This is a genomic window from Hoyosella levis (genome assembly GCF_026008515.1).
In the GTDB taxonomy this organism is placed as follows: domain Bacteria; phylum Actinomycetota; class Actinomycetes; order Mycobacteriales; family Mycobacteriaceae; genus Lolliginicoccus; species Lolliginicoccus levis.
In genome coordinates, this window is sequence record NZ_BQYM01000011.1 from 1 (window position 1) to 57,671 (window position 57,671).

48 protein-coding genes, 1 tRNA gene and 1 other RNA gene (1 of these 50 running past the window's edge) are annotated in these 57,671 nt (G+C 68.6%); 25 read left to right on the forward strand and 25 right to left on the reverse strand.

Going from position 1 to position 57,671, the window contains the following annotated elements; translation table 11 throughout:
- The first annotated feature begins 49 nt into the window (after nt 1–49).
- The 3 genes from QC765_RS12605 (at nt 50) to QC765_RS12615 (ending at nt 2,219) form a co-directional block, all read left to right on the forward strand.
- A complete protein-coding gene (locus tag QC765_RS12605) occupies nt 50–586 on the forward strand; it encodes a very short patch repair endonuclease (protein ID WP_278314804.1) in 537 nt (178 codons plus the stop codon).
- 42 nt (nt 587–628) lie between these two features.
- On the forward strand, nt 629–1,444 hold the full coding sequence (locus tag QC765_RS12610; protein ID WP_278314805.1) for a serine hydrolase domain-containing protein: 816 nt from the start codon (nt 629–631) through the stop codon (nt 1,442–1,444).
- 271 nt (nt 1,445–1,715) lie between these two features.
- On the forward strand, nt 1,716–2,219 hold the full coding sequence (locus tag QC765_RS12615; protein ID WP_278314924.1) for a DUF3145 domain-containing protein: 504 nt from the start codon (nt 1,716–1,718) through the stop codon (nt 2,217–2,219).
- Here the strand turns inward: QC765_RS12615 and QC765_RS12620 are convergent, their stop codons facing one another.
- The 6 genes from QC765_RS12620 to aceE form a co-directional block, all read right to left on the reverse strand.
- Nucleotides 2,220–3,671, reverse strand: coding sequence for an acyl-CoA carboxylase subunit beta (locus QC765_RS12620; RefSeq protein ID WP_278314806.1), 1,452 nt, complete (start codon nt 3,669–3,671; stop codon nt 2,220–2,222). It abuts the gene before it with no gap.
- A 133-nt stretch (nt 3,672–3,804) separates the two neighbouring features.
- The gene (locus QC765_RS12625) at nt 3,805–5,076 is read right to left on the reverse strand and encodes a KasA/KasB family beta-ketoacyl-ACP synthase (protein ID WP_278314807.1); all 1,272 of its coding nucleotides are present in this window, start codon (nt 5,074–5,076) and stop codon (nt 3,805–3,807) included.
- Between the two features lie 2 nt (nt 5,077–5,078).
- Complete coding sequence (gene acpM, locus QC765_RS12630) at nt 5,079–5,378, reverse strand: meromycolate extension acyl carrier protein AcpM (RefSeq protein ID WP_149361367.1); 300 nt, start codon at nt 5,376–5,378, stop codon at nt 5,079–5,081.
- A gap of 55 nt (nt 5,379–5,433) precedes the next feature.
- A complete protein-coding gene (locus tag QC765_RS12635) occupies nt 5,434–6,366 on the reverse strand; it encodes an ACP S-malonyltransferase (protein ID WP_278314808.1) in 933 nt (310 codons plus the stop codon).
- Between the two features lie 143 nt (nt 6,367–6,509).
- A complete protein-coding gene (locus QC765_RS12640; RefSeq protein ID WP_278314809.1) occupies nt 6,510–7,754 on the reverse strand; it encodes a PucR family transcriptional regulator in 1,245 nt (414 codons plus the stop codon).
- Nucleotides 7,751–10,546 carry a pyruvate dehydrogenase (acetyl-transferring), homodimeric type gene (gene aceE, locus QC765_RS12645; protein WP_373876748.1) on the reverse strand — a complete coding sequence of 932 codons (2,796 nt, stop codon included), beginning with the start codon at nt 10,544–10,546 and terminating at the stop codon, nt 7,751–7,753. Before aceE ends, QC765_RS12640 begins: the two co-directional genes overlap by 4 nt.
- Before the next feature lie 436 nt (nt 10,547–10,982).
- Here aceE and QC765_RS12650 point away from each other — a divergent pair, with 436 nt between their 5' ends.
- The 8 genes from QC765_RS12650 to QC765_RS12685 all read left to right on the forward strand — a co-directional run bounded on the left by QC765_RS12650 (nt 10,983) and on the right by QC765_RS12685 (nt 20,258).
- Nucleotides 10,983–11,372 carry a DUF3052 domain-containing protein gene (locus tag QC765_RS12650; RefSeq protein ID WP_278314925.1) on the forward strand — a complete coding sequence of 130 codons (390 nt, stop codon included), beginning with the start codon at nt 10,983–10,985 and terminating at the stop codon, nt 11,370–11,372.
- 107 nt (nt 11,373–11,479) lie between these two features.
- A complete protein-coding gene (locus QC765_RS12655) occupies nt 11,480–11,959 on the forward strand; it encodes a peroxiredoxin (protein ID WP_278314926.1) in 480 nt (159 codons plus the stop codon).
- An 87-nt stretch (nt 11,960–12,046) separates the two neighbouring features.
- Nucleotides 12,047–12,121: transfer RNA gene (locus QC765_RS12660), tRNA-Val, on the forward strand.
- 403 nt (nt 12,122–12,524) lie between these two features.
- Nucleotides 12,525–14,132, forward strand: coding sequence for a serine/threonine-protein kinase (locus QC765_RS12665; RefSeq protein WP_278314811.1), 1,608 nt, complete (start codon nt 12,525–12,527; stop codon nt 14,130–14,132).
- An 89-nt stretch (nt 14,133–14,221) separates the two neighbouring features.
- Entirely contained in the window at nt 14,222–14,833 is a 612-nt protein-coding gene (locus QC765_RS12670; protein ID WP_278314812.1) for a TetR/AcrR family transcriptional regulator, read from the forward strand.
- A gap of 43 nt (nt 14,834–14,876) precedes the next feature.
- Entirely contained in the window at nt 14,877–16,283 is a 1,407-nt protein-coding gene (locus QC765_RS12675) for an adenylate/guanylate cyclase domain-containing protein (protein WP_278314813.1), read from the forward strand.
- A gap of 17 nt (nt 16,284–16,300) precedes the next feature.
- The gene (locus tag QC765_RS12680) at nt 16,301–17,290 is read left to right on the forward strand and encodes a hypothetical protein (RefSeq protein WP_278314814.1); all 990 of its coding nucleotides are present in this window, start codon (nt 16,301–16,303) and stop codon (nt 17,288–17,290) included.
- Between the two features lies 1 nt (nt 17,291).
- Nucleotides 17,292–20,258 (forward strand): tetratricopeptide repeat protein, encoded by a 2,967-nt coding sequence (locus tag QC765_RS12685; RefSeq protein ID WP_278314815.1) that lies wholly within the window; start codon nt 17,292–17,294, stop codon nt 20,256–20,258.
- 20 nt (nt 20,259–20,278) lie between these two features.
- Here the strand turns inward: QC765_RS12685 and QC765_RS12690 are convergent, their stop codons facing one another.
- A complete protein-coding gene (locus QC765_RS12690; RefSeq protein ID WP_278314816.1) occupies nt 20,279–21,580 on the reverse strand; it encodes an FtsX-like permease family protein in 1,302 nt (433 codons plus the stop codon).
- Nucleotides 21,577–22,257 (reverse strand): ABC transporter ATP-binding protein, encoded by a 681-nt coding sequence (locus QC765_RS12695; protein WP_278314817.1) that lies wholly within the window; start codon nt 22,255–22,257, stop codon nt 21,577–21,579. The genes QC765_RS12690 and QC765_RS12695 overlap by 4 nt, the downstream gene beginning before the upstream one ends.
- 136 nt (nt 22,258–22,393) lie before the next feature.
- Here QC765_RS12695 and QC765_RS12700 point away from each other — a divergent pair, with 136 nt between their 5' ends.
- Nucleotides 22,394–23,371, forward strand: a complete 978-nt coding sequence (locus tag QC765_RS12700) for a cobalamin biosynthesis protein (RefSeq protein ID WP_278314818.1) — start codon at nt 22,394–22,396, stop codon at nt 23,369–23,371.
- Here the strand turns inward: QC765_RS12700 and QC765_RS12705 are convergent.
- The 3 genes from QC765_RS12705 to QC765_RS12715 all read right to left on the reverse strand — a co-directional run bounded on the left by QC765_RS12705 (nt 23,324) and on the right by QC765_RS12715 (nt 25,435).
- A complete protein-coding gene (locus tag QC765_RS12705) occupies nt 23,324–24,217 on the reverse strand; it encodes an SURF1 family cytochrome oxidase biogenesis protein (RefSeq protein ID WP_278314819.1) in 894 nt (297 codons plus the stop codon). The genes QC765_RS12700 and QC765_RS12705 overlap by 48 nt on opposite strands.
- Before the next feature lie 80 nt (nt 24,218–24,297).
- A complete protein-coding gene (locus QC765_RS12710) occupies nt 24,298–24,753 on the reverse strand; it encodes a low molecular weight protein-tyrosine-phosphatase (protein ID WP_278314820.1) in 456 nt (151 codons plus the stop codon).
- Between the two features lie 10 nt (nt 24,754–24,763).
- Complete coding sequence (locus QC765_RS12715; RefSeq protein ID WP_278314821.1) at nt 24,764–25,435, reverse strand: HAD-IA family hydrolase; 672 nt, start codon at nt 25,433–25,435, stop codon at nt 24,764–24,766.
- Nucleotides 25,436–25,484: 49 nt separating this feature from the next.
- Between QC765_RS12715 and cobC the strand changes: the two genes are divergently transcribed.
- The 6 genes from cobC (at nt 25,485) to QC765_RS12745 (ending at nt 31,613) form a co-directional block, all read left to right on the forward strand.
- Nucleotides 25,485–26,576, forward strand: a complete 1,092-nt coding sequence (gene cobC, locus QC765_RS12720; RefSeq protein WP_278314822.1) for an Rv2231c family histidinol phosphate aminotransferase CobC — start codon at nt 25,485–25,487, stop codon at nt 26,574–26,576.
- On the forward strand, nt 26,558–27,718 hold the full coding sequence (locus tag QC765_RS12725; RefSeq protein WP_373876749.1) for a Nif3-like dinuclear metal center hexameric protein: 1,161 nt from the start codon (nt 26,558–26,560) through the stop codon (nt 27,716–27,718). Before cobC ends, QC765_RS12725 begins: the two co-directional genes overlap by 19 nt.
- Before the next feature lie 108 nt (nt 27,719–27,826).
- On the forward strand, nt 27,827–28,549 hold the full coding sequence (locus tag QC765_RS12730; protein ID WP_278314823.1) for a zinc ribbon domain-containing protein: 723 nt from the start codon (nt 27,827–27,829) through the stop codon (nt 28,547–28,549).
- Nucleotides 28,550–28,567: 18 nt separating this feature from the next.
- Nucleotides 28,568–29,731, forward strand: coding sequence for a bifunctional RNase H/acid phosphatase (locus QC765_RS12735; RefSeq protein WP_278314824.1), 1,164 nt, complete (start codon nt 28,568–28,570; stop codon nt 29,729–29,731).
- 59 nt (nt 29,732–29,790) lie between these two features.
- Nucleotides 29,791–30,208, forward strand: an RNA gene (gene rnpB / locus QC765_RS12740) — RNase P RNA component class A.
- 67 nt (nt 30,209–30,275) lie between these two features.
- Nucleotides 30,276–31,613 (forward strand): FAD-dependent oxidoreductase, encoded by a 1,338-nt coding sequence (locus tag QC765_RS12745; protein ID WP_278314825.1) that lies wholly within the window; start codon nt 30,276–30,278, stop codon nt 31,611–31,613.
- A gap of 45 nt (nt 31,614–31,658) precedes the next feature.
- On the opposite strand, the gene QC765_RS12750 is transcribed toward QC765_RS12745, so the two are convergent.
- Together QC765_RS12750 and QC765_RS12755 are read right to left on the reverse strand one after the other, a co-directional pair.
- Entirely contained in the window at nt 31,659–32,681 is a 1,023-nt protein-coding gene (locus QC765_RS12750) for a DUF4185 domain-containing protein (RefSeq protein ID WP_278314826.1), read from the reverse strand.
- 110 nt (nt 32,682–32,791) lie between these two features.
- On the reverse strand, nt 32,792–33,865 hold the full coding sequence (locus QC765_RS12755) for a peptidoglycan recognition protein family protein (protein WP_278314827.1): 1,074 nt from the start codon (nt 33,863–33,865) through the stop codon (nt 32,792–32,794).
- A gap of 243 nt (nt 33,866–34,108) precedes the next feature.
- Here QC765_RS12755 and QC765_RS12760 point away from each other — a divergent pair, with 243 nt between their 5' ends.
- A complete protein-coding gene (locus tag QC765_RS12760; RefSeq protein WP_278314828.1) occupies nt 34,109–34,288 on the forward strand; it encodes a hypothetical protein in 180 nt (59 codons plus the stop codon).
- A gap of 9 nt (nt 34,289–34,297) precedes the next feature.
- Here QC765_RS12760 and QC765_RS12765 read toward each other — a convergent pair whose 3' ends face one another.
- From QC765_RS12765 to panB, 4 genes are all read right to left on the reverse strand, one after another.
- The gene (locus QC765_RS12765; RefSeq protein ID WP_278314829.1) at nt 34,298–34,945 is read right to left on the reverse strand and encodes a hypothetical protein; all 648 of its coding nucleotides are present in this window, start codon (nt 34,943–34,945) and stop codon (nt 34,298–34,300) included.
- Between the two features lie 230 nt (nt 34,946–35,175).
- A complete protein-coding gene (locus tag QC765_RS12770) occupies nt 35,176–36,777 on the reverse strand; it encodes a CYTH and CHAD domain-containing protein (RefSeq protein WP_278314830.1) in 1,602 nt (533 codons plus the stop codon).
- 11 nt (nt 36,778–36,788) lie between these two features.
- Entirely contained in the window at nt 36,789–37,205 is a 417-nt protein-coding gene (locus tag QC765_RS12775; protein ID WP_278314831.1) for a hypothetical protein, read from the reverse strand.
- A gap of 39 nt (nt 37,206–37,244) precedes the next feature.
- Complete coding sequence (gene panB, locus QC765_RS12780; protein ID WP_278314832.1) at nt 37,245–38,108, reverse strand: 3-methyl-2-oxobutanoate hydroxymethyltransferase; 864 nt, start codon at nt 38,106–38,108, stop codon at nt 37,245–37,247.
- 265 nt (nt 38,109–38,373) lie between these two features.
- Between panB and QC765_RS12785 the strand changes: the two genes are divergently transcribed.
- From QC765_RS12785 to QC765_RS12795, 3 genes are read left to right on the forward strand one after another with little or no spacing between them, the layout of a single operon-like run.
- Complete coding sequence (locus tag QC765_RS12785) at nt 38,374–39,894, forward strand: alpha/beta hydrolase (protein WP_278314833.1); 1,521 nt, start codon at nt 38,374–38,376, stop codon at nt 39,892–39,894.
- Nucleotides 39,895–39,938: 44 nt separating this feature from the next.
- Complete coding sequence (gene glnA / locus QC765_RS12790) at nt 39,939–41,279, forward strand: type I glutamate--ammonia ligase (RefSeq protein ID WP_278314834.1); 1,341 nt, start codon at nt 39,939–39,941, stop codon at nt 41,277–41,279.
- A 30-nt stretch (nt 41,280–41,309) separates the two neighbouring features.
- Complete coding sequence (locus tag QC765_RS12795) at nt 41,310–44,339, forward strand: bifunctional [glutamine synthetase] adenylyltransferase/[glutamine synthetase]-adenylyl-L-tyrosine phosphorylase (RefSeq protein ID WP_278314835.1); 3,030 nt, start codon at nt 41,310–41,312, stop codon at nt 44,337–44,339.
- A 9-nt stretch (nt 44,340–44,348) separates the two neighbouring features.
- On the opposite strand, the gene QC765_RS12800 is transcribed toward QC765_RS12795, so the two are convergent.
- The gene (locus QC765_RS12800) at nt 44,349–45,257 is read right to left on the reverse strand and encodes a hypothetical protein (protein WP_278314836.1); all 909 of its coding nucleotides are present in this window, start codon (nt 45,255–45,257) and stop codon (nt 44,349–44,351) included.
- Nucleotides 45,258–45,717: 460 nt separating this feature from the next.
- Between QC765_RS12800 and QC765_RS12805 the strand changes: the two genes are divergently transcribed.
- Nucleotides 45,718–46,956 carry an alkane 1-monooxygenase gene (locus QC765_RS12805; RefSeq protein ID WP_278314837.1) on the forward strand — a complete coding sequence of 413 codons (1,239 nt, stop codon included), beginning with the start codon at nt 45,718–45,720 and terminating at the stop codon, nt 46,954–46,956.
- 693 nt (nt 46,957–47,649) lie between these two features.
- Here QC765_RS12805 and glnA (QC765_RS12810) read toward each other — a convergent pair.
- A complete protein-coding gene (glnA, locus tag QC765_RS12810) occupies nt 47,650–49,086 on the reverse strand; it encodes a type I glutamate--ammonia ligase (RefSeq protein WP_278314838.1) in 1,437 nt (478 codons plus the stop codon).
- A 241-nt stretch (nt 49,087–49,327) separates the two neighbouring features.
- On the opposite strand from glnA (QC765_RS12810), the gene QC765_RS12815 reads away from it, so the two are divergent.
- Complete coding sequence (locus QC765_RS12815; RefSeq protein ID WP_278314839.1) at nt 49,328–49,792, forward strand: RDD family protein; 465 nt, start codon at nt 49,328–49,330, stop codon at nt 49,790–49,792.
- A gap of 27 nt (nt 49,793–49,819) precedes the next feature.
- Here the strand turns inward: QC765_RS12815 and QC765_RS12820 are convergent, their stop codons facing one another.
- The 5 genes from QC765_RS12820 to sucB all read right to left on the reverse strand — a co-directional run bounded on the left by QC765_RS12820 (nt 49,820) and on the right by sucB (nt 55,326).
- Nucleotides 49,820–50,560 (reverse strand): DUF4191 domain-containing protein, encoded by a 741-nt coding sequence (locus tag QC765_RS12820; RefSeq protein ID WP_278314840.1) that lies wholly within the window; start codon nt 50,558–50,560, stop codon nt 49,820–49,822.
- Between the two features lie 51 nt (nt 50,561–50,611).
- The gene (gene lipA / locus QC765_RS12825) at nt 50,612–51,622 is read right to left on the reverse strand and encodes a lipoyl synthase (RefSeq protein WP_278314841.1); all 1,011 of its coding nucleotides are present in this window, start codon (nt 51,620–51,622) and stop codon (nt 50,612–50,614) included.
- Nucleotides 51,623–51,679: 57 nt separating this feature from the next.
- Complete coding sequence (gene lipB / locus QC765_RS12830; protein ID WP_278314842.1) at nt 51,680–52,462, reverse strand: lipoyl(octanoyl) transferase LipB; 783 nt, start codon at nt 52,460–52,462, stop codon at nt 51,680–51,682.
- A gap of 50 nt (nt 52,463–52,512) precedes the next feature.
- Complete coding sequence (locus QC765_RS12835) at nt 52,513–53,412, reverse strand: TIGR01777 family oxidoreductase (protein ID WP_278314843.1); 900 nt, start codon at nt 53,410–53,412, stop codon at nt 52,513–52,515.
- A gap of 120 nt (nt 53,413–53,532) precedes the next feature.
- Nucleotides 53,533–55,326 (reverse strand): 2-oxoglutarate dehydrogenase, E2 component, dihydrolipoamide succinyltransferase, encoded by a 1,794-nt coding sequence (gene sucB, locus QC765_RS12840; protein ID WP_278314844.1) that lies wholly within the window; start codon nt 55,324–55,326, stop codon nt 53,533–53,535.
- 259 nt (nt 55,327–55,585) lie between these two features.
- Here sucB and QC765_RS12845 point away from each other — a divergent pair, with 259 nt between their 5' ends.
- On the forward strand, nt 55,586–55,942 hold the full coding sequence (locus QC765_RS12845) for an oxidoreductase (RefSeq protein WP_278314845.1): 357 nt from the start codon (nt 55,586–55,588) through the stop codon (nt 55,940–55,942).
- 224 nt (nt 55,943–56,166) lie between these two features.
- On the opposite strand, the gene QC765_RS12850 is transcribed toward QC765_RS12845, so the two are convergent.
- Nucleotides 56,167–57,671 carry the 3' portion of a leucyl aminopeptidase gene (locus QC765_RS12850; RefSeq protein WP_278314846.1) on the reverse strand. The gene runs 49 nt beyond the window's last position, so 1,505 of the gene's 1,554 nt are visible here — the last part of the coding sequence; its start codon lies beyond the right edge, outside the window; the stop codon is at nt 56,167–56,169.

Here is a 57,671-nt window from a genome sequence, read left to right on the forward strand (position 1 = left end):
CCTGCCGAGGCCCTCGCTAGGATGTTGTCCGAGGAGCCGGATCCGCCTGGTGTTGCGACGACCGCATGAATCCACCGCGCGGAAGCTGTCGTTTTTCGCACACGAGCGGGCGCTGGAGGGCGCCGCCAAGGCGCCCAGCGGTGACACTGGAGGGGTGGCGGACTTCCTCACCCCGGCGGAGCGCTCGGAGCGGATGGCGCGCATCCGCGGCAAGGACACGGGCCCGGAGCTCGCGCTGCGCCGCGCCCTGTTCGCCGCGGGCCTGCGGTACCGGGTGCGGTATCGCCCGTTCCCGGCGAATCGCCGCATGTCGGTCGATGTCGCGTTCACCCGGCTCCGGATCGCGGTGGAGGTGCGGGGCTGCTACTGGCATGGGTGCCCCGAGCACTACCGGCAGTCCTCGAGCAACGTGGCGTACTGGTCGGGGAAGATCGCGGGCAACGTGGCGCGCGACGAGCGCAAGGAGCGGCTGCTCGAGGAGCGCGGATGGTCGCTGATCGTGGTGTGGGAGCATGAGCGGCTCGGCGATGCAGTGGAGCGCGTGCTCGGCGCGGTACGGGAGGCGCGGGACGCCGTCGAGAGCTAGCGCGCCGCCCAGGCCGCGGGGCAACTGGCTACCCTGGTGGGCGTGGAGATTCTTGCGCTGATCGAGGAATGGCCGGTGGATTTCGCGGCCGCTGCGGTGGTCACGGACGACGGCGTGGTGGGTTCGCTGGGCGATGCGGATCGGGTGGTGCCGCTGGCGTCAGTGACGAAGCTGCTCGTGTCGTATGGCGTCCTGCTAGCAGTGGAGGAGGGGGCGATAGCCCTGGAGCAGCCTGCTGGGCCGCCAGGATCGACGGTGCGGCACCTCCTGGCGCATGCCTCGGGACTGGCTTTCGCGGACCGCAATAGCGTCGAGGATCCGGGTTCGAAGCGAATCTATTCGAGCGCGGGATTCGAGGTTCTCGCGGAATTGATTGAGAATGAGACGAATATCCGGTTTGCGGATTACTTGTCCGAGGGCGTGCTCGCCCCGCTGGCCATGAGGAGCACTCGCCTGGTGGGTCCCGCGGGCCATGGGGCGGAATCAACCCTGGCGGACCTATCGGCCTTCGCGGGGGAGCTGCTCGACCCCCGGTTGCTTGCCCGTGAGACTGTCAGCGCGGCAACACAAGTCGTGTTTCCCGAGCTCGACGGAATAGTTCCAGGATATGGGATGCAGCGGCCGTGCGACTGGGGGCTCGGTTTCGAGGTTCGCGGGACGAAGCGGCCCCACTGGACCGGAGCGCGCAATACTTCGGCAACATTCGGGCATTTCGGTCAATCGGGAACGTTCCTCTGGGTCGATCCCGGCCCCCGCATTTCCGTCATTGTGTTGACAAACCGGGACTTCGGCGACTGGGCCAAGCCGCGGTGGCCGGAGCTGTCCGATGCCGTAGTTGAAGAAATCGCGAAGAAGTAACGAAAATCAGTCGAAACACTAGCGAGACCGGCGACACGTGTGCACACTATCTTGCAACAGCAAGCGCTGTGCTAACGGGAAGCCCGGATTCACGGGTGGAACAGGGACACGCTCGCTGGGGTCGCGCCGACGCGCGGCCCGAACTTCGGCATCAGCCCGGCCTCGTCCAGGCTCCTGCCGTTGAGCACGCCACCGGAGACTGGTGCGAGAGCCGTTTGGGGAAGACGTTTCTCGTCTGTTCCAGATACCGGAGGTGTTTTGAGTGTCGGCAATGATGCAGGCCACCGATGCGACTACGGGCGTTGTGCACGTCCATTCGTCGCCGTCCGCCTTGTGCCCGCATGTGGACTGGGCGATCGCGGCGACCCTGGGCTGCCGCTCGCGCGTGCGCTGGTCGGCACAACCGGCCTCGGGCGGTGAGCTGTGCGCGACGATCAACTGGGTTGGTCCCGTGGGCACCGGCGCACGGCTGGCGAGGTCCTTGTCCGTCTGGGAGGACCTGCGCTTCGAGGTCACCGAGGATGCCAGCGAGGGCATCGATGGCGAGCGCTTCTGCCATACTCCCGCGCTCGGGCTCTGGCGCGGCACCATGAGCGCCAACGGTGACACGGTCATCGGTGAGATGCGGCTGCGCACGATCATGGCAGAGCGGGCCCACGACCTCGCGGCGGCGCTCGATGAGGCAATGGGCACGGACTGGGACGACGAGCTAGAGCCCTACCGCTTCGCGGGCGATGGCGCCGAGGTGACCTGGATCAGCCGCCGCGTTGGTTGATCAGAGCGGGATGTTCCTGTGGCGGCCCCGCTTGATCGGGGTCTCCGCGATGGCCTGCGCGATACGGCTGCGGGTCACGGAGGGGTCGATCTGCTCATCGACGACACCGATGTCCATCGCTCGGCCGACACCACCCGTGATGGCCTCGTGCTCCTCGGCGAGGCGCTGGTGCAGGGCCTCGCGCTCCTCCTCGGTGCCAGCGGCCGCGAGGGCGCGCTTGTGCAGGATCCCGACCGCTGCCTTGGCACCCATGACGGCTACCTCGCCGCCGGGCCAGGCGAATACCTTCGTCGCGCCGAGAGCGCGGGAGTTCATGGCGATATAGGCGCCACCGTAGGCCTTGCGCAGGACGAGCGTCACCCGCGGCACGGAGGCATCGGCGAACGCGTGCAGCAGCTTGGCGCCGCGGCGGACCACGCCCTCCCACTCCTGGCTCACCCCCGGCAAATAGCCGGGCACGTCGACGAGGACCACCAGCGGCACGCCGAACTCGTCGCAGATCCGCACGAAGCGGGCAGCCTTCTCGGCGCTCTCGGAGTTGAGGCAGCCGCCGAGGCGGAGCGGGTTGTTGGCGAGAACGCCCACGGTGCGGCCGCCGAGACGGCCGAAGCCCACGACCACGTTCGGCGCCCACTTGGCCTGCAACTCGATGAAGCTGGACATCTGCTGTCCGTCACCGGCATCGACCTGGTCGAGGAGCTGGCGCACGATGGGATGGATGTCGTAGGCACGGCGGTTCGACTCGGGCAGCAGGGCGCGCAGGTCGGAATCTCCACGGTGCGCGGCGTCGAGGTCCATCTCGCCCTGGTCGGCGAGCAGCGAGACGAGGCTGCGCGCCTGGTGCATGGCATCCATCTCGTCAGCAGCAGCGATATGCGCGACACCGGACTTGCGGGTGTGGGTGGCGGGGCCACCGAGCGCCTCCATGTCGACCTGCTCGCCCGTGACCGAGCGCACCACGTCGGGGCCGGTGACGAAGACGCGGCTCTCGGGCGCCATGATGACCACGTCGGTCAGCGCGGGCCCGTAGGCGGCGCCACCGGCAGCAAATCCCAGCACCACGGAGATCTGGGGGATGACGCCGGAGGCACGGACCATGGCCTCGAACATCAGGCCCACGGCGTGCAGCGCCTCGACGCCCTCGGCGAGGCGCGCGCCACCGGAGTGCCATAGCCCAACGATGGGCACTTCCTCCTCGATCGCGGTGTTGATCGCGTTGACGATGTGCGCGCAGCCATCCACGCCCATGGCGCCACCCATGATGGTGCCATCGGTGCAGAAGGCGATGGTGCGCACTCCGTCGACGCGGCCAGCTGCCGCGAGCACGCCGGAGTTGTCCCGGGCATGCAGGAGGGTGATCGAACCGGGATCGAAGAATCGCTGCAAGCGGCCCATCGGGTCGCGCGGGTCGGGTGTGGTATCCCGTGTGGTCCTCGGCGCCAAGACGGTCATCGCTCCTCCAAATCCCAGTCCGGTCGAACTGCCTCGTTGTATATGTCTGTTCAGTCTCGATATGTGTTACGTGATGCTGCTCGTGCTGTTCGCTGACGTCGTTGGCAGCGAACGTCCGGGTGCATGATCGCGCCTAGGCGCGGCCAAACACGATCGAGACGTTGTGCCCGCCGAAGCCGAACGAGTTCTTGATGGCGACGTCGAACTGGCCGTAGCGGGGCTCGCCCGCGACGACATCGAGATCGACATCGGGATCCTGGTTGTCGAGGTTGAGGGTCGGAGGGATCACGCCGTCCCGCACCGCCAGGATCGTCAGGATCGATTCCAGCGCGCCGACCGCTCCGATGGAGTGGCCGAGAGCTGATTTTGGAGCGTAGACAGCCGCATGGTTGCCGACGGCTGAGTTGATCGCCCGTGCTTCCGCCACGTCGCCGACTGGTGTCGCGGTGGCGTGGGCGTTGACGTGGCTCACATCGCTGGCCTCCACGCCGGCGTGCGCCATGGCCTTGCGCATGGCCCGGGCGGCACCGGTGCCCTCGGGCTCGGGAGCGACGATGTGGAACCCATCCGAGGTGATGCCCGCGCCAAGGACGCGCGCATGGATGGTCGCGCCACGCGCGCGGGCGAAGTCCTCCCGCTCGAGGACGAGGACCGCGCCGGCCTCGCCGAAGACGAACCCATCCCGGTCCTTGTCGAAGGGCCGGGAGGCGCCCTTGGGATCATCGTTGCGCGTGCTCATCGCCCGCATCATCGCGAACCCAGCGATAGCCATGGGCTGCAGCTGGGACTCGACGCCGCCGGTGATGACGACATCGGCCTCGCCGTCCCTGATCATCCGCCAGGCCTGCGCGATGGCCTCGCTGCCGGATGCGCAGGCGGATACTGGAGTGTGGACGCCGGCCTTGGCGCCGTACTCGAGGGCGATGGTGGCAGCAGGCCCGTTCGGCATCATCATCGGCACGGCCATCGGGGAGACCTTGCGGGCCCCGCCCTCGAGCATGGCGACGTGCGAGTTGACGAGCGTGTCGTAACCGCCGATGCCAGTGCCAAGGACGACTGCGAGGCGCTCCTTATCGACCTCCGGGCTGCCCGCGTGCGCCCAGGCGTTTCGCCCCTGGACGAGCGCGAGCTGCTCGACGAAGTCCATCCGGCGCACCTGCACCTTGGTCAGTGACTCCTCGGGCCGGACCTTGAGCCGCCCACCGATCGTGACTGGCATGCCGAGTTCCTCGACCCAGGGATCGGTGAGCGACTCGATGCCGCTCTCGCCCGCGAGCAGGCTCTTCCAGGTGCCATCGATATCGCCAGCGAGCGACGTGGTCGCGGCGATGCCGGTGACGACAACGGAAGGCCGGGTGGAGCTGCTGGACCCGGTGCTTGTGGACGTAGTAGCGGAATCAGTCACGGTCAGTTCTCGCTTGCACCCTTGAGGGCATCGGTGTTGACGCCTTCAACACCCTCGGCCTCGAGCTTCTGGATGTAGGAGACGGCGTCGCCGACGGTGCGCAGCGAGGCGAGGTCCTCATCAGGAATCTTGATGCCGTACTTGTCCTCGGTCTGCACGGCGATCTCCACCATCGACAGGGAGTCGATATCAAGGTCGTCAACGAAGGACTTCTCGATCGTCACCTCGGACGGCTCGATGCCGGTGACCTCTTCGATGATCGACGCGAGGCCGGTGACAATATCTTCCTGGGTTGCGGCCATGGAATATGGCTCCCTTCTCATTTTTCTTCTCGTTGGAGTTGGCGATATTGAGTTGTCAGTCGACGAGCGCGAAGCGTGCTTCGAACTCGTCGAGGTCTTCGGGGGTGTTGATGGCGAGCTGGGGAACGCCGCGCATGGTGCGCTTCGCGATCCCGGTGAGCGTGCCCGCCGGGGCCAGCTCGGCCAGCCCTGTCGCGCCGCTATCGCGAACCGTGTCGCTGCACAGGTCCCAGCGAACAGGACGGGTGATCTGGGCGACGATACGGTCGAGCGCTTCGCTTCCGGACCGCACGGCCTGCCCGTCCGCGTTGGACAGCAGGGTCCGGCGCGGGTTCTCGGTCGCGATGTCCGCGGCGGCCTCGGCCACCGCATCCTGGGCAGGTGCCATGAACTCGGTGTGGAACGCCCCCGCGACAGCGAGAGCGCGGACCTTGGCGCGCTCGGGCGGGTTCTCCGCCAGCTGGGCGAGCGCGTCCTTGGGCCCGGCCGCCACGATCTGCCCGGGTGCATTGCGGTTGGCCGCGGTCAGTCCGAGCTCGGCGAGGCGGGCGAGGACGTCCTCCTCGGCTCCACCGAGCACCGCGGTCATGCCGGTCTCGACGGCCGCGCATGCCTTGGCCATCTCGCGGCCGCGCAGGGCGGCCAGCGCGACAGCGTCGTCGCTGGAGATGACCCCAGCGATCGCGGCCGCGGCGAGCTCCCCGACCGAGTGGCCGGCGACGATGCCAGCTAGCTCGGGGTGCTTGTCGAGCAGGCCGCGCTGGGCGATCTCCTCGAACGCGATCAGGGCCGAAGCGACTACCAGTGGCTGGGTGACGGCGGTGTCAGTGATCTCATCTGCCTCGGCGACGGTGCCGAGGCGCACGAGATCGAGCCCAGCGGCCTTGGACCACTGGGCTACCCGGTCATGCACCGAGGGCAGCTCGAGCCATGGCGCGAGCATGCCTGGCTTCTGGGAGCCTTGTCCTGGGGCGAGTAGTGCTATCACGGGTTCCAGGGAACACCCTTGGGGCCCGTTTCTCAGGTGTTTTTAAGCACCAACCTTGGGGCAATAGTTTGTAGGGTTCCCACAAACCGCCCCGATCGGCCCAGGCATCGCCAGCACCGCCAGGAACGTTACAGAGAACTTTTTCACAATGTTACGGAAGTGATGTCTGGGAACTGGAGTAACGGTTCTGCATCAGAGCGCATCAAACGGCCCACGGATTCCGCCACGCGCAGTACATATGCGTCGCGTGGATTGTTCGGTTCGAGCCCCGTGATCTCCGCGATCTTCTTCAGCCGGTACCGCACCGTATTGGGATGAACGAACAAAGCCCGCGCGCACGCTTCCACCGCGCCACCAGCCTGGAGGTACACGTCCAGCGTCTCGCTCAGCGAGTTCGCGGCCTTCGCCAGAGGGGTCACGATCTGCGTGTTGAGCGCCCGCACCGCATGCGCATCACCGAGCAGGGCGCGCTCGGGGAGCAAGTCCGACGCCAGGGCGGGACGCGGGGCCAGCCGCCATCCCGGCGCCGCGCGCAGGGCGATGGTCGCCTCCCGCCAGCTCATGTGCGCGGTCGACAACGAGGGCGCGGTCGGACCGACCACCACATGGCTATCGGAGAATGCCCCGAGCAGGTCCGAGATGAATTCTCCGCGTACTGGAACCTCGCCATTGATGATCGCCACCAGCGTCGCGCCCTGCACCACCGATAGCGCCGAGCGGCCGTGCTTCTGGGCCGCCGCGTGCACCGTCGAGACCGCTGAGACCCCGCTATCGGGTGGTGGGGTACCTACAATCACCGTCGCCGGAGCATTCGCCTCCCAGTTCAGCGTCGCTGCCCGCGACAGCATCGAGGAATCGGAGTCCCCGCGCACCACCGCATCGACCACGAGCGCCTCGAGCCGGGTATCCCACGCGCCCCGCGACTCCGCCGCCGTCGCATAGACCGCTGCGGCCGCGAAGCCGACCTCCACCCGGTAGCGCAGGACCGCCACGGTCAAGGCCTGGAGCTGCTGGTCGTTGCGGGTGATCCGGGACAAGTAGTTCTCGAAGAACTCCATGGCCACCCGCACCATCTCCACCGTCTGCCGCAGCGTCACCCCGCGCGCGAGATCGTTGGGCACCACGCGGAAGGAGTCCACCGTCTTCCAGATGTCGCGGTTCGGGTCCTTCATCCAGTCCACGAAGTTCGACACCGCGTTCTGCACCAGCAGGTGCACCGTCGATCGCTGATCGGCATCGAGATCGGCGAAGAAGTCCAGCTGCTCCTGCATCGACTTGACCGCTTCGGTGGAGAGCCGGCCCGAGTATTGCTTCAATCGCCGCAGCAGCGCATCGGAGAGCAGGTTCTCCGCGCTCGGCGCGCGCGGCGGCCGTGGAGTGCTCGTCATGCCACCCCGGGATCGGTCGTCTGCTCAGGCGCGGAGGCCACATCGTCGATGCGGTACCGGCGGGCCGCCTCGACCGCGCGCTCCCGGTCGAGGTCGCCATTCTCGGCCAGCGCGAGCAGCACGCCCACCACGATCGACTCCGCATCGATATTGAAGAACCGGCGAGCGGCCGGCCTCGTGTCCGAGAAGCCGAATCCATCGGCCCCGAGCGTCACATAGTGGCCCGGGACCCAGGTGCGGATCTGGTCCGGCACCGCGCTCTCGAAATCCGAGACGCCCACGAACGGCCCCTGCGAGTCGCGCAGCGCGGCCGTCACGTAGGCCTCCTTCTTCGGGGTGCTTGGATCCTTCAGTGCTGCATCCTCGCACCGGCGGCCGTCGCGGCGCAGCTCGTTCCATGACGTCACCGACCACACGTGCGCCGCCACGCCCCATTCGCTCGCGAGGATCTCCTGCGCTCGCAGTGCCCACGGGACCGACACCCCCGAGGCGAGGATGCTCGCCCGCTTGCCCTCGCCAGAAGCGGGGGAGTAGCAATGCAGGCCACGCAGCACCGCGTCCACATCAAGCCCCTCCGGCTCGGCGGGCTGCAAGTACGGCTCGTTGTACAGGGTGATGTAGTAGTAGATGTTCTCCGGCTCGGGCCCATACATGCGGCGCAAGCCGTCCCTGACGATGTGCGCGATCTCGAAGGCGAAGGCGGGATCGTAGGCGACCACGGCCGGATTGGTCGACGCGAGCGTGTGCGAATGCCCATCGGCGTGCTGCAGGCCCTCGCCCGTCAGTGTCGTGCGGCCCGCGGTGGCCCCGAGGATGAAGCCTCGCGCCATCTGGTCGGCCGCGGCCCAGAAGCTGTCACCGGTGCGCTGGAAGCCGAACATCGAATAGAAGATATAGATCGGGATCATCGGCTCGTCATGCGTCGAGTACGACGTGCCTGCCGCGATGAACGATCCCGCGGAGCCTGCCTCATTGATCCCCTCGTGCAGGATCTGCCCGGACTCGGACTCCTTGTAGGCCAGCATCAGGTCCGCGTCCACGGAGGTGTAGAGCTGGCCGTGCCGGTTGTAGATCCCCAGCGAGGGGAACCACGAGTCCATGCCGAACGTGCGCGCCTCGTCCGGGATGATCGGTACGAACCGCTTGCCGATCTTGTCATCGCGCAGCAGGTCCTTGAACAAGCGCACGACCGCCATCGTCGTCGCGATGTCCTGCTTGCCCGAGCCCTTCCGGATCGACGCATACGGCTTGTCGCCCGGCAGCTCGAGCGCCCTCGCCGTGGTGCGCCGGCGCGGCACGAACCCGCCGAGCTGCCGCCGCCGATCCAGCAGGTACTGGATCTCCGGGGCATCCTCGCCGGGATGGTAGTACGGCGGCAGGTACGGGTCCTTCTCGAGCTGCTCATCACTGATCGGGATGCGCTGCGTATCGCGGAAGTGCTTCAGGTCCTCGAGCGTCAGCTTCTTCATCTGGTGCGTGGCGTTGCGCGCCTCGAAATGCTCGCCGAGCGCGTAGCCCTTGATCGTGTGCGCGAGGATCACCGTCGGCTGGCCCTTGTGCTCCGTCGCCGCCCGGTACGCCGCGTACACCTTGCGATAGTCATGCCCGCCGCGCTTGAGGTTCCAGATCTCGGCATCCGAGAGGTCCTCCACCAGCGCCTTCGTGCGCGGATCGCGGCCAAAGAAGTGCTCCCGCACATGGCCGCCATCGTTGGCCTTGTACGTCTGGAAGTCGCCGTCCGGGGTGGTGTTCATCAGGTTCACCAGCGCGCCGTCCTTGTCCGCGTAGAACAAGCGATCCCACTCGCGGCCCCAGATCACCTTGATCACATGCCAGCCAGCGCCCCGGAAGAACGACTCGAGCTCCTGGATGATCTTGCCGTTGCCCCGCACTGGCCCATCGAGCCGCTGCAGGTTGCAATTGATCACGAAGGTCAGGTTGTCCAGGCCCTCCATCGCCGCCACATGCACCAGCCCGCGCGACTCCGGCTCATCCATCTCGCCATCGCCGAGGAAAGCCCACACATGCTGGTCCGAGGTGTCCTTGATGCCCCGCGCCTGCAGGTAGTGATTGAAGCGCGCCTGATAGATCGCGTTCATCGGCCCGAGGCCCATCGATACCGTGGGGAACTCCCAGAAATCCGGCATCAGCCGCGGATGGGGATAGGACGGCAGGCCCCCGCCCTCGCCGCGATGACTGTGCTCCTGCCGGAAGCCATCGAGCTGCTCGGGGGTCAAGCGGCCCTCGAGGAACGCGCGCGCATAGATCCCCGGTGATCCGTGCCCCTGGATGAAGATCTGGTCGCCGCCGCCCTCATGATCCTTGCCGCGGAAGAAATGATTGAACCCGACCTCGTACAGCGCCGCCGACGAGGCGTATGTCGAGATATGACCGCCCACGCCCACGCCCGGCCGCTGCGCCCGATGCACCATGATCGCCGCGTTCCAGCGGATCCACGCCCGGTACCGGCGCTCGACATCCTCATCGCCGGGGAACCAGGGCTCCCGCTCCGTCGGAATCGTGTTCACGTAATCGGTCGATGTCAGCGCCGGGACCGCGACACGCCGCTGGTTGGCCCGCTCGAGCAGCCGCAGCAACAAGTATCTGGCCCGTTGCGGCGACGAATGCTCCAGCATCCCATCGAACGACTCGAGCCACTCCGACGTCTCCTCCGGATCGATATCCGGCAAGTACGAGGCGATCCCTTCGCGGATCACTCGCACATGGTCCCGATCCCGCGACACACCATCGCTCGATGACTGCTCAGGCACTCGATCACTCCTTGTGGGCATGTACCTCGTGGACACCCGCGCCCCGCCGCGGCTCGCAGCGCAGCCCAGCCTATGACCCACATTACTTTCGCGAGCACCGCCAGTGCAGGGCCACAGCCAAAACACCTTGCGCAGCGGCTTCCGGCGCGCGTCCAGCGGCCCGCCCGCAGCCCAAACGGCGACAGCACCACCACCAAACCGGTAGGGTGGCCCCCGTGAAGCAGGTGCACGGACACCATCCCCCCGGCACGCCCCGCGAGGACAGCGCCAGCGCGCGACAAGCCGCGCCGCACGCCGCAGCGGGAAACGGAACAGCGGGACGCAGGGCAGCAAGCACAACGCGCTGCTGACAAACCAGCCCCCGCACCGCACAATGATCACGGGATCAGCACACCCAGGCACAGAAGCAGGAGGACACACGAACGTGGCCGGGACGGACACTCGGAACTACGCACAAATGCTGGGCATCACCCAGGGAATGATCGTCCAGGAGATCGGCTGGGACGACGATGCCAGCGAGGAGGTCCGCGACTCAGTCGAGGAAGCCTGCGGCGACGCGCTGCTCGACGAGGACACCGACGAGGTCATCGACATCGTCATCCTCTGGTGGCGCGACGGCGATGGAGACCTCATCGACGAGCTCGTGGATGCCATCAGCCCGCTCTCGGAGGACGGCGCCATCTGGGTCCTCACGCCCAAGACCGGCACTCCCGGATACGTCGAGCCCAGCGAGATCGCCGAGTCCGCGCCCACGGCCGGACTCACCCAGACCTCCACCGTCAACCTCGGAGCCTGGACCGGAGCGCGCCTCGAGCAGCCCCGTGCCAAGGCCGGAAAGCGGCAATGAGCCCCAGCTCATCCAGCGCGGGCGACGCGAGCACCACTCCCGCAGGGCGCCAGCCTGGTGGATCGCAAGCCGGTGGATCGCAAGCCGGGGGAGAGCGTGCGGAGGGCGTGGGCCGATCCCCGCTCGCTGTCGGGGAGATCGCCCCTGGATTCACCCTGCGCGACCAGAACAACCAGCGCGTCAGCCTCGCCGGGTACCAGGGCCGGAAGAACGTTCTTCTCGTCTTCTTCCCGCTTGCCTACACCGGCACCTGCCAGGGCGAGCTGGGCCAGATCCGCGACAACATCGACACCTTCCGCAATGACACGACCGAGATCCTGACGATCTCCGTCAGCGCCCCGCCCATCCACAAGATCTGGTCGGCGGAGCAGGGCTACCTCTTCCCGGTGCTCGCCGATTTCTGGCCCCACGGCGAGGTCTCCGCGCGGTACGGCGTGCTCAACGAGAAGAATGGCACTCCCAACCGTGGCACCTTCCTCATCGATCGCGAGGGCATCGTCCGCTATGCCGAGATCGGACCGCCGGGAAAGCCACGCGATCAGTTGCAGTGGCAAGCTGCCATCGAGGCGCTCGCCAGCCAGCAATAACGTCGCGGGGGCTGAGCGGTGGAGCCTGCGCTCGAGCGTCGACTAGGACAGTACCGCGCGCCGGTGTAAAGTGGTCGCGCGGCATCCGGGCGTATAGCTCAGCGGTAGAGCGCTGCTCTTACACAGCAGTGGTCGGGGGTTCAAATCCCTCTGCGCCCACCATCATTACCGCTGTTCAGCGGCGAGCAAGATTCCTGGCCTCGCAGGTGGGGGAGCTCCAATGTCCCTGGCTGGCTCGGCGGATCTGCTAGCGAATGTCACGCGACGCGCCGCGACACGTGGCCTGGAACAGGACAATCACCAGCAGATCCTGGCGGCGACGCACGATCCCCGTCCACTATCCGCCCTGGCTTCCCGGGCGTGTTCCGATCCTGCGGGGTGTGACTCGTGTCCTAGCGGCATCGGGTGGTAGCGGCGGTACTCTCTACAGTGCGCGTTTCGGGCACTGCCGGCTGCTTGCCAGGTGCCGCGACGTGCTGGGCACGGGACCGGAACCGGTACCCCGAGCCCGCGGACCCGCGCTGCCCGGCGCGGGCCATCAGGATTTCACGACGCAAAGTTCGGAGTGGTTGTCATCAAGGCCGGGGAGTTGATCGCGAAGAACTATCGCCTCGTCGAGCGCATTGGCAGCGGCGGCGCAGGCGTGGTGTGGCGCGCGATCGATGAGCGGCTCGAGCGCCCGGTGGCGGTCAAGGAGATCCTCGTGCAGCCGGGCCTGCCCGAGAGCGAGCGGGAGATGCTGCGCCAGCGCGCGATGCGCGAGGCCCGCAACGCTGCCCGCTTCCAGCATCCCAACGCGATCGTTGTCTTCGATATTGCTGATCATGAGGGCAATCCATGCCTGGTGATGGAGTACTTCGAGTCCCGGAGCCTGGCCGAGGTGCTGTCCGCGCAGGGCACGTTGCCCTTGCCGCAGGTAGCGCGAATCGGTCGGCAGGTGGCCTCAGCATTGATGTCGGCGCATGGTGCCGGGATCGTTCACCGTGACGTGAAACCGGGCAATGTGCTGATCAATGATGCCGGGATCGTGAAGATCACCGATTTTGGCATCTCCAAGGCGGCCGGAGACGTGACGCTGACGGCGACCGGGCTGGTCTCGGGCACGGTCGCGTACCTGCCGCCAGAGATCGCGCGCGGTGCCGAGCCGACTCCCGCTTCCGACGTGTTCGGGCTGGGCGCCACGTTGTTCCACGCGCTCGAGGGCGAGCCGCCGTATGGGCGGGACCAGAATCCCTTGGCGGTCTTGTACAAGGCAGCGAGCGGCGAGATGGGCGAGCCGCAGCGCGCGGGCGAGGCGACTGTCCTGCTACAACGAATGCTGGCCTCGGATCCGGCGCAGCGGCCATCGCTGCGTGAGGCCCGGGCTGGACTGGCGCACGTTGTGGAGGGCAACGGCGCACGCGGCGCCGCGACTGTCCAGCACGGTCGGCGCCGCGGCCTGATCGAGGCTGTCCGCGCGAGCGTCCCGGCAGGCGTATCAGCCTCCCGCTCATCAACCACGCAGCTCGCGCCCCCGCCGCAGTCGCCGCCAGCGCCAGCCCCTCAACCCCGGCCGCGTCCGGCGCGGGCGCATACCGCGCAGGCCCAGCCGTACCAGTCCGACCCGTACCAGGCCGATGCGGCGCCGCGGCCAGCCTCGCGTGCCACCACAGTCGCCCCCTTCAGGACGGACGCGCGACCGCTGCCTGCTGCGGGATCCAGCTCGCGGCCCGTTGTGTTCACGGGCGCGGTAGTGATCGTGCTGCTGATGGTGCTCGGCCTGGTGTACGGCATCGTCACCATGTCGGGCAATGGCCTGGGCAGCGGGGCAGGGGAGACCTCCGAGTCGGCCGCTCCGGCCCTGGAGCAGACGCCAAGCTCGGGTGGCAATGTCGCCTGGGGCGCGGCGGGCGATGTCGTGGCGCGGTTCTACAGCAATCCCGCGGGATCCTGGTCCCTGCTCACCCCGGCCGCGCAACAGGTCTATGGCAGCGCCGCCGATTTCGAGGCGTACTGGTCCTCGCGCGTCGTGCAGAGCTTCGGCCGCATCGAGGCGTACGAGCTTGGAAACAATCCAGACGGATCGGTGGACCTCCGGGTCAATGGGCTCACCTACGACGGGCAGACCCGTGATCTCGAGGTGCGGGTGGTCGATGCCGGTGGCCAGTTGCTGATCGATAGCGATACGCGCTAGGAACCGCAGGGGTACCAGGATGCGCAACGGGTCATGCCGTGCGCCGGTAGGCTTGCCATGCCCGCTCGATGTACCCGTGGAGGATTGTGATGATCGGAAGGCCTCGCTCGCGTTCCTCGTACGCGCAGGCTGCCCGGTCGCTGCTGCGCGAGTCCGTGCTGACAGCGGTGGATGATCTGGTCCGCCATGACGGCTGGGCAGCGACGACGATCGACCGGGTAGCGAAGTCGGTCGGGATCAGCCGCCAGACCGTGTACAACGAGTTCGGATCGCGGCAATCGCTGGCGGAGGCCTATATCCTGCATCGGCTGGACCAGGTGCTGGACTCGGTATCGACTGTCGTGCGATCGGCCTCCACGCTGGAGGAGGGTTTCCGCGAGGCGCTGGTGATGTTCCTGGACATGGCTGACGAGCCCTTGATCCGCACCGTCCTCTCGGGCGGTGGCGATCGCTCGGGCCTCACGGAGCTGCTGCGCCAGGTCAACGAGCGCACGGTGGAGCGGCTGTCGAGCCTGATCCGGGAACTGACCCCGCATGTGAACGAGGATGATGCGGTGATCCTGGCGGATTCGATCGCCCGGTTGGCGGTCGCGAACGCGATCGCGCCCACGCATGGCCAGGATGTGGCCGTGCACCGGATGGTCCGCCTCGCGCAGATCTTCCTCGGTGCGATGGAGGCCAATCGGGGCGAGGAATCGTGAGCCACGCAGCAACTTCCGGCTCGGATGCCGCACGGTCGGCCGCATGAGGTCCTCGCGCGCTGGATTGCTGTTCGCGCTGCTCCTGGGGAACGCGCTCGTGGTCGTCTGGTGGTGGGCGAGCTCATGGCTGATCGATGACGGCATGGCAGGCTCCGCCGAGCGGTGGGCCATCGCGACTGTCGCGGTGCTCGGTGCCGCCGCGATCGTGCTTCGCGTGGATCGGTACATACGGGCGTGGACGAGCTCGAGCGTCGCCCCGACCGATGCCGATCTGCGCCAGGCCCTGGCCGCCGCGACGTTCGTCGCGCTGGGCTGTGGGTTTCTCTTTGGCGGCGGCATCGTGCTCGATCATGCCGTGGGCACCGGGGCGATGCCGGATGGTCTGGCCCCGTGGTGGATCGCCGCCTCGGTGGCGTGGCTGGCTGCGGGCGTCAATCATTGGATCGCGGTGTGGTGGCTGCGGCCAGCGCTGCTGCGCGAGTTCGATCACGCCGCCGTGGGTGCCGTCGCGACCTCGCGGGCATGGTCGGAGCGGATATGGACCGTTCGGGTCGTGACCGTGCCCGCCATGCCAGTTCTCCTGCTCGCCGGTGCCCATGCCAGCAGTGGCGCGGCGCAGGCCGCGATCCTGGTGGGCGTGACTGCCGTCGCGGCATCGTCGCTCTGGCTGGGCGGACGATCCGCCGCCCGGCTCGCGACGATCCGGGCCGCGATCCGGGGCCGCCACCGGCCCGTGGTGGACTCCGTGACGGAGCTTGGCGCGCTGCAGTCGGCCGTGGGCGGGCTCATCGACGAGTCCGTCCGCTCGGAGGCATCGCAGGCGCTCTTTGGTCAGCACGTGGGACGGGACGTGGCCGAGCAGGCGCTCGAGCACGGCACCGAGCTCCGCGCCGAGACCCGCTTCGTCGCGGTGATGTTCGTCGACCTGGTCGGGTCCACGCGCGCAGCGTCGACCATGCGCCCGGGCGAGGTCGTTGCCTTGCTCAACCGCTTCTTCGACATCGTGATCCGTGTGGTCGATCAGCATCGGGGCTTCGTCAACAAGTTCGTCGGCGATGAGGCGCTCATCGTGTTTGGTGCCCCCGTGTTCCAGGTGGATGCCGTCGCGCAGGCGCTCGCTACGGCGCGCGAGCTCGTGGAAGCGCTCGCGGACATGCCGGAGGTGCAGGTTGGCATCGGTGTGTCGGCCGGGACGGTCACCGCGGGCAATGTCGGGGCGGCGGAGAGGTTCGAGTACACCGTCATCGGGGACCCGGTCAACGAGGCGGCCCGGCTGACCGAGCTCGCGAAGAAGCATCCCGGTAATGTCCTGGCATCAGCCACGGCAGTGGGCTTCGCCTCCGAGGCCGAGCAGGCACTGTGGGCGAGCGGCGACCTCGTCGAACTGCGCGGCCGGAGCAAGCTCACGAGGCTTGCCTGGCCCGTTGCGCCAACGTATACGCACGGCTAGGCACTATTGTCAGGTCCGTGGCGAGAAAACAGCCGGTCGCCGGAGCCGGCGACCCCGAGGAACTGCTGGACGCGCTGACGGAGTTCGTGAGCGACAAGCTCAGTGGCGATACCCTCGCCAAACTTGTGCACGTCGAGGTCGGGCATGCGCTCGCGGCCGCGGAGCAACTCACCCTCGGCGAGGTGGTGACGCCGCAGCAGGTCAGTGGCGCCGCCATCAAGTACGCGCTCGAGTGGCGCATCGAGGGCGCGATCCCGGAGCTCGCGGGCGATATCGCGGGGCGCATCCACGAGAGGCTGCTCCACGACAACGATGCCCGCGATGTAGCCGTTGCCGCGGAGAAGTTCCTCGCGATGCCAGCGTTCCATCGCATCATCGACCTCGTCTACCACAGCCCGGCGGTGCGCGGCTCCGTCGCTTGGTTCCTCTACCGGGCAGCCCTGGAGTCAATCAACCGCAACCGCGACCTGATGGCCAGCACCCCGGGGCTCGGGATGCTGGTGCGGCTCACGGGCGCGCTGGGAAACCGGGTCGCTCCCGCGGCCCCGGCGCATGTCGATCGGGCCGTGCGGGGCGCTGTGGAGCGAATCGTTGCCGGAGTCCTCGACGCTGCGGATACTCCTGACCTTGCCGTTCCCCGACCCGCGGCGGGAGCGTCCACCGCCGAGCTCCTCGAGGCGCACATCGGCTCGTCCCTCACCGCTCAGGAGCTCGAGGACCTGCTCGTCCTCGGGTTCGAGATCTGGAACGACATGCGCGGGACCCGCGCGCTGCGCGCCGCCGTGGAGGAGGGCGTGGCGGTCTTCTTCCAGAAGTACTCCCACTACACGCTGGCCGACCTTCTCGACGAGCTCGGCGTGAGCCGGGAGGACATGATCGAGGAAGCACTGCGCTTCGCCCCGCGAGTGCTGGGGCTCGTCCAGGAGAACGGCATGCTCGAGAGCTTCGTGCGCCGCCAGTTCCGCGACTTCGTTGAATCCGAGCGCGTGCGCCGGTTGCTCTCCTGACATGATGGCCGACAATCCTGGAGCACGAGCGGCAGAGGGTGGACGCCATTCCCTGGTCCTGGGAGTGGCAGGTGGTACCGATCCTGGAGTGCCTGGCCGCGCGCTGGGATTGCATCGTGCCCTCGTCGGCCCCGGCGGCTGGCAGGGCACGGCAGCCGCGGAGGGAATCGCGCTCGACCCGGGGATGGCAGGCTCGCGCGCGCTGATCGACCGCGCTCTCGCGGCCGCGCACTCCGAGGGCGCGACCCTGCTGCTCGGGATCGTCAGCGATGCCGTGCGGACCGAGGGCACCGCGGTGCTGCTCGGGCACGGCAGCGAACTGCTGGACCTGGGTGCCTTCGTGCGTGAGCTGCGTGAGCGCTACCGAGGCATCGACGGGATGATCCTGCTGCTCGATGCCCCGATCGCGCTGCCACCGGGCTGGACCAGCACGCTCGCGGCTGGCCCTGCCGGAAGTGGCTTGGCCGGAAGTGGGCGCATCGAGGTGCTCGCGGGCACAGGACTAGCTGCCGACGTGATGGACATCGCCGCGGCGGGTATTCGCAACGCGGGATCACGCATCACGGCCAGCGACATCCGCGCCGCCTCGGGCAGGAGTGGCCAGTCCGTGGACGCGGACGATCCCGCCCTCTGGATCCTCCCTAACCAGGCCCGCGCGCACGACGTGACCAACGGGTCCGCGCGCGCCACCCTGATCGATGCGCGGCTCGCGGGATTCTCGCTCACGCCATCGCAGCAGCGCGCCGCCGAATCAGTCATCGAAGCACGCGATCACCGGCTCGTCACGATCACCGGTGCCCCTTCATGCGGCAAGTCCACAGTCCTCGCCGCCCTCACCAGGCCCGACCAGTTCGCCGCGATCGACCACTGCAGCCCGCGCCACGTCGCCGCGATCGTGCTGGTCCATGCCTGGCACTCCGTCGAGGAGATCGCCGCCGAGATCGCCACTCAGCTCCACGAACGCATCCCAGGACTCGCGCCGCGACCTATCAACGGGACAGTCCCCGGCATGGCAACCGAGCGGCTCCTGGAGAAACCACTCGCTGCGTGCGCAACGGATTGGCAGCGGCCCCTCATCGTCATCCTCGACGGCATCGACCAACTGCCCCGGCCGGAGATCAAGCGGCTCGACGAAGCGATCGGCACGCTGCTCTCCCGGCAGGAGGGCGCGCTCGCGCGGCTGCGGATCATCGTCAGCATCCGCGACATGATCGACCTAGCAACGTTGCCGTCGCTCGCAAGTGGGCTGCGCGCTGGCCTGCTGGGCGATCCCGCATGGCTGCCCGCGCGCCTCGGGACCGTGGGGGGAGCGCCAGCTGTCGAGCTCGAGGAGCTAGTGGCGCGCCGGGTCCAGGACGTCATGGCAGCCAGCAGCGCCCCGGAGGCCGCGCGCCTCGTGCTCGCGCTGCTGCTTGCCACGGGCGCGGCACCGATCCTGCCGCGGTCGATCATCGAGACCGCTCTGGCGATGCGGGGCCTTGCTGATGCCCGGGCATTCGTCGGCGAGGTCCTCGCCCTGGCCGGGCCTCTCGCGGAACGCGCTGCCCCGGGCGCGAGCGAGGAGACCGTGGGCCTGAGCAGGCACGCTCCTGCCCCAGCGATCCGAGCCGTCGTCGACCCCGCGGGCACGGCGATGGCCGAGGCGCACCGGGCGATCGTGGACGCTGCCCAGCACCTCAGCACCACCGCCGCTACCCGAGGCAGCGCAGCAACCGCAGCCTTCGCCGCGCATGAACGGCTGGTGCTGCCCTACCACTGCCTGCACGGCGGACTGCCCGAGCAGGCACTCGCCCTGCTCTCCGCCGCCGCGGGGAACTCGCACGCCGCGGACAACCAGGCACGCTGGTCGCGCTGGAGCACCATCGCCGCCGACGTCCTCGGCCCGAGCCATCCCGTTGCGCTCTCGCTGCGTGGAAATGCCGCCGGTGCCCGGGGAATCGCCGGGGATCCCGCAGGGGCTGCCGAGGACTTCACCGTGCTCGCCTCCGATCGCGAGCAACTCCTCGGCGCCGAGCATCCCGATACGATCGCCACCCGCAACAATGTCGCCGTCTGGCTCGGCAAGTCTGGCCAGCACCGGGCCGCCGCCGCCGAGTTCGCCGCGATGCTTCCCGTGCTCGAGCGCCTGCACGGCCCTGCTCATCCAGCAACGGTCGCGACGCGCGACCACCTCAACCACTACCTCGCCAGCATGGCCGCCGCCGTGGCGACCCCGGACGAGGCGCGGGCGACCCTGCGGGACCAGCAGCGCGTGCTCGGCCGCGAGCATCGCGCCACGCTCGCTTCCCGATTCCGGCTCGCCACGATGAGCGCGGCCTCCGGGGACCATGCCGCAGCGATCACCCAGGCCACGCAGGTGCTCCACGACCAGCGGCGCATCCTTGGCCCTGCGCACCCGGACGTGCTGGAGACGCTGCATTCCCTGGCGTCGTGGCGGCATCGAGAGGGCGACCACCACGGCGCCCTGACCGATCTGATCGCGCTCGCCGAGGGGCGGGCGCAGCTACTCGGGGACGACCATCCCGAGACCCTCGCAGCGCGCGGCGGCCTGGCCCGCGCCAAAGCCGATGCCGGTGAGCTGCACGGCGTGATCAAGGAGCTCGAGGACCTCGTCCCGCTCCAGCAGCGCGTGCTTGGCGCCGACCACCCCGACACCTTGGCCGCGCGCAACAATCTCGCATTGTCCCGCGGCAAGGTCGGCGAGATCGAGCGCTCGCTGCGCGAGTTCGGGCAACTCCTCGCGGACCGGGAGCGAGTTCTGGGACCCGAGCATCCCGCCACCCTGACCACGCGCGCGAACCTCGCGTGGATCAAGGGGCGCAATGGTGATGCCGCGGCCGCGCTCCGCGCCTACGAGGAACTCATCCCGCTGCTCGAGCGGGTCCTTGGCGGCGATCATCCGCGGGTCGCGGCCGCGCGCAAGGGCCGCGCCCGATGGGCCAGGGAAATCTCCGCCCACCGCGCCTAGCATGCCCGATCAGCGTCCGCTCATGACCTGGCTGTGACGACCCGGCGCAGCAGGGGACGGGTGGCAAGCACCCCGCCGAGGACGATGGCATTGCCGAGGGCGAGCAGCACCAGCAACTGGCCGAGCGCGAGCGGATCGAGCAGGACCACGGCACCGGTGATGGGGAACAGGAACGCTAGCGCGGCGCCCGCGGAGACCAGCGACAGCACCAGGACGGGGCCACGGGCCTGCCGCGACCGCGCCGCCTGCATCACCGGGACGGGCGTCCCGGCGTGATGCAGCGCAACATACAGCTCGCGATGCTCGAGGATCGACGCGGCCTGGGCGAGCGCCGACGAGATCGCCGCGAGCAGGAAAGTCACTACCAGGGTGAATGCCACACCGAGCCGCATGTCGCTCATCAATTGCTCCTCGCCGTTGCCGCTGCCGATCGCGGTGAGCAGCGCGGTGCCCGCGGCGACGAAGCTGGCCACGGCCACGCCACTGATGGCCCGCCACGCCTGCGCCGGGGCATCGAGGACACGGCGCGCGGCGATCAACGACGCGGCATCGTCGGCCCGCGCGAGCATGGCCCGGCCGACGAGAGCGACGATGCGCGAGCCCACCACGTTGAGCATCGCGAAGGTGATCGCGAGCGCGATGAGCAGGCCGGTGATCCCCGCGGCGGCAGTGTTGGCCTGCGTCCACAGCAGCAGGACCCCACCGACCACGAGCAGCAGCACGAGTCCCCGAGGACGCGGCGCGTGCCGCTGGGCAACGCCGAGCGGGGTGATCGCGATGCTTCGCAGCCCGAGCAGCGACGTGGCAGCCGCGAGCACGACCACGCCGACGATGATCGCGAGCAGCATCCAGGGGCCCACCCACAGCTCGCTGGCCGAGAACGGCTCGCCCTGGAACGGCAGCAGCGCCACCACGGGAAGCAGTGCCGCGCTGAGCACCGCGCCGAGGCATGCTCCGATCAGCCCCGCGATCGCCGCCTCGAGCATCGCCAGCCCCGCGACATCACCCGGGGTGGCTCCCGCGAGGCGCAACGAGGCCAGGCGCGCGTCGCGCTTGCGGGCACCGAGCCGCGCGGCGGCGAGGCCGAGGGTGAAGCACGGGATCACCACGAGGACGCTCGCGATCGAGGCCAGCGTGAGATAGAACTGGGCATCGGGGTGGGAATCGCGGCCAGCGAACGCGCCGTGCCCACCGACAACAATCAGCGCCAGCGCTGTCGCGGCAGCGAACGCGAGGATCGGCAAGGCCAGCGTCGCGAGCAGCCGCGGCCCCTCGGCGCGTGCCGTCATCCGTGTCACGCGCACGATCGTGGCGGCGCTCATGACGCGCTCCGCTGCGCCAGGCGACCATCGTGCATGTGGATGACGTGCTCGCAGTACCCGGCCACCTGCGGGTCATGGGTCACCACGACCAATGCAGTCCCGAGGTGGCGGCTGGCCTCCACCAGGATTCCCATCACGTCCTGCGAGGTCCGTGCGTCGAGTGCACCAGTGGGCTCATCGGCGAACAGCACCTTGGGCCGGGCGACCATCGCGCGGGCGATCGCGACCCGTTGCGCCTGCCCGCCGGACATCTCTCCAGGGCGGCGTTCCTCCAGCCCGGCGATGCCGAGCGGAGCGAAGAACGCGGCTGCCCTATCCCGCGCGGCACGCACGGCCATGCCGTCGAGGATGAGGGGCAGCGCGACATTCTCGATAGCGGGCAGCTCGGGCAGGAGCTGCCCGGACTGGAAGACAAAACCGAAGGAGCGTCGCCGTAGCGCGGTCCGCGCGGATTCCCGCAGGGCGCTGATGTCCGTTCCCTCGAGGATGACCTCACCAGCATCGGGCTGCACGATGCCGCTGAGCAGGTGCAGCAGGGTGGACTTGCCGGAGCCGGAGGGGCCCATGATGGCGAGCGTGCCGCGATGCTCGATGGAAATGCTGGCGTCGTGGAGGACGGTGTGGGGGCCGTAGCGCTTCGTGAGGCCACGTCCGCTGAGAACGGCGGTCTGTGTCATGCTCTCCACGGTGCCGTGGCGGGCGGGCAGAAGCGTCGGGCCACGGTCCGATCCTCGCGGCGACCACGTCATGCCTGGGTAGGACGCGGGCGGGATCTCTACCCAGGACGATGGGCTGACAGGAGCGGGAACGAGGATGCGTCATTCGTGGGCGGCGGACAGGGCCGCGGGGCTCGCGATGGGAGTGCTCGCGGATCGATTGCTGGGGGATCCGCAGCGGTTCCATCCCGTCGCGGGATTCGGGACGCTCGCGCACCGGGCCGAGCAAGCCGGGTACCGGGATACGCGAGCCCGGGGCACTGTGCACTGGCTGGTGCTCGTCGGTGGCACTGCTGGTGCTGCCTGCCTGGTGGAGCTCGTGCTGGCGCGGCACGGCACGCCCCGGCTGGCGCGGATCGGGTGGACCGCCGGTGCCACCTGGGCAACACTGGGCGGCACGAGCCTGGCCCGCGTCGGCGCGCGCATGGCGGCACATCTCGAGGCTGATGACCTGGACGCGGCACGCGCGCTGCTGCCGTCGCTGTGCGGGCGGGATCCCGCGCTGCTCGATCTTGCGGGCATTGCCCGCGCGACGGTGGAATCGATCGCGGAGAACACGTCCGATGCCACGATCGGGCCGCTGGTATGGGTGGGACTGCTGGGCGCTCCCGGAGCACTCGCGTACCGGGCGATCAACACCCTCGACGCGATGGTGGGCTATCGCTCGGAGCGCTACGAGCGGTTTGGCTGGTTCTCGGCCCGCGCCGACGATGTGGCGAACCTGCTCCCGGCCCGCTGCTGCGGCGCGATCACCGTTGCCGCGGCCCCGCTAGTGGGCGGATCACCAGCTGTGGCCTGGCGGTCGTGGCGGCGGGACGCGCGTTCCCACCCGAGCCCCAATGCTGGCGTGGCGGAAGCCAGCGCGGCCGGCGCGCTCGGTATCCGGCTCGGCGGCACGACGAGGTACCGGCACGGCACGGAGGAACGTCCTGGCCTCGGGGAAGGACCGCCCCCGGGAGTCGTCGATGTGCGGCGCGCGGCGCGCTTGTCCCGGTGCGTGCAGGCCGGGGCTGCCGCGCTGGTGGTGCTAGCGGTGGTGGCCGTACCGGTCGGCAAGCACATCGCGCGGGCGTGAGGGCTTGGCGGGCCCCGGTGCTGAGGTACCAAGGTCAGCGGCCCCAGGCTCGGTGGACCCGTCGTCGTTGGCCTCGTCTTCTGTGGCCACGGCTTCCTGGGAACTGCCGCGCCCCCGCCGCTCCCGGAGCTCGGCGCGCACGAAGTACAGCAGCCCGAGCGGGGCCATGATCCCGAACGCGATCCACTGCAGCCCATAGGACAGGAATGGCCCGGCATCGAGCTGCGGCAGTCCGATCACGCCAAGGCCACCCGGCTGATCGGCCGCGAGCTGCACATAGAAGCCCGGCAGATCGGCACCGGTCGCGGCACTGATCTCGCGAGGATTGATCGAGTACACCTGCACCACGCCATCGGCGCCGTCGATGACGTCCCGGCCGGTAGAGCCCTCGGGCATGCGCACCCGTCCCTCGAGCTGCACCTGGCCCTCGGGCGGCGCCGCGAACCCGGGCACCTCGGTGCCCACATCGGTGGGCACGAAACCCCGGTTGACGAGCACCACTGGGCCGCTCTCGAGCTGGAAGGGCGTGAGCACCTCGAACCCGGGCGTCGCATCGACCGACCGCAACCGCGCGACCACCTCGTCGGCGGGCAGGTATGAGCCGGTGAGCAGAACCCGTCGCCACTCGCTGTCCGCCGGGGGCGCGGCCTGATCGGTCATGAGCTCGCCAACGGGAACGGGCGCCGCGTCGAGCGACTGCTCGATCAGGGAGTTCCGTTGCTCGGTCTCGGCGTTCTTGCCGAGCTGCCACGGCGCGAGCACCGTGAACGCGAGGTAGGCGAACATGCCCACGATGAGGATGAGAACCACCCATCCCGGGCGGACGAGGAAACCGAGTCGGCGCACGCTACCACGGTAGCCGCGTGGACCGGGCAGGTCGAAACCGTCAGCTTCCGAACGCCACGAATGTCACAACCGCGCGCGCTCTACAGCCGCGCGCGGATCCAGTCCAGGATTCCGGGTATCGCGGCCTCGATCTGCTCGCGCACCTCCTCGAACTCCCGCAGGCTGCCCCAGTAGGGGTCGGCGACCTGCCAGGATGGCGCACCGGGATCGAACTCGCGCAGCAACCGCACCCGCGAGATGTCCGCGCCGCGCTTGCGGAGCTCTAGGACATGGCCCTCGTCGAGCGCGAGGATCAGATCAGCGCCGAGATGCTCCGCCGAGACTGTCGCGGCCACGTGATCGGTGGTGTAGCCGGCCTCGCGCAGCACCGCGACCGCACGATGATCAGCGGGCTCGCCGATATGCCACGATCCGGTCCCGGCGCTGCTGACCTGGACCTGCTCGTGCAGCCCATGCTCGCGCAGCGCATCCGCGAGGATCCGCTCGGCCATCGGGGAGCGGCAGATGTTGCCAGTGCAGATGAAGGTGATATGCACGTTTTCGACTCTACCTGCCGGAGTCCAGAAGCAGATCGATTAGGCGTTCGGGGGAGCCGGCCACCCACCGCGCCCCGGCATGCTCGCTGTCGCTCCCGTAGCCCCAGGTGACCGAGATGGTGCTCATGCCGTGGGCCGCGGCGCCCTCGACATCGTGGATCCGATCGCCCACCATCACCACCTCCTGGGGCGCGCGCTCGACCGGGATGTCCAGGCCATGCAGCGCGTGCGCGATCACGTCGGCCTTGCGCCGCCTCGTGCCGTCATCGCTCGCCGTCCCGATCACCTCGAAGAACTGCGCGAGATCGTGGTGGCGCAACATCTTGAGCGTATTTGTCTCGGCCTTGGACGTCGCGACAGCGAGCCGGGCACCGGCATGGCGCAATCGTTCCAGCGCCTCGGGGATGCCGTCGTAGACGGTGGACTCCCGCCAGCCCAGCGTGCCGTAGCGATCGAAGTAGGCGGCCAGCGCCCGCTCCGCGGTGTGCTCGTCCATGTCCAGCGACGCGAGCGTGTCGATCATCGGCGGGCCCACCACGTCCAGCACCGGGAAATCCACGGGGACGGGCCACCCGACCGATTCCACCGCGTGGCGGAAGCTCGCGATCACCCCGGGGGCCGAATCGGTCATCGTGCCGTCAAGATCGACGAGGATCGCCGGGAAGCGGGAATGGGGAGCCATGCCGACCATCATGCCGCGAGGCTTCGCTGCCGCACTAGGCTGGTTGCCCGTGAGCATCATCGCGCGGCGGCCGCTCGGTCCCGGAGGGGGAGCCGGGCCGGATGCGCTGCGCCACCACGGTGATATCGATGCCGCGCCCGGGCTGCTCGACTTCGCGGTGAACGTGCATGGCACCGAGCCGCCCGCATGGTTGCAGCGAGAGTTGCGTGACCGCCTGCCGGATCTCGCGCGCTATCCCGACCGGGCCGAGGAGCAGGCTACCCGCGACGTCATCGCCGCGCGGCACGGGCGCCACCCTGACGAGGTGCTGCTGCTCAATGGGGCCGCCGAAGGGTTCGCGCTGCTGCCCGGCCTCGCGCCGCGCCATGCTGTGGTGATCCATCCCTCCTTCACCGAGCCGGAGCATGTCCTCGCCGCGGCGGGCATTCCGGTCACGCGGGTGGTGCTCCGTCCGCCCTATGGCCTCGCGCAGGCCACGCTCCCGCACGACGCCGACCTCGTGGTGGTGGGCAACCCGACCAATCCCACCTCGGTGCTGCACCCGCGCTCGAGCATCGAGGCGCTGCGTGCCCCTGGCCGCCTCGTGGTGGTCGACGAGGCATTCATGGATGTCGTCCCTGGCGAGCGCGGTTCCTGCGCCACGGACGGCCCCGGTGATGTGCTGGTGCTGCGCAGCATCACCAAGACCTGGGGGCTCGCTGGACTGCGCGCGGGCTACGCGCTCGGCGACCCCGAACTGCTGGAACGCCTGGCCCGGCCGCGGCCGCACTGGCCCGTGGGCACCCTGGCGATGACGGCGCTCGCTGCCTGCTCCAGTGATCGAGCGATCGCCGAGACCGCGCGGATCGCCGATCGCATCGCGGCGGACCGGGAGTACCTCCTCGCCAGGCTGGGTGGACTGCGCCATCGCGGCTTCTCGGTGGTCGCTCCCGCCAGCGCTCCCTTTGTGCTGCTGGGCGTTCCCGAAGGCCTGCGGCAGGGCCTGCGCGAGCGCGGCGTGGCTGTCCGCCGCTGCGATACGTTCCCCGGGCTCGACGACCGTGCCATCCGGGTCGCGGTGCGCGAGCGGGCTCTGGTAGACACGCTGGTGCAGGCCATCGACGCCCTGGATGAGGAGAAGCAGTGCAGCAACCCAGCGTGAGCGAGAGCCCCGCCACCGTCGCGGATGCCATCGCCGTGCTCGAGTCCGCCTACCCGCCCCGGCTAGCCGAGGACTGGGACTCCGTCGGGCTGGTCTGCGGCGATCCTGCCGCGCCCGTGCGCCGCATCCTGATGTGCGTGGACGTGACCGGCGCCGTGGTGGAGGAAGCCATCGAGCAGGGCGCCGACCTCATCGTGGCGCACCACCCGCTGCTCCTGCGTGGCGTCGATACCGTCGCGGCGAGCACCCCGAAGGGCGCGCACATCCATCGGCTCATCACCGCCGGGTGTGCGCTCTTTACCGCGCACACCAACGCGGACTCGGCGAGCCCTGGGGTCTCGGATGCCCTCGCGGAGGCGCTGGGCCTGCGGGTCGAGCGGCCCATCGCGCCCAAGCCGACGGCGCCTCTCGACAAGTGGGTCGTGTTCGTGCCCGTGGAGGACACCGCTGCGGTTGCGAACGGCATGTTCGCCGCCGGTGCCGGCGAGCTCGGCGCCTACCGCGAATGCGGCTGGCGCGTCACCGGCACCGGGCAGTTCCGGCCCGTAGCGGGCGCTAATCCGGCGATCGGGGAGGTCGGGGCACTCGAGCACGTCACCGAGGACCGCCTCGAGGTCGTCGCCCCGCGCGGCAAGCGTGAACTGGTCCGCGGGGCCTTGCTCGAGGCGCACCCCTATGAGGAACCGGCCCACGACCTGTTCGAGCATGCTGCCCTGGACTCGCCAGAGGGCCTCGGCCGCGTGGGCGAGCTGCCCGAGCCGGAGACCCTGCGCGAGTTCACCGAGCGCGTGGCGCGGGCGCTGCCCTCCACGGTGTGGGGGGTGCGTGCTGCCGGTGACCCCGAGCGACTCGTGCGGCGCGTTGCTGTGTGCGGCGGAGCGGGGGACTCCCTGCTCGCCACCGTGGCCCGCCTCGGCGTCGATGCGTACGTCACTTCAGACCTGCGCCACCACCCCACGGACGAGAGCCTGCGGGCAGGCGGCCCGGCGCTCATCGATGTGGCCCACTGGGCGAGCGAGTTTCCCTGGTGCGACCAGGCGCGGCACCTCCTCGATGAAGCGCTGTCAGCGCGCGGCGTGCACGTCGCCGTCACCGGCCTGCGCACCGACCCCTGGACCGTGGCAGCGGCAGCGCCTAGCTGAGCAATGGTGGCAGGGAAGGCAGCAGAAGCGCCACGACCGAGGCGGTAGGGTAGTGCGATTAGCCAGCACTGAACGACCACCGAGACCTGAATAATGGAGCGCAGAGACGTGAACGCGGAACCCCAGACTCAACTACGGCTCCTCGACCTTGCCGCCGTGGATGCCGAGATGCTGCGGCTGAGGCACCGGCGCCGCACCCTGCCCGAGGACAAGGAGCTTGATCGTCTCGCCGAGGAGCTCCGCGACCGCAAGGACGAGGCGGTGAACAAGGAGATCAGGCTCGATGATCTCGACCGCGACATCAAGCGCCACGAGAAGGAACTCGCCCAGGTGCGCATGCGCGAGGAGAAGGACACCGAGCTCCAGCGCGGTGGGACCCTGCCGGCCAAGCAGCTCACCGAGCTGCAGCATGAGCTCGACAGCCTGGCGCGCCGCAAATCGATCATCGAGGACGAGACCCTCGAGGTGATGGAGCAGCGCGAGGCAGCCGAGGCGGACTTCCAGCACGCCGGCGCGCAGGTCTCCCATGTCGAGTCGCAGATCCTTGAGGTGAAGCGCCATCGCGATGAGGCCCTCGCGGACATCGAGACCGCCGAGCGGCGCTGCACCACCGATCGCAATGCCATCGCCGGCTCCTTCCCGGCGGACCTGCTCGCGCTCTACGACTCGCGGGTGCGCGCGGGCGGCCTGGGCGCGGGCCTGCTGAACGGCGGCAAGTGCGGGGCATGCCGCATCGAGCTTGACCGTGGCGAGCTCGCGCGCATCACCGCCTCGCCCGCCGAGCGGGTGCTGCAATGCCCGGAGTGCGATGCCATCCTGGTCCGCAAGTAGCGATGCGCGAGGCAGGCAATGAGCAGCAGTGAGCCCGCGGGCCAAGCCAGGGTCATCGTGGAGGCGGATGGTGGATCCCGCGGCAACCCCGGCCCGGCCGGATACGGGGCAGTCGTGCGTGACAGCGCGACTGGGGATGCGCTGGCCGAGCGTGATGAATACATTGGTGAGGCCACCAACAACGTCGCGGAGTACCGGGGCCTGATCGCCGGGCTCGAGGCCGCGTCCGAGTGCGGCGCGCGCGTCGTCGAGGCACGCCTGGACTCGAAGCTCGTTGTCGAGCAGATGTCGGGGCGCTGGAAGGTCAAGCACCCGGACATGATCCCGCTGGCCCGCCAGGCTCGCGAGATCGTCGGTCGCTTCGAATCGGTGAGCTTCACCTGGATCCCGCGCGCGGAGAACAAGCACGCGGATGCGCTGGCCAATCGCGCGATGGATCGCGGGGCGGCGCCGCGGGAGGCAAGCGCGGACACCGGCCCGAGCAGCACGTCGGAGCAGGCGTCAGAGCCCGCGGACCCCGTTCCGGCCAGTGCCCCCGCCGCTGGGTGGACGCGTGCCACTGGCGATCCCACCCGTCTGCTGCTCCTGCGCCACGGGCAGACACGACTGTCGGTGGAGCGCCGCTACTCAGGCCGTGGTGACCACCCGCTCACCGCCGAGGGGGAGCGCCAGGCTGCCGCAGTCGCGCAGCGGATGGCCCGGCAGCGGGGTCGCATCGCTGCGGTGGTCTCGTCCCCGCTGCAGCGCAGCCGTGCCACCGCCGTGGCGGCCGCGGAGGTTCTGGGCATGGAGGTGCAGATCCATGAGGGGCTGATCGAGACTGATTTCGGCGAGTGGGAGGGCCTGACCTTCACCGAGGCGTCGCAGCGCGATCCCGTCCTGTTCGAGCAGTGGTTGTCGGATACCTCGGTGGCTCCGCCGGGCGGGGAAAGCTTCGACGTGGTGCACCGTCGCGTGCGGCGGGCGCGCGATGAGCTTATCGCCACGCATGGCGGCTCGAACGTGCTCGTCGTGAGCCACGTGACGCCGATCAAGACGATGCTGCGCATGGCATTGGATGCGGGGCCGTCGTTGCTGTACCGGCTGCACCTGGATCTTGCCTCGCTGAGCATTGCCGAGTTCTACCCGGATGGGGGAGCGTCGGTGCGGCTGGTCAACGACACAAGCCACGCTTGGTCGTGATCAGCTGCTGCTTCGCCGATGCGGGGCGGGGTGCGACCACGGGCTATGGTGGTGGAGGACGAGTCAGCTGGGCGATCGCGTCGGGAAGGACTGCCACCATCATGGTGGTGTGCTTCCTGCCGAGGAAAGTCCGGACTCCGCAGAGCAGGACGGTTGCTAACGGCAACCCGGGGCGACCCGCGGGAAAGTGCCACAGAAAACAGACCGCCGCCCAGCATGGCTGGGCTGGCAAGGGTGAAACGGTGCGGTAAGAGCGCACCAGCACCCTGGGTGACCAGGGTGGCTTGGTAAACCCCGTCCGGAGCAAGGCCAAAGGTCGCATCCTTGTGGTGCGGCTGCACGAACGCTCGAGGGCTGCTCGCCCGAGTTCGTGGGTGGGCTGCTCGAGGTACCCGGCAACGGTGTGCCCAGATGGATGATCGCCGCCCCTGCCCGCGTGGCGGGGCACAGAATCCGGCTTACATGCTGGCTCGTCCACCCCTTGCTTGTATAGACGGGTGTTTATATTATGGCTCTTGTATAGACATCTATCTATGGAGTCGGCATGAGCGAGCTACCCGTCCTCGTCATCGGAGCAGGCCCCATCGGCCTCGCCGCCGCCGCGCGCCTCGCCGAGCGCGGAATCCCCGCCCTCGTCCTCGAGCGCGGAACCATCCCCGGCTCGGCGGTAGCCGAATGGAACCATGTCCGGCTCTTCTCCCGCTGGGGCGAGCTCATCGACCCCGCCGCGCGCGACCTCCTCGCCAGCACCGGATGGGCCGAGCCCGACGCCGACGCCTACCCCACCGGCGCGGACTGGGCCACCCGCTACCTCCAGCCACTCGCCGAGGCCCTCGGGCCCGACGTGGTGCGGACCGGCACGACCGTCACCGCCGTCACCCGCCAATCCCGCGACCGCGTCGTGGACTCCGGCCGCGATACCGCGCCACTCGTCGTCCACGTCACGACCAGCCACGGCAGCACCGAGCGCATTCTCGCCCGCGCCGTCATCGACGCATCCGGTACCTGGCACCAGCCCAATCCGCTCGGCACCGAGGGAATCCCCGCGATCGGCGAGACCACGGCCCGCGACCGCATCCACTACCGCATTCCCGACCTCTCCGACCCCGCCCAGCGCGCCGAGCTGCTGGGCAAGCACATCGCCCTCGCTGGCAGCGGCCACTCCGCGCTCACCGCGATCGGGATCCTTGCCGATCTCGCGGCCGAGGATCCCACCACTACCATCACCTGGATCCTGCGCCGCGCTACCTCGCAGCCCGACATCGGAGCGCCTGATGAGCTGCCCCAGCGTGGCGCCCTCGGCATCCGTGCCCGCGAAGCTGTCGACGCCGGGCTTATCCACCCCCGCACCGGCTTCCGTGTCACCGAGATCATCGACAACGACCAGGGATTGTCCCTGATCAGCGATGACGGACAGCGCGTCGACGGGGTCAATACCGTTCTTGCGCTCACCGGATTCCGGCCCGACCATCGCATCACCAGCGAGATCCGCCTCGACCTCGATCCTGTCCTTGAAGCGCCCCGCGCGCTCGCGCCGCTGATCGACCCCAACGTGCACTCCTGCGGCACCGTCTACCCCCACGGCCATGCCGAGCTCGCGCACCCAGAGCAGGGGTACTTCATCGCGGGCATGAAGAGCTACGGGCGGGCACCCACGTTCCTCGCGCTCACCGGGTACGAGCAGGTGCGCAGCATCGTCGCCGCCATCGACGGCGACCTCGCGGCCGCGGAAGCCGTCGAGCTCACCCTGCCCGAGACGGGGGTCTGCGGGGGAGCGGGCTTGTTCGACGATCCCGATGCCGCGAGCTCCGGAGGATGCTGCTCCGCGCCCGCGCCCCCGGCCGAGCTGCTCGCGCTACCTACCTTCGGAGGGCGCCTCTGACCACCTGCGAGGGGCCCTGCGAGAGAGGCTGATGCTCCAGCTGTTTCAGCCGCGCAGGCTGCCGGTGAAGAGCATCGCCTTGTAGGTCTCGTTGGTCGACGTGTTCCACTGGCTCACGGATACCGTGAACGCATCCAGCGTGGAACCTGGCACGATGTAGCCGCCATAAAGCTGCGCCACCTTGCCCGCCGCGTGGTCCTCGTCCTCCCACCCGCAGCCCGTCAGCAACGTCAGCTTGCGGGCCTCGAACAGATTGTCCGTGGGATGGTCGAGGACCATGGCGCGCAGCGAGTACGCCGAAGCATCGAACCAGACCAGCACATACTTGCCATCGACCCGCCGCAGGCACATCTCGCCCCACGCGCCGTCGAGCACCGGCGTGGGGGGATTGCCCCACTGCCAGCCCGTCTCCGGCCGGAAGCCCCACGATTCCCACTGCTTCGGCCGCAGCAGGCCATCGGTCGGCACGCGATGCAGGAACAACGGCTTGTCCCGCTGGAAGCCCGAGCTGAACACATACACATGATCGTCGCCCGCCGCGCCCTCGGCCCACGTGATCAGCTGCATCGTCCCGCCGTGATGGTTGCCCGGCCACGCCGCGCGGGTCCTCTTCCACCGCTCGCCATCCCGCGACGCGAAGACCCGCGACTCGGTCACGTTGTGCAGCCCGGCATTGCGCATCGCCCACAGGTAGGTGGTGCCGCCCACCGTCAACGCATCAGCGGGCAACCACGTCACTCCCCGGTGATTGCTCTCCCGGATCAGCCGTCGCGCATGCTTGCGGCCCACGCACGAGCAGAACTCCACTGCATTAGCGCTGGCGCCCCCGTCGCTGGCATCCCCAGCGTGCTGGTCGGCAGCGTGTGGCATTGCTGAGCGCAGCAGCACGGGGGAGCGCCAATGCCCGCTGCCCGGGCCCAGGCCCGAGAACGTATCGCCAAAGAACCACCCCAGCTCCCGCCCGCCCGGCAGCTCGACAGGGATCCCCAGATCCGTGCCGACCACGCCGAACCGCTCGCTGGAGGTGCCCGGCCCCGTGAGGTCGCACACTTTGCTCAGCCGTGCCATGCCCGTACCGTACCCGCGCACCGGCAGGATCCGCCGACCAGCGGCCCCGGCTGACGAGGCGACCTGCCGCACTGTCCCCGCCACTGATGCGACCCGGCGTGCGAGCGGCGTCATCGCGACCCCCCTCGGCCGAGAACCCCGCGGGACACGTCCCGTAGCCGCTGCCACGTGCGATCGATGGCCCGCCGCCACCACGATCCGCTACCCGCACCGCCCGGGGGCACCGGAACAGGCGGAACCGGGGTAGGAGGGACAGGCGCGGGAGGACCGGGCTCAGGAACCACAGGTTCGGGAGCTACTGGCGCAGGAGGAAGAGGTGCGGGAGGAAGAGGTTCTGCGGGAACGCCGTCCCGCAGGCCCGCACCCCAGGTGCCCGGGCCAATAAGACCGTTCTCCTCCCAGCCATTCGCTCGCTGGACCGCCCGCGCCGCATCCGCGGTAGCGGCATCCCACACGCCCGTCACAGGAGCGCCCACCGCGGCCTGCCACTCCCGCAGGCCCACCCGCCACAGCGGCCACTCCAGCGGATGCTGCCCCGAGATCGACTCAACCGGCCCCTCGAGCGGACCGAAGTAGTAGCCGGGCGGAAGCGGGAAAGCCGACCTATCCGATGCTGGGATGCCTGCCCGTATCCGTTCGACGATCCGCCCCACCTCTGCCCGGAACACATCCATATCGAAGCCAGCCGGATCGATCTTGCCCTCCGCGCTGTACTCCTTGTGCCCCACCACATTCCTCACCGGGAACCCGGCCTGCACCACGAGCACCGCGCATCCCCGCGCGTACGCATCGAGTTGTGCCAATGTCCAGTCGTATTCGCCGCGGGAATCCGGCCTGCCGGAGCTCACCGCTTCGATGCCCAGCACATGAAAGTTCGCGTTGTTGGTCGGCCAGCCCGGCCAGCTCCCGCGACCCGCGTGCCAGCACACGCCTGCAGCGATCACCCGGTACGTGCCATCCTTCTCCAACGCCAGGTTTGATAGCGGGCCCGGCAGGTCGGGTCGCCCCTCGAGAACCACGCGCCAATCGTGGGGAGTGCCACCTGCCGTGTGATGCGCCATCACGCCACGGATGTCCCGGTACGCGCCATGCCCCCGGGCGCGCCACCCATCCTGCTCGATGACCTGCAGGCCCTCGGCCCGCAGCGCATCGGCCAACCATGTCACGTTCCCCACCCAGGCCATTCCTCCCGAATCCTCCCCACGTGGCAGCAACATCGTCTGGCCCACCATCATGCCCGGCAGCCCTGACAAAAACACTCCGGGTGGCAGTCTCGGCGGGGAGTGTGCGAAATGCGACAGCGAAAGTGCCCAGACCGGTCGTTCTTCGCACACTCGCGGCGGCTTGGGCGGCTCCGGGCAAGGCGCGGACCACCGACGCACGCGGATGGCGCACACCGCGCGCTGCTTGTGCGGCACACTGGTGTCATGAGCGATGACGAGGAATGGTTCTACTGCGTAGCCGATGGCACCGTGCGCCTGGGCAAGGAATCCCGGGGCCTCGAGCGGATGGGCCCCTACCCGGACGAGGCGACGGCACGCCGCGCGCTCGAGATCGCGCGCGAGCGCAACAAGGCCGCGGACGAGCAGGACAAGGACTGGCGGTAGGCCCCGTCCCTAGTTCACGGCGTCGCCCCAGCAGCTGAGGTCAAGGTCCGGTGGGACCTGGAACGATTCGAGGACTGGATCGTCAACAAGTGCTGCGATGAGTTCCGATTCTCCACCAACTATGGTCGAGTCGAAATCGATCTCGGACAACGCATACCAGGACCTGTCACGCGGCCACATCACCATCGGGGGACGCGCCACGCTGCTCGGATACTGATTAACCTGGTTGGCCAGCGCGGCGAGGTCCCCCTGCAGCAGGATCATCTCCCGGCCAGCCAGCCTGAAGTGGAGAGAGTCAAACTCACCCTGCGTGAAGCTGCTGCGCTTCCCAGGTCGAACACCGTCGTGTCCGACCCAGAACCCGAACACGGAGCCGTCCGTTTCGTTGGTCGCGTCCACAAGGCGAGGAAGGAGCGCGGCGAACGAGCCGGGATCCAGCTCGCCGTGGCGTGGGTGGAACCCCCGCCACGGGGGATAGAGGTCAAGGTCAGTGTCCTTCCCGCCAAGAAGCCGGTGCCACTGCACTGCCGGATGCATGATGGCCCCCGTCTCGGCAGCGATGTCGGCCCACCGCGGTGGTTGCGCGTTGTTATAGGCCTCAGGCCGGTGCAGGATGCGGCAGTACGCCTCAAGCCCGAGGGGCACTTGTCCCGACAAGTGGCCGCTCGATCCTCGGAACCGTGCATTGGCCCAATCCGCCGCTGCCGGATCTGTCACGGGCACTGCATCATTGATCCACATTTTCCACCACTCTCAGTCCAGGTTGCAGGCGCCCAAGATCCAGCAGTCTGCGAGCGAAAGTCAACAGATGTCCGAATTCGGTGGCTAGTTTGTTGACTTTCGCTCGCAGATTCCCTGGAACAAGCCGGAACGAGGCCGACGCCCCACTAGAGCTTGCGCACAGCCTTGCGGAGCTTCTTCCAAGCAGGCTTGAAGCGTGCCTCGGCGATGTCCGCGAGCGCTTGCTCGTATCCGGCAAGGCGGGCGAGCTCGACAGCGGGAACGCCGAGCGCGGCCGCGCGCCCCGAGTAGTCATCGAGCAAAGCCCGGGTGATCACGCCATCCTGGTGCTCCCCGAGGATCTCCTGCACATCCTCGGCGGCGTTGCGCACGCGCTTGATGCGCTTGAGCGGCTTTTTCCCTACGTGCTTCTTGTCGGCCACCTCGGCGGCGTAGCGCAGCCGCTTCGATTCCTTGCGCACGGTGTGCAGCAGCGGATCGCGTTCTTCCTGGCTGGCTGCTGCCGCTGCGTCGCGGACGTGCCCGCGGGCTCGCCGAAAGAGGTGCAGGAGCGCCTTGTTGATGATCTCCTCGGCATGGTCCTCGGCCTTGCGGCTGAACGACTCGGCGCGCAGCAGCGAATCGAGCGAGGCGAGCAGCGCGAAGTACCGGTCGGAGCGGAGCGCTTCGGCGACCGCGGCGAAGGAAGCGTCGAACGTTTCCTGCTGCGCGCGCAGCAGGCTCTTGCGCGTCGCGGCTGCGATGGTTCCGGCTGGCTGCTCATCGATCAAGCCAGCGAGGCGGCGCTGCATCACCTCGGCGTCGCGCGCGTCGCCGAGTACCCTGGCGAGCCATTTCAGCTCGGACTCCACCGGATCGGTGCGGGTGCGGTCCAGAATCGGCCGGTACGCCCGGAGCACGCTGCGCATGCGGCGGGCGGCCACGCGCATCTGGTGGATCGCGTCAGGAGCGTTGGCGCGGACGAGGGGGTCGTGCACCAGGAATGCCGCGCGATGGGCGCGCAGCGTGTTCACGGCGAGCGCGCCAGCTGTTCCGCGGGAAAACCGGGCCTCCTCCGGAGCAGAGGCATCAGGATCGGCCACCGCAGCAGCAGCGTCATCGGTACCTGCGTCGTCGCCCTCGCCCTCCGCGGGCGCGTCGGTGAGCGAGCCGATGGTGCGGGCGAGCTTGGACGGGCAGGGCGAATCGTGCGCGCCGGCGGCGAGGAGCCGGTCCCGGATCGCGGCGAGCAGTTCCTCGTCGCCGGTGATGAGCTCGGCCTCCCACTCCCGCCAGTGCGTCTCGTGGCGATGGCCTGGCCGGACGGAGAGCCCGGTGACGTGGTCGTCGGTGACCTCGGCGAGCGCTTTTCCATTCTTGGCGATGAGCGTGGTGGTCGATCGCTGGTTGACCACGACGGCGATCGGGAGCAGGTCTTGCCCGCGAACGTGCACCTGGATGTAGTCGAGCAGGTCGCTGGGCGGGCCCGCGGCAAGATCGGTGAGGGGCGAATGGATCTCGCGCCGCGCGCCCCCGCTGCCGGGAAGCTTGAGGTGCCAGCCCGCGTCGCTGCCGCCGGTGCGGTGGCGCAGAGTGATCCGGGCCCGCGAGAGGGCAAGCCCCGGGGTATCGAAGTAGGTCGCGCTGAGCTGCGCGCGGTCGGGGCCACGCGCTTCGGCCACGCGCTTGACGGTGTCGAGCCGGGGGAACGCGGTGTCCATCCCCGCCTCGAACTTCAGTTCCCGCTCGATGGATTCCGTCGCGGCCATGCGCGCCTCCTCTATTCGGGCAGCCCCACGAGGGCCGAGGCGATGGATTCGATCTCTAGGTAGTCCATCACATTCGACCTTACGCCGGGGCAGGCCGACTCGAGAGCTTCATCGACCGCGCCCCGGTTGCTGGCCAGCGCGACCAGGTCGACCTGGTTGCGGTTGGCCCAATCGATCACGAGCCCGTTGAGGGTGATGCGTCCGATGGTGCGCGTGTAGGTGCGCATCTCCTGCCCGCGCTCGTCGAGATCGGTGCACAGCTCCGAGGCGTCGGGCAACGCGAATCCATTGCTCGTGCCGGGCGCGGTGCCGGTCGCGGGGGACGGCGTGGTGGTGGCGGGCCCGTTGTTGTTGACCTCCACCGAGCAGCCGCCGGCGGCGAGCGCCACGGGCAGGATCGCGAGGGCGAGCAGTCGATGATGGCGCATGGGGCCTCCTACGGCTTGGTGGTCGATGGACCGGTGTCGCTAGTCGTCGAACGTGTGCTCGGGCCCGGGGAACGATCGGTCGCGCACCGCAGCCCCGTACTCGCTGGCGGCGTCGCGCAGGACGGCACCGACATCGCCGAAGCGGCGGACGAACTTCGCGGTGCGGCCCCCGCTCATCCCGGCCATGTCCTGCCACACGAGCACCTGTGCGTCGCACTCGTTGCCCGCGCCGATCCCGATGGTGGGGATGGCGAGGGACTTGGTGATGCTGCGAGCATGCACCGCGGGCACCATCTCCATGACCACGGAGAACGCGCCAGCTGCTTGCACCGCCTCCGCGTCGGCCGCGAGTTGCTCGGAACCCTCGCCACGCCCCTGGACGCGGAAGCCTCCGAGGCTGTTCACCGATTGCGGGGTGAACCCGATGTGCGCCATGACGGGGATGCCCGCGGCCGCGAGGGCCTGGATCTGCGGGGCCATGCGCTCGCCGCCCTCGAGCTTGACGGCATGCGCCCCGCCTTCCTTCATGAAGCGGATGGCGCTCTCCACGGCCTGCTGCGGCGAGACCTCGTAGGATCCGAAGGGCAGGTCCGCGACGACGAGGGCATTCGGGGCGCCGCGCACGACGGCCCGCACCAGCGGGATCAGCTCGTCGATCGAGATGGGCACCGTTGTGTCATAGCCGTAGACCACGTTGGCGGCGGAATCACCCACTAGCAGGACCGGGATGCCTGCCTCGTCGAAGATGCGGGCGGACGGGAAGTCGTAGGCAGTGAGCATGGGCCAGGCCTGGCCCTCGGCCTTCCACGCCTGCAAGTGGTGGATCCGGGTGCGTGTCCGCTTCGGCGCTTCCCCTGCCGTGGCGGAGCCGTATACCGGCGTCTCGGGCGATGCGTTCGTCATGGGTGTCCCTTCGCGCCTCGAGGCCCGGCCAGCGGGTCCCCGGGAATAGTGTGGTGACACCTCATAGTCTGCCACTGCCGCGACGAAACCTCCGCCGCGAGGCACGGATGTGATGTGGATTACTGGATCGCGGAGCAGGCGCCGTCGCGGTATGCGTGGTGGTGCTGAGCGTGGCCGTGGGAAGATTCCCCGCATGGTCTTCGGCACTGCTCCAGGAAAGCCCCGATCGCCCAGGAGCCTAGCGTCCTGGCGGCAGCGTGTCGTCATGGCGGTCGCGCTCGGTTCGGTGCTGGGTATCGGCGCTACCGCCTGCGCGGCGCCCTCGGAAGGCGAGCGCGATCCAGCTCTCGACCGGTTCTACGAGCAGTCCGTCGCGTGGGGCGATTGCGTGGGATTCGCGGAGGATCCCGCCACTGAGCGGCAGCTGGAGTCATCGAGGTTCGAGTGCGCCCGCGTCACGGTGCCGCTCGACTATGACGATCCGGGGGGCGCCACCGCGGAGCTCGCGGTGACGAGGCTTGTCACTTCGACCAGCAAGATCGGCTCGCTGCTGGTGAATCCTGGAGGGCCGGGCGCGAGCGGAATCGGCACCGCGGCGAACCTCGAACCGGTGTGGCGCGGGACCGAGCTCGCCGACCGGTTCGACCTGGTGAGCTGGGACCCGAGAGGCGTAGCGGCCTCCACTCCCGCGGTGCAGTGCCTCACTGCCGCGGAAATGGACGACTATCGCCGCCTCGACCACGTGGACATGTCCGAGGAGGGCATCGCGCGCGCCGAGGCGGACATGCAGGACTACATCGACGCCTGCGCGGAGCGCTCCGGCATGGAGGTACTGACGACCGTAGGGACGCGGGAGAACGTCCAGGACCTCGACATCCTTCGCGCGGTCCTCGGCGATGACGAGCTCAACTACCTCGGCTACTCATATGGCACCTACCTCGGGGCGCGCTACGCGGAACAGTTCCCGGGCTCGGTCCGGGCCCTCGTGCTCGATGGTGCCGTTGATCCCGGGATGGACCTCGGGGAAGCAATCGTCCGGCAGGGGGAGGGCTTCCAGCGGTCCTTCGATGCGTTCGTCGCGGACTGCGCGACCCGTCCCGAATGCCCGCTCAGCGATGACCGCGATGTGGCGATCAAGGACTTCCGCGCACTCGTGGACCCGCTGGCCGAATCGCCGGCTTGGACGTCGGATGGGCGCGGCCTCGGCTACAACGACGCGATGTCGGGCGTCATCCAGGCGCTCTATTCGCCCCAGATGTGGCGGCTGCTGCGCTCGGGCCTCATCGAGCTCGGCGACGGCATCGGCGATACCTTGCTCCTGCTTGCCGACATCTACGAGGGGCGCCAGGACGATGGCACCTATTTCAACTCGACCCCGGCGTTCCATGCGGTGAACTGCGTCGACACCATTGCCGTGACCGATCGCGAGGAATGGGGCCAGTACGACATGCGCTACCGGTCCGTGGCACCGTTCACCGACGACGGTCGCGGCACGGGCCAGGCGCCCCTCGACATCTGCGCCTTCTGGCCGGTGGATCCCACCAGCGAGCCGGCGCAGCTCGATGTTCCCGAATCGGTGCCACCGCCGCTCGTCGTGTCCACCACGGGCGATCCCGCCACTCCCTATGAGGCCGGCGTCGAGCTCGCCGCGCAGCTCGGTGGCCGCATGCTCACCTACGAGGGCGATCAGCACACCGTTGTACTGGGTCTCGACGAGTGCATCGATGCGCACGTCACTCGCTACCTCGTGGACCTGCGCCTACCTCCAGAGGGCGAGCGCTGCTAGCAGATTCAGGTCTGCCGGGGCCGTCAAGTGATAACCTCGCCGGTATGGATCGCCAGAAGGAATTCGTGCTTCGCACGATCGAGGAGCGCGACATCCGGTTCGTCCGGCTGTGGTTCACCGATGTACTCGGCTACCTGAAATCGGTGGCGATCGCCCCGGCGGAGCTCGAGGGTGCCTTCACCGAGGGCATCGGCTTCGACGGCTCCTCCATCGAGGGCTTCTCGCGCGTCTCCGAGGCCGACACCGTCGCCAAGCCCGACCCCTCGACGTTCCAGATCCTGCCGTGGGTCCACAAGGACGGCAAGCCCCACACCGCGCGCATCTTCTGCGACATCACCATGCCCGATGGCTCGCCCTCCTGGGCTGATCCGCGGCATGTGCTGCGCCGCCAGCTCAACAAGGCCGGGGATCTCGGCTTCACCTGCTATGTGCACCCCGAGATCGAGTTCTTCCTGCTCAAGAACTCTCCCGAGGATGGCACCGAGCCCCTGCCCGCCGACAAGGGCGGCTACTTCGACCAGGCCGTGCACGATACCGCTCCCAATTTCCGGCGCCACGCGATCGAGGCGCTCGAGTCGATGGGCATCTCCGTCGAGTTCAGCCATCACGAGACCGCGCCCGGGCAGCAGGAGATCGACCTGCGATACGCCGACGCCCTCTCGATGGCCGACAACATCATGACCTTCCGGTACGCGGTCAAGGAAGTCGCGCTGCTCGAGAACGTGCATGCCTCGTTCATGCCGAAGCCGTTCAGCCAGCAGGCAGGCTCGGCCATGCATACCCACATGAGCCTGTTCGAGGGCGATAACAACGCGTTCTTCAATCCTGATGATCCGATGGAGCTCTCGGACACCGCGAAGCACTTCATCGCGGGGATCCTCACGCATGCCAGCGAGATCAGCGCCGTCACCAACCAGTGGGTCAACTCCTACAAGCGGCTCATCCACGGCGGCGAGGCCCCCACCGCGGCATCGTGGGGCAGGGCCAACCGCTCTGCGCTCGTGCGCGTGCCCATGTATACCCCCAACAAGGCGGGCTCCCGCCGCATCGAGGTCCGCAGCCCCGATTCGGCGTGCAACCCGTACCTCACGTTCGCGGTGCTGCTCGCCGCAGGGCTGAAGGGCATCGAGAAGGGGTACGAGCTGCCGCCCGAGGCCGAGGACGATGTGTGGTCGCTGACCCGGGCCGAGCGTCGCGCCATGGGCTACCGGGAGCTTCCGGGCAACCTCGACCAGGCCTTGCGCGAGATGGAGAAGTCCGAGCTCGTCGCGGAGGCCCTCGGCGAGCACGTGTTCGACTTCTTCCTCCGCAACAAGCGTGCCGAGTGGGAGCAGTATCGCAGCCAGGTCACCCCGTACGAGCTGAAGACCTATCTCTCCCTGTAAGAGGATTGCCGAGATGAGAGGTTCCGCGTGATGGCCCGGCCACCGCACGGCCGATCCCTGATCCCCGGTCCCGCGCGCCTCGGCATGGTCGATTCGCATGCTGCTGATCGCCTCGCCTCGCTGGGCTGGGACCGAGACGAGGACATCGACCTGCTGTGGGCGCTCTCGCGCGCCCCGGACCCGGACCGGGCACTGCTCGCGATAGACCGCCTGCGCGATGCCCTGCACGACGAGTGGAGTGATCTCGATTCCGCCCTGCGCGAGGATACGGGCCTGCGCGGACGGCTGTTCAGCGTCGTCGGATCATCCTCGGCCCTCGCTGACCACCTCATCGCGAGGCCCCACTTGTGGCACGAGCTGCGCGGCGAGTACCTCGACCTGCCGGATGCGGCGGGGCTGCGCGCCAATATGCTCGCCGCTGTCGAGGCCAAGCCCGAGCCCGAGCCGATCGACGGCATCGACCCGGCACGGTCACTGATCTACCGCGCCACCACCACGGGCCACGCCGCCATCCCGGCCCTGCGCAACGCCTACCGGGACGAGCTGCTCCTCCTCGCCGCCGCGGACCTCGCCGCCACCGTGCAGAACGAACCGGTCCTGCCCTACACCTCTGTGGTCCGCCACCTCACTGACCTCGCTGATGCCGCGCTGACCGCGGCCCTCGCGGTCGCCGTCGCCACGGTCTGCCCCGATAAGCCCTGCCCGTCCCGGCTGGCCGTGATCGCCATGGGCAAGTGCGGGGCACGCGAGCTCAACTACGTCTCCGACGTCGATGTCATCTTCGTCGCGGAGCCCGCCGACAGCACCGCCACTCGCCTGGCCAGCGAGCTAATGCGCATCGGCTCCGCAGCGTTCTTCGAGGTCGACGCGGCCCTGCGCCCCGAGGGAAAGTCCGGAGCGCTTGTCCGCACCCTCGACGCGCACATCGCCTACTACAAGAGGTGGGCGCATACCTGGGAGTTCCAGGCGCTGCTCAAGGCCCGCCCGATGACCGGTGACATGGAGCTCGGCGAGCAGTACGTCACCGCGCTCAACCCCATGGTCTGGATCGTTTCCGAGCGCGACGACTTCGTCGACAACGTCCGCAAGATGCGCCGCCGCGTCGAGTCCCTCATCCCCGACGACATCCGCGACCGCGAGATAAAGCTCGGCTCCGGTGGGCTCCGCGACGTCGAGTTCGCCGTGCAGCTGCTCCAGCTCGTGCATGGGCGCGTCGACGAGAGCCTGCACGTCACCGCCACTACCGAGGCCCTCACCGCGCTCGCTTCCGGTGGCTACATCGGCCGCGAGGACGCCGCCAACCTCACCGCATCGTACGAGTTCCTCCGACTGCTCGAGCACCGGCTCCAGATGCAGCGGCTCTCGCGCACCCACACCCTGCCTGCCTTCGACAATGCCGAGGCGCTGCGCTGGCTCGCCCGTGCCGCGCACATCCGTCCAGACGGCCGGACCGACGCCGCGGGAATGCTCATCCAGGACATCAAGCGCAACATCTCGCGTGTCCGCCGCATCCATTCCAAGCTGTTCTACCGTCCGCTGCTCGAGTCGGTCTCCAAGCTCGATACCGATGCGCTGCGCCTCACCGAGGATGCGGCCATCCGCCAGCTCGGCGCGCTCGGCTACTCCGCGCCCCGCAACGCGCTCGGCCACCTCCAGGCGCTCTCCGGCGGCGTTACCCGCAGCAACCGCATCCAGGCGCTGCTGCTGCCCACCCTGCTCGACTGGCTCAGCGATACGCCCAACCAGGACGCGGGCCTGCTCGCTTACCGGCGCATGTCCGAGGAGCTCCGCGACAAGCAGTGGTTCCTGCGCACTTTGCGCGACGAGGGGGCCGCGGCCCGCCGTCTCATGCACATCCTCGGCTGCTCCGCGTACGTGCCCGAGCTGCTTCTCCGCGCGCCCGATGTGCTCCGGCTCTACGCGGACGGCGCGGACGGTCCCAAGCTCATAGGCACAGACCCCAGCGATGTGGCGAAGGGGCTGATCGCGTCCGCCGAGCGGCATGGGACCGCCCAGCGGGCGATCTCCGCGGCCCGCTCGCTGCGCCGCGCCGAGCTCGCGCGGGTCGCCTCCGCCGATATCCTCGGGATGCTCACCGTGCCCGACGTATGCCATGCGCTCTCCTCGGTTTGGGTCGCTGTCCTCGAGGCCGCGCTTGGTGCGACTATCGCCGCCAGCGTCGAGGAGCGGGGAGAGCCTGCGCCCGCCCGCATCGCGGTCATCGGGATGGGGCGCCTCGGCGGGGCCGAGATCAGCTACGGGTCCGATGCGGATGTCCTCTTTGTCTGCGACCCGCTGCCCGGCATCGATGAGACCGTGGCGGTGAAATGGGCGACCAGCATCGCCGAGGCAATCCGCAAGCATCTCGGGGCGCCAAGCACGGACCCTCCCCTCGAGGTGGACACCAACCTCCGGCCGGAGGGACGCAGCGGGCCCATGGTGCGTACCCTCGCTGCCTACGATGCCTACTACAGCCAGTGGGCCCAGACCTGGGAAGTGCAAGCCCTGCTGCGCGCGCACCAGGTCGCGGGAGACCAGGATCTCGGCCTCGAGTTCCTGCACATGGCCGACAAGATCCGCTATCCCGAGGGCGGTGTGTCGAGCGGCGCGGTGCGCGAGATACGCAGGATCAAGGCGCGCATCGACTCCGAGCGACTGCCGCGTGGCGCCGATCCAAAAACGCACACCAAGCTGGGCCGCGGCGGCCTCTCCGACGTCGAATGGACGGTGCAGCTGCTCCAGCTGCAGCATGCGCACGAGCTCACGAGCCTCCGCAATACCTCGACCTTGGAGACGCTTGAGGCGATCGCCGCCGAGGAACTCCTCGCCGCGGACGATACCGAGCTGCTGAGGGAGGCATGGACCACGGCGACGAAGGTACGCAACGCGCTCGTGCTCGCGCGTGGCAAGCCTTCTGACCAGATTCCCAGTGGGGGATCGGACCTGCGCGCCGTCGCGTACGTCTCGGGCTGGCGTGGTGATCCAGGCGAGTTCGTCGAGAACTACCGTCGCATCACCCGCAGGGCGCGGACTGTGGTGGAGCGGGTATTCGGCGGCTGACGCCGCGGTCTAGGACTTCCCCGGAGGACGCTTCCCGGTGCGCGGCGCGGGCTCGGGCGCGGCCTTGCCCCGCGAGGGTGGCTTCACCTCGACCGGTGGCTCCACGAGGTCCTCGCGCACACCGTTCGGCCACGCCACCCGCGGGAACCGAGGCCGGGGGAGGCGTGCCGCGAGATCCGTCAATGGCTCCGCCGCCTCGGTGATGTAGCGGGAGGCCGATTCGATGCGGGCCAGCGGATCCTGCAAGCCCTCGATGGTGGGCGCGATCGCCACCATGTTCTCGAGGAGGGCGAGCATCCGCTCCGCGAGACCGTTCTCCATCACGACCCGCTCGACGAAGCCGCCCGACTGGAACACCCGATCCACCATGCCGTCCGGGGCGAGCGCGGAGTCCACGATGCCCCCGTCCTGGATCGCCTTGCCAAGTGGACGCTCCGGCGACGTCGCCGACGTGATGGCGCGCAGCAGCGCGACGGGGCCGTACGGGTTGGAGAGCAGCGTCATCACCTGCTCGGCCACCCCGTTCTTGCCCACGATCACGTCAGCCATATCGATCAGGCCATTCTCCCGGCGCAGCGGCCCGTCCGGGCGGACCCACTGGCTCGCCATCACCGTGACCCGCACGCCCACGATGCTCGCGCGAACCGGCAACAACGCGACATCCACCAGCAGCATGCTCCCAGAGTACTGGGTCTTCGAGGGCACGCTGGGAAGCATGGCACGGTCGCTGCGGACGGGCCGGCGCTGGTCGAGCAAGCCCTGCTTGCGGCGGCTCTCCATCTCGATCGCGCGCCGGTCAAGCGGCCGCATCGAGGGGGCGCGGCGGCCCAGCAGTCTGCTCTTGCGGAGCGGTGGCAGGATCTCCGGCTCCGGGCTGCGGAAAACGTGCCGGAACGGCAACACGGCAAGACCCCCCATACATGGTGACGACACGATCGATCGGCGCGCTGCGGAGCAGAGCGCACCCCCAGCTTAGTGGCGAACTCGCGCCACCGGTGATGGGCGCTCGCCGGTCGCCGGGGTGTGCTCGCGAAAGAGAGCACCAGCGGGCAAGGGAGTGCCGTCGCGGACAGGAGGGGGTGCTGGCCTTGGTGTGATGAACGTCGCATACCGATGGTAGCTAGCGGGCACGCGCCGATCCGGGATGGATGGATGCAGGTATCAAACCATGCTGACCTGCTTGTTTGTTACCAGTTCTTGATCATCCGCGAGTGATTGCGCTTGCTGCAGCTAGCGTCAAGAGCGGTCTTTGCGTCTCTGCTGTGGACAAAACCGTAGATCGTGTCTAGCCAAGGAACGGGGTACCCCTTATAGTCAAATCCACAAGCTGCTTCGGCATCGGGGCCGAGCACACCAACACGATGAGGTGTTATCTCGTATGACCACATCACTGAACCAGGACACGACGGTCGACGCCGTCGACACTGGCGCGGAGAACGTCGAGCGGTGGCGGGACCGCAAGCGCTACCTGTGGATCTTCTCGCTGATCCCTGCCTCGGCGGTGTTCCTCGCGGTCGGGCTAGTTGAGCTCACTGGCTGGGGATGGCTCTACTGGGGCGGGCCGATCATCGTATTCGGCTTGATCCCGCTGCTCGACATCGTCTTCGGCCCTGACGGCCAGAACCCGCCCGACGAGGTGATGGAAGAGCTCGACCAGGACAGGTTCTACCGCTGGGTCACCTACGCCTACATTCCGCTGCAGTACATCGGCCTGGCCCTCGCGGTCTACCTCTGGGCCACCGGCAACCTCTCCGTATTCGAGAGCATCGGCCTGGCCACCACGGTTGCCGTGACCTCCGGCATCGGCATCAGCGTCGCGCACGAGATGGGCCACAAGAAGGAGGAGCACGAGCGCTGGATGTCCCGCATCGTCCTCGCGCAGTCCTTCTACGGCCACTTCTTCATCGAGCACAACCGCGGCCACCACGTCCGAGTCGCCACCCCGGAGGACCCTGCTTCCTCGCGCATGGGCGAGTCGTTCTACCGCTTCTGGCCGCGCTCGGTCAAGGGTGCCTTCGTCTCCGCCTGGGAGCTGGAGAAGAACCGCCTCGAGCGCCTCGGCAAGTCGCCCTGGACGCTGAAGAACGATGTGCTCAACGCCTGGCTGATGTCGGTTGTCCTCTTCGGGGGCATCCTGGTCGGCCTGCAGGCCCTGAGCTTCGCTGGCGTGCTGGATAACTACAGCGTCTGGAACGTCCTGCCGTACCTGGTCATCCAGGCCGTGCTCGGGTTCTCGCTCCTCGAGATCGTCAACTACCTGGAGCACTACGGCCTCAAGCGCCAGAAGCTCGAGTCCGGCCGCTACGAGCGCTGCGCCCCGCGCCACAGCTGGAACAGCGACCACCTGGTCACCAACCTCGCGCTCTACCAGTTGCAGCGCCACTCCGATCACCACGCCAACCCGACCCGCCGCTACCAGATCCTGCGCAGCATGAAGGGCTCGCCCCAGCTGCCCGGTGGCTACGCGACCATGATCGTCCTCGCGGCCATCCCGCCCGTCTGGCGGGCAGTGATGGACAAGCGAGTGCTGGATCACTATGACGGCGACATCACGCAGGCCAACATCGACCCCAAGAAGCGTGACAAGATCCTCGCCAAGTACGGGCAGGCGAATTGAGCCAGCCACTGAGGACCAGGCACCGACAACTGGCCCTGTCCCGATAACGGGGTCAGGCAGCCGGTAGCCACCGTCCCCAGCGGTACAACTCAACACCAGCGCGGCCCGCGGGAAATCCCCGCGGGCCGTTGCCGTGCGCGGGGTCGCCGGGGCGCAGGGCCGCCTGGTCGAGAGTCTCGGGCCGTGGGGCGGGGCGTGTTGCCGTGGGGCCGCGCCGTCGCCTGGTCGCAAACGCGATAGAAGCTGCGGGAAACCCAGGTCAGTTTCTATCGCGTTTGATGGTTTCCCGTGCTTTTGCCGCCAGGGGGCCGTGAGCGCGGCCGCCGCCCCTGCCGCGGGGTGCCCGGCCGCCACCGGCCGCCCCCAGGGATAGTGGCACGCCGCGGCCGTGTACCTCCGCTACCCGGGCCGCGCTCCGGAAGATTTGCCACGGATACCCGGCTGCTGCCACCTCTACGCCGAGCTGCCACCGAAATATCGGTGGCACCTGGGAGCTATCCGTGGCATGGGTAGGCGATGGGTGGCCGCTGTTCCCCGCCGCCGTTCCCCGCCGTAGAACACCGCCGCGACGCGCCGCAAACCGCAGCCACGAAAAGGTCCGCCCGCCTCACGACCGAGATCGTGGGGCGGGCGGACCGGAAGCGTGCCTAGCGCGTGGAGCAGCGAGAGGAGCTGCTCAGCACGCTGCGAGGATCACACGTCGTAGTACAGGTTGAACTCGTAGGGGTGCGGGCGCAGGCGGACCGGATCGATTTCCTGCTCGCGCTTGAGCGCGATCCAGGTCTCGATGAGGTCGGTGGTGAACACGTTGCCCTCGGTGAGGAACTCGTGGTCCTTCTCGAGGTTGTCGATGACGTCCTCGAGGGAGGTGGGTGCCTGCGGGATGCCCTTGGCCTCCTCCGGCGGGAGCTCGTAGAGGTCCTTGTCGACCGGGGCGGGCGGCTCGATCTTGTTCCGGATGCCGTCGAGGCCGGCCATCATGCACGCCGCGAACGCGAGGTACGGGTTGCCGGAGCTGTCGGGCGCGCGGAACTCGAGGCGCTTGGCCTTCGGGTTGTTGCCGGTGATCGGGATGCGGACCGCGGCGGAGCGGTTGCGCTGCGAGTACACCAGGTTGATCGGGGCCTCGTAGCCCGGCACGAGGCGGTGGTACGAGTTGATCGTGGGGTTGGAGAACGCGAGCAGCGACGGCGCGTGGTGCAGGATGCCGCCGATGTAGTGGCGGGCCATGTCCGAGAGTCCGGCGTAGCCAGCCTCGTCGTGGAACAGTGGCTTGCCGTCCTTCCACAGCGACTGGTGGACGTGCATGCCCGAGCCGTTGTCGCCGAACAGGGGCTTCGGCATGAAGGTGGCGGACTTGCCGGCCTTCCAGGCGGTGTTCTTGACGATGTACTTGAACAGCAGCAGGTCGTCGGCCGCGTGGAGGAGAGTGTTGAACTTGTAGTTGATCTCGGCCTGGCCGCCGGTGCCGACCTCGTGGTGGCCGCGCTCGATCTCGAAACCAGCGTTGGTGAGGTTGGTGGTGATCTCATCGCGCAGGTCGACGTAGTGGTCGTAGGGCGCGACGGGGAAGTAGCCGCCCTTGTAGCGCACCTTGTAGCCCAGGTTGGGGGAGCCGTCGGCCTCGCGGTCGACGCCGGTGTTCCACCATCCGGACTTGGAGTCGATCTCGTAGAACGAGCCGTTGGCCTGCGAGTCGAAGCGGACCGAGTCGAACAGGTAGAACTCGGCCTCGGCACCGAAGAACGCGGTGTCGGCGATGCCGGTGGAGGCCAAGTACTCCTCCGCCTTGCGGGCAACGTTGCGCGGGTCGCGGCTGTAGGCCTCGCGGGTGAACGGGTCGTGGACCGAGAACACGATGTTCAGGGTCTTCGCGGCACGGAACGGGTCGATGTGCGCGGTCGTGACGTCCGGGAGCAGCAGCATGTCGGACTCGTGGATCGACTGGAAACCACGCACCGACGAGCCGTCGAACGCGAGACCTTCCTCGATGACGTCCTGGTTGAACGTCGACGCCGGGATCGAGAAGTGCTGCTGCACGCCCGGGAGGTCGCAGAATCGAACATCGACGTACTCGACGTTCTGATCCTTAATGAACTTGAAGACTTCTTCGGCATTGGAAAACGCCACGCGTCTGCTCCTTCAGTCAAGGCCCCGCCGCGATCGGTTGCTCAGTGGCGGGTAATCAATGGGAACGGTATGAAGTTGGTATTGCCTAGCGGTCACCCGGATGTTTCACCCGTGTTACCAAATCCGGCGAGTTCGACGAATCGACACGAGCTGTTCCCGGCCCCGTGTGATCCTGGCCGCCCCGGTCCATGCATCGGTTGCCCGGGCGTGACCGCGCGGTACGGTCACTATCCTAGTGACTATGCCCCGAAATATTGGATCTTGGCTCTACGGACCTTCGGCCGCGTTGCCCGAAGGCCAGACCGGCAACGAGCAACTGTACCGCGGCGAGAGCCTCGGGCTGCCCGCGGACGGCCCCGGATCGATGCCCACCTGGCTGCGCCGCAGTGGCGCGTTCTTCGCCGACATCATCATGGCCGCGCTGGTCGCGGGCCTGTTCACGCTGCCGGACCCGCCTCGCCAGTGGAGCCTGCTCGTCTGGTTCGCTGTCGCCATCCTGGCCGTCTTCTTGTTCTCCTTCACGCCCGGGCAGGCACTGTTCGGCCTGCGCGTGCAACGAGCGCACAGCCCGGCCGCGGTGGGGCTCGGACGCTCGATCCTGCGCGCGATCCTCGTGTTCCTGCTGATCCCCGCCGCGATCTGGGATCGCGATGGTCGAGGGCTGCACGATCGGGTCACCGACACGGTGGTCATCCGCTCCCGCTAGGGGTGGTAGTCCGCTCCCGGTCGGCTGCTAGCGGCGGCGGATGGTGCGCTGGACGTTCTTCATGCGTCCGCCACCGGGCACCGGCCCCTTGGGCATGGCGGGGCCCCCGGAGCGGGAGGCGATCGCCGCGAGACGGCTCTCGAGGGCGTCCATCTGCTTGCGATTGATGTTCTTCGGCAGCCGGTTCACGGCCTTCTGCAGCTTCGAGAGCGGGATCTGATCCTCGTCGTTGCCGACGATGATCTCGTAGATCGGGGTGTTGCCGACGAGCCGGGCCACGCGCTTCTTCTCCTGGGCGAGCAAGCTCTTGACACGGTGCGGGGTGCCCTCGCCGACGAGGATCACACCGGGGCGGCCCAGCACCCGGTGCACGGCATCGAGCTGGGTGGTGCCGGCCACCGCGTTGGAGACGATCCACGGACCGCGCAGCGACTCGAGGGCCCAGGCGGCCGCTCCGGGCTGGCCGTCGGCCTTCTTGTACACGGACTGGGTCATGCGGCGGCCGAAGATGATGAAGGCCAGCAGCAAACCGAGGATCAGGCCCAGCGGCAGGAACAGCCATTGCGCTCCGACCAGGGCGCCGATGCCGAACATGACGGCCGTGGTCACGACGATCGTGCCCACGAGGATCGGAATCAACCATTTGTCCTGCTCGCGCTGCATCTTGAACGCCTGCCACAGCTGTGACCGCCGTTCCCGCGACCGTGCCTTGCGGGCAGCCTTCAGTGCTTTTCGCTGCTCCTTGTCGAGCTTCTCCGCCTTCGCCATGCCTCCAGGATACGGTGTGGGAGCTCGCGGGCGAGCCAGGTGGGTCCGTTGCTATCCCTGGTATCGGGCGAGGACGGCGCTGGCTTCCTGCGACGCGGCACCACCCCGGTCGAGATGCGCGAGGTTCTCGGGGATGCTCTCGCCGCGATGAGCGATCGCCTGCGCGTACAGTCGCCCTGCCCGGTAGGAGGAGCGCACCAGTGGCCCTGCCATCACCCCGGCGAAGCCAAGCTCGCGAGCTGTATCGGAGTGCTCCACGAACTCCTCCGGCCGCACCCAGCGCTCCACGGGGTGGTGCCGCGGCGAGGGACGCAAGTACTGGGTGATAGTGATGATGTCGCAGCCCGCCTCGTGCAGATCAGCGAGAGCCTCGGTGACTTCTTCAGGAGTCTCGCCCATCCCGAGGATCAGGTTCGACTTCGTGACGAGCCCGGCATCGCGCGCCATGGTGATCACATCGAGGGACCGCTGGTAGCGGAAGGCCGGGCGGATGCGGCGGAATACGCGCGGCACGGTCTCCACGTTGTGGGCGAGCACCTCGGGGCGGGAGGAGAAGACCTCCTCGAGCTGGCCGGGGTCCGCGTTGAAGTCCGGGATGAGCAGTTCCACGCCGGTGCCGGGATTCAGCGAGTGGATCTGCCGGACAGTCTCGGCGTACAGCCATGCGCCACCGTCGTCGAGATCATCGCGGGCAACGCCGGTAATGGTGGAATAGCGCAGCCCCATAGCCTGCACGCTCTCGGCAACACGGCGTGGCTCGTCGAGGTCGAGCGCCGCGGGCTTGCCGGTGTCGATCTGGCAGAAGTCACAGCGCCGGGTGCATTGGTCGCCGCCGATGAGGAACGTCGCTTCGCGATCCTCCCAGCATTCGAAGATGTTCGGGCAGCCCGCTTCCTCGCAGACGGTGTGCAGGCCCTCGCGGCGCACGAGGCCCTTGAGCTCCGTGTACTCGGGTCCCATCGTCGCGCGCGTGCGGATCCAGCCCGGCTTTCGCTCGATGGGGGTCTCCGCGTTGCGAACCTCGACGCGGAGCAGCTTGCGTCCTTCTGGTGCGACAGTCACGATCTCGATCCTACGCTTGGGTGCAGTGGTCATCAGTGGCCGCGAGGCCACGCACGGCTAGGTGAAGCTGTACGTCGTCACCCGGGGGCCGGGGACATGATCGCCCGCGGCGGGGGAGGGTCGCGGCACGGGATGCTCCGAGACGGGGAGCTCCCCATCAAGCGCCAGTGCCACGGCGTCCGTGACGGCAGGAATGACGTCGTGGACGGTGATCTCGCGGCCGAGCTCGCGCGAGAGCGAGGTCACCCCGGCATCGGTGATGCCGCAGGGGATGATCGCATCGAACGCATCGAGCACATTGTTGCAGTTGAGCGCGAACCCATGCAGCGTGACGCCACGGGCGACGCGGACGCCGATCGCCGCGATCTTGCGCTCCGGCAGGAACCGGGTCTCGCCATCGGGCCCTGGCTGCGCGCCCGCTGGCAGCCACACGCCAGATCGTCCGTCGATCCTCCCGCAGGGAACACCGAGGCCGGTGACCACCGAGATGAGTGCTTCCTCGATCCGCCGCACGTAGCCCACCACATCGATGGGCTCGGCGAGAGCAACGATGGGGTAGCCGACGAGCTGGCCGGGGCCGTGCCAGGTGATCTTCCCGCCCCGATCCACGTCGATGACGGGCGTGCCATCGGTGGGCCGCTCGGCATCGACGGTGCGCCGCCCGGCCGTGTAGACGGGCGGGTGCTCGAGCAGCAGGACGGTGTCGGAGCCCTCGCCGCGGGCGCGTGCGCCCGCGATCTCGCGCTGCCGGGCCCATGCTGCGAGGTAGTCGACCGTTCCGGCCTCGACGAACTCCAGCGCGGTCACGGATGACCGGGCGGAAGCGCTGCGCTCACTCATGGAAGCCACCGTACTCCTCGCGGGGGCGGCCCATGCCCGGTGCGCGGCGCCTAGGAGTGGCTCGATGCGGCGAGAGTGGCATCGAGCGCCTCGCGGATCGTGTTGTGCACGAAGTCGAACCCCGCGGCCTCGAGCTTGGCCGGTATCGCGCGCTGGCCGCCGAGGATGCCTTCCGAGGCGAACTCTCCGACGGCGGCCTTGAGCGCGAAGCCGGGCACGATCCATGGCGCCGGGCGGTGCGTGGCCTTGGCGAATGCCCGGTTGAACTCCGCGTTCGTGACAGGAGCAGGCCCGGTCAGGTTTACCGGGCCCTGAAGAGCCTCGTTGCCAAGGATGAACTCCACGGCCCGGACGTGATCCTCCAGGCTGATCCAGGGGAAGTACTGCCGGCCATCGCCGAGACGCCCGCCGAGGCCGAGCTTGTAGAGGGGGATCAGCTTGGGCAGCATGCCTCCCGCGCGGGAGAGGACCACGCCGGTGCGGATGCAAGCGACCCGTGTGCCCTGCGTCGCGTGCCGCTGCGCGGTCGCTTCCCATTCCTCGCACAGGCTCGCGAGGAAGCCCTCTCCGGCGGGCGAGGACTCATCGACCTTCTTGCTGCCAGTGTCGCCGTAGAAGCCGACAGCGCTCGCGCTGATCATGGTGGGAACCCCTGCGGCCGCCGCGGCCTCGCCCAGCACCTCGGTGGGCCCGATCCGGCTATCGCGCAGCTCCTGCTTGTACGCGCCGGTCCAGCGCCGATCACCGATGCTCGCGCCACCGAGGTTGATCACCGCATCAGTGGATGCGAGAACCGCGGGGTCGAGCCGTGCCGTGGGGTCCCAGCGCACCTCGTCCGGGGCGTGCGTCGCGCGCCGGACCATGCGAACGACGTCATGCCCGCTCGAGCGCAGCGCCGCGACGAGTGCCGTGCCGATCAAACCTGATGATCCCGCGATTGCCACGCGCATGCGGGTACCGCCTTCCTTCTTGTGAAGCGACTCCTTCGTGCAGCGCCGGGAGCTCGATTGCCCTGGCGCGGGCCTGCCCGAAAGGCCGGGCCCCGGCATGTTGTGCCAGGGCCCGGTCGCTCAGAGGTCGAGATCGGCGTTGAAGTCGCCGTCCTCGAGACGTTCCTTGATCGTTGTCATGAACCGGCCCGCATCAGCGCCATCGATGAGCCGGTGGTCGTAGGTGAGCGGCAGGTACGCCATCGAGCGGATCGCGATCGCGTCGTTGCCGAACTCGTCAGTGGTGACCACCGGGCGCTTGACGATCGCGCCCGTGCCCAGCATCGCCGACTGCGGTGGCACCAGGATGGGCGTATCGAACAGGGCCCCGTTGCTGCCGATGTTCGTCACTGTGAACGTGCCGCCGGTCAGCTCGTCGGGCTTGAGGCCTCCCGACCTCGCCCGCTTCGCGAGATCGGCGATCGCCTTGGCGAGCTCGGCGACCGACATGTCCCCGGCGTTGTGGATGACGGGGGAGAGCAGCCCGTTCTCGGTATCGACCGCGACACCCAGGTGCTCGGCGCCGTGGTAGGTGATCTCCTTGGCGTCCTCGTCGTAGCTCGCGTTGATATTCGGGTGCAGGCGCAGTGCCTCCACCGCGGCCTTCGCGAAGAACGGAAGGAACGTCAGGTTGACACCGTGCTTGTCCTTGAACGCGGCCTTGTGCTCGGACCGCAGTACCGCCACACGAGTGAGATCGGCCTCGTGGGTCTGGGTGAGCTGCGCGGTCTCCCGCAGCGACTCACGCGTGAGCTGCGCGGTGATCTGGCGGATGCGGTTGGCCTTCTGCGAGGTGCCCCGCAGCTTCGCGAGCTCGGGACGGACGCCGGCAGGAGTGCCAGACTTCTTCGGCGCCGACTCTGCGGCAGGCTTCTTCGTGGACTCGGCCGCAGCGAGGACGTCTTCCTTGCGGATTCGGCCACCGACGCCGGAACCCTCGACCGAGGAGAGGTCCACATCGTGCTCCTTGGCGAGCTTGCGGACCAGCGGCGTCACATATGGCGTGCCACCCGACGGCTTGGATTCCGGCTTCTTCTCGGGCTCCGGCTCGGGCTTCTTCTCGGGCTTCTTCTCGGGCTCGGGCTTCTTCTCGGCCTTGGGAGCAGGCTCGGGCTCGGGCTCTTTCTCGGGCTTCTTCTCGGGCTCGGGCTTCTTCTCGGCCGACTTCTTCGGGGCAGGGGATCCGCTGCCGATGATGGCGAGCTGGCCACCGATCTCAACGACCTCATCCTCTTCTGCCGTGATCTCGAGCAACGTGCCAGCCACGGGCGAGGGGATCTCGGTATCGACCTTGTCGGTGGAGACCTCGAGCAAGGGCTCGTCGACCTCGACCTCGTCCCCCACGGCCTTCAGCCAGCGGGTGACGGTTCCCTCGGTGACGGATTCACCGAGCGCGGGCATCGTGACCGGAGTCCCGTCGCCCCCGTCGCTGTCGCCGTCCGATGCGGCAGGCTCGTCTTCCTCAGCCTCGTCGTCGCCGGACTCGTCGTCCTCGGGCTCGCTGTCATCGGTCTCGTCGCTCGCTGCCTTCTCGGAGTCAGATTCCTCCGCGGGAGCGTCCTCGGACTCGCTGGCAGCCTCTTCATCGTCCGCCTCGGAATCGTCGTCCGCCTCGGAGTCTTCGTCGCCGGACTCGTCGGCGTCGCTGATCACCGCGAGCTCCCCGCCGATCTCGACGACGTCATCCTCCTGCGCGACGATCTTGCTCAGGACGCCCGCGGCGGGGGAGGGGATCTCGGTGTCAACCTTGTCCGTCGATACCTCGAGCAACGGCTCGTCGACCTCGACGGTATCGCCTTCCTGTTTGAGCCACCGCGTGACGGTGCCTTCGGTGACGCTTTCACCTAGGGCGGGCATTTCAACGGAGAAGGCCATATCCTTCGACTCCTCGGCGCTCGATGGGGCTTAAGGCGGATCGCTTCGCGGCCGTAGCGAGGCGATCTCTATTGTGCTTGTGGCGCAGGCGTTATGTGGGCAGATGCTCAGATCCACGCAAATCCCATGACGTCCACCACGACCCATCCTTGCACCCCTCGGTCCCGCGCGCACGGCCGGTACCTATGGCGGCCCGGGCGGATGTCGCGCAACCTGCTACGGGTAGGTGCTTCCGCTGTTTTCCTGGCAGCATCGGGATATGGGAATCTTCGGACGATTTCGTCAACCACGCGGCAGCGCCGCCGCCCATGTGCGCGGCATGCGGGACAGCGACCTCGCCCACCTCGCGGACTGGGCCGCGGCGCGCACCGGGGTGGAGGGCTTCGTCGAGCCGCCGACGTTTGTCAACGAGATGACCGTGGTGCTCGTGGCCAAGGACGGCGAATGGACGCGCCGCCGCGTCCACAACGCCAAGATCGCCCGGAGGGTCGGCGAGAAGCTGGGCATCCCGCTCTATGACGTGCAGAAGACCGGCTACCCCCAGCGCATGAGGGATCACAACGAGCGGCAACGCATCATCGAGAAGCGCGCCCGGCAGGAACGCGACCGCGACTAGGCGTCGCGGCTGGCCCGGTGGATCCGTTGCCGGTGGGTGCCTCAGCTCGAGCCGTCACCCAGCCCTCCCAGGCCGCAGCCAGCCATCCCAGGCCGCAAACGCGATAGAAGCTGCTAGAAACCCAAGGCAGCTTCTATCGCGTTTGACAGTATCCCGTGCTTTTGCCGCGCGGCGGGGCCCCAGCCCCAGCGGAGCCCCACCCCCAGCGCCCCAGCCCCACCGGATCAGCCGTTCGCGGCGACGTCCTCGAGGACCGCGAGCATCGTGCGCACGGGCACGCCGGTGCCGCCCTTCGGCGTGTATCCCCACGGCGCGCCGGTGTTGAATGCCGGGCCCGCGACATCGATATGTGCCCAGTTGGCACCGTCGGCGACGAATTCCTTGAGGAACAGCGACGCCGAGAGCATCCCGCCCCAGCGGTGGTTGGTCACGTTCGCGAGATCAGCGACCCGCGAGCCGAGGTCAGCGCGCAGCTCGGTGGGCATGGGCATCGCCCAGCCGTTCTCTCCCGCCTGCTGGGACAGCTCGGCGACCCGGTCGCGGAAGTCCTCGGTGCCCATCACACCGGGTACGCGGGTGCCCAGCGCGACCATCTGCGCGCCGGTGAGCGTGGCGGTGTCGATGATGTAGTCCGGTGCATCCTCGGCGGCGCGCACCAGTGAGTCGGCGAGGATCAGGCGGCCCTCCGCGTCGGTGTTGAGGACCTCGACGGTGGTGCCCCCGTAGTGGGTGATGACATCGCCCGGGCGGGTGGCATTGCCCGAGGGCATGTTCTCGGCCATCGGTACTGTGGCGATCACGGTGACGGGAAGCTCGAGGCGCGCGGCGAGCAGCACGGTGGCGATCACCGCTGCCGCGCCCGCCATGTCGGAGGTCATGTTCTCCATGCCGGCCGCGGGCTTGATGGAGATCCCGCCAGTGTCGAAGGTGACGCCCTTGCCGACGAGCGCCACGGTCTTGCCGCCGTTCTCCGGCCCGCCCCGGTAGGCGATGCGGACAAGGCGGGGCTTGCGCGCCGAGCCCTTGCCGACCGCGACGATGCCGCCGTATCCGCCGGACTCGAGGGCCTTCTCATCAAGGATCTCCACATCGAGCCCGGCGTTCGCGGCGAGCGTCGCGGCTCGCTCGGCGAACGCGCCCGGGTAGAGGTGGCTCGGCGGGGTGTTGACGAAATCGCGGGCGATGGCGACAGCGTGGGCGATCGCTTCGGAACGCGCGATCGCTTTCTCGGTCTTCTTGGCCCCTCCTTCGGCAACGATCAGGTCCACGGAGCCGAGCGGGCCCGCGCTGGCATCGGGCGCTGACTTGGGGGAGCGGAACTCGGTGAACGAGTAGGAGCCGAGGCAAAGGCCCTCCACCACGGGCGCGATGCCCCGCGAGTGCAGCAGCGTCGCCGCGGACCGCACGCCGGTCAGGGAGCGGGCAGCGGTGCCGGCGATGCGGCGGACCTGCTCGGCCTCGATCTCGTCGCGACGGCCCGCGCCCAGCCCGACGCCCAGCACCGATTGGGCAGCCACGCCCTTGGGCGCGGGGATCCTCGTGATCTGCTCGGCCTTGCCCGTCGCTCCGGCAGCCTTCAGCGCGGCCACGACCGCGGATTGGGTGTCCTTGTCCCACACGGAGTCCGCGCCATCGACGGAGATGGACTTCTTGCCCTGGGCGACACCGACGATGACCACCTCATGCCGCTTGGCGATCTTGCGGGCCACGCCGACTGCCGGGAGGGTGG

Bases quoted from the DNA above. Each gene is read 5' to 3' on its own strand.
- QC765_RS12615 (WP_278314924.1), top strand. From the start codon at position 1,716: ATGATGCAGGCCACCGATGCGACTACGGGCGTTGTGCACGTCCATTCG.
- QC765_RS12620 (WP_278314806.1), bottom strand. From the start codon at position 3,671: ATGACCGTCTTGGCGCCGAGGACCACACGGGATACCACACCCGACCCG.
- acpM (WP_149361367.1), bottom strand. From the start codon at position 5,378: ATGGCCGCAACCCAGGAAGATATTGTCACCGGCCTCGCGTCGATCATC.
- QC765_RS12640 (WP_278314809.1), bottom strand. From the start codon at position 7,754: ATGACGAGCACTCCACGGCCGCCGCGCGCGCCGAGCGCGGAGAACCTG.
- aceE (WP_373876748.1), bottom strand. From the start codon at position 10,546: ATGCCCACAAGGAGTGATCGAGTGCCTGAGCAGTCATCGAGCGATGGT.
- QC765_RS12650 (WP_278314925.1), top strand. From the start codon at position 10,983: ATGCTGGGCATCACCCAGGGAATGATCGTCCAGGAGATCGGCTGGGAC.
- QC765_RS12670 (WP_278314812.1), top strand. From the start codon at position 14,222: ATGATCGGAAGGCCTCGCTCGCGTTCCTCGTACGCGCAGGCTGCCCGG.
- QC765_RS12675 (WP_278314813.1), top strand. From the start codon at position 14,877: ATGAGGTCCTCGCGCGCTGGATTGCTGTTCGCGCTGCTCCTGGGGAAC.
- QC765_RS12685 (WP_278314815.1), top strand. From the start codon at position 17,292: ATGATGGCCGACAATCCTGGAGCACGAGCGGCAGAGGGTGGACGCCAT.
- QC765_RS12690 (WP_278314816.1), bottom strand. From the start codon at position 21,580: ATGAGCGCCGCCACGATCGTGCGCGTGACACGGATGACGGCACGCGCC.
- QC765_RS12695 (WP_278314817.1), bottom strand. From the start codon at position 22,257: ATGACACAGACCGCCGTTCTCAGCGGACGTGGCCTCACGAAGCGCTAC.
- QC765_RS12700 (WP_278314818.1), top strand. From the start codon at position 22,394: ATGCGTCATTCGTGGGCGGCGGACAGGGCCGCGGGGCTCGCGATGGGA.
- QC765_RS12715 (WP_278314821.1), bottom strand. From the start codon at position 25,435: ATGGCTCCCCATTCCCGCTTCCCGGCGATCCTCGTCGATCTTGACGGC.
- QC765_RS12735 (WP_278314824.1), top strand. From the start codon at position 28,568: ATGAGCAGCAGTGAGCCCGCGGGCCAAGCCAGGGTCATCGTGGAGGCG.
- QC765_RS12745 (WP_278314825.1), top strand. From the start codon at position 30,276: ATGAGCGAGCTACCCGTCCTCGTCATCGGAGCAGGCCCCATCGGCCTC.
- QC765_RS12750 (WP_278314826.1), bottom strand. From the start codon at position 32,681: ATGGCACGGCTGAGCAAAGTGTGCGACCTCACGGGGCCGGGCACCTCC.
- QC765_RS12755 (WP_278314827.1), bottom strand. From the start codon at position 33,865: ATGGCCTGGGTGGGGAACGTGACATGGTTGGCCGATGCGCTGCGGGCC.
- QC765_RS12760 (WP_278314828.1), top strand. From the start codon at position 34,109: ATGAGCGATGACGAGGAATGGTTCTACTGCGTAGCCGATGGCACCGTG.
- QC765_RS12770 (WP_278314830.1), bottom strand. From the start codon at position 36,777: ATGGCCGCGACGGAATCCATCGAGCGGGAACTGAAGTTCGAGGCGGGG.
- QC765_RS12775 (WP_278314831.1), bottom strand. From the start codon at position 37,205: ATGCGCCATCATCGACTGCTCGCCCTCGCGATCCTGCCCGTGGCGCTC.
- panB (WP_278314832.1), bottom strand. From the start codon at position 38,108: ATGACGAACGCATCGCCCGAGACGCCGGTATACGGCTCCGCCACGGCA.
- QC765_RS12785 (WP_278314833.1), top strand. From the start codon at position 38,374: ATGGCGGTCGCGCTCGGTTCGGTGCTGGGTATCGGCGCTACCGCCTGC.
- glnA (WP_278314834.1), top strand. From the start codon at position 39,939: ATGGATCGCCAGAAGGAATTCGTGCTTCGCACGATCGAGGAGCGCGAC.
- QC765_RS12795 (WP_278314835.1), top strand. From the start codon at position 41,310: ATGGCCCGGCCACCGCACGGCCGATCCCTGATCCCCGGTCCCGCGCGC.
- QC765_RS12800 (WP_278314836.1), bottom strand. From the start codon at position 45,257: ATGGGGGGTCTTGCCGTGTTGCCGTTCCGGCACGTTTTCCGCAGCCCG.
- QC765_RS12805 (WP_278314837.1), top strand. From the start codon at position 45,718: ATGACCACATCACTGAACCAGGACACGACGGTCGACGCCGTCGACACT.
- QC765_RS12815 (WP_278314839.1), top strand. From the start codon at position 49,328: ATGCCCCGAAATATTGGATCTTGGCTCTACGGACCTTCGGCCGCGTTG.
- QC765_RS12820 (WP_278314840.1), bottom strand. From the start codon at position 50,560: ATGGCGAAGGCGGAGAAGCTCGACAAGGAGCAGCGAAAAGCACTGAAG.
- lipB (WP_278314842.1), bottom strand. From the start codon at position 52,462: ATGAGTGAGCGCAGCGCTTCCGCCCGGTCATCCGTGACCGCGCTGGAG.
- QC765_RS12835 (WP_278314843.1), bottom strand. From the start codon at position 53,412: ATGCGCGTGGCAATCGCGGGATCATCAGGTTTGATCGGCACGGCACTC.
- sucB (WP_278314844.1), bottom strand. From the start codon at position 55,326: ATGGCCTTCTCCGTTGAAATGCCCGCCCTAGGTGAAAGCGTCACCGAA.
- QC765_RS12845 (WP_278314845.1), top strand. From the start codon at position 55,586: ATGGGAATCTTCGGACGATTTCGTCAACCACGCGGCAGCGCCGCCGCC.